The organism is Gordonia sp. HS-NH1 (assembly GCF_001418765.1).
Lineage (GTDB): Bacteria > Actinomycetota > Actinomycetes > Mycobacteriales > Mycobacteriaceae > Gordonia.
The window spans coordinates 1-56,436 of sequence record NZ_LIYC01000027.1 but is presented as its reverse complement, the minus strand read 5'-3'; the positions used below and the strand labels follow the sequence as shown (position 1 = coordinate 56,436).

General features: G+C 65.3%; 57 protein-coding genes and 6 pseudogenes (1 of these 63 only partly in view). 50 read left to right on the top strand and 13 right to left on the bottom strand.

The genetic code is table 11. The features are described from left to right. Window positions 1–122: the start of a L,D-transpeptidase gene (locus tag AMD30_RS17180; RefSeq protein ID WP_139104530.1), read on the bottom strand. The gene continues 1,156 nt to the left of window position 1, outside the view; 122 of the gene's 1,278 nt are visible here — the first part of the coding sequence; the start codon lies at window positions 120–122; its stop codon lies off the left edge, out of view. Between the two features lie 377 nt (window positions 123–499). Here AMD30_RS17180 and resB point away from each other — a divergent pair, with 377 nt between their 5' ends. Both resB and AMD30_RS25295 read left to right on the top strand, forming a co-directional pair. Then, window positions 500–2,146, top strand: a complete 1,647-nt coding sequence (gene resB, locus AMD30_RS17175) for a cytochrome c biogenesis protein ResB (protein ID WP_055476456.1) — start codon at window positions 500–502, stop codon at window positions 2,144–2,146. A gap of 131 nt (window positions 2,147–2,277) precedes the next feature. Then, window positions 2,278–2,607: a DUF4229 domain-containing protein gene (locus tag AMD30_RS25295; RefSeq protein ID WP_055476455.1), complete on the top strand. Its 330-nt coding sequence runs from the start codon at window positions 2,278–2,280 to the stop codon at window positions 2,605–2,607. Between the two features lie 253 nt (window positions 2,608–2,860). Here AMD30_RS25295 and AMD30_RS17165 read toward each other — a convergent pair whose 3' ends face one another. Beyond that, window positions 2,861–3,652 carry a M23 family metallopeptidase gene (locus tag AMD30_RS17165; RefSeq protein ID WP_239582609.1) on the bottom strand — a complete coding sequence of 264 codons (792 nt, stop codon included), beginning with the start codon at window positions 3,650–3,652 and terminating at the stop codon, window positions 2,861–2,863. Between the two features lie 518 nt (window positions 3,653–4,170). Here AMD30_RS17165 and AMD30_RS17160 point away from each other — a divergent pair. Then, complete coding sequence (locus AMD30_RS17160) at window positions 4,171–5,193, top strand: endonuclease/exonuclease/phosphatase family protein (RefSeq protein WP_307814794.1); 1,023 nt, start codon at window positions 4,171–4,173, stop codon at window positions 5,191–5,193. A 185-nt stretch (window positions 5,194–5,378) separates the two neighbouring features. On the opposite strand, the gene AMD30_RS17155 is transcribed toward AMD30_RS17160, so the two are convergent. Both AMD30_RS17155 and AMD30_RS17150 read right to left on the bottom strand, forming a co-directional pair. Further along, on the bottom strand, window positions 5,379–6,914 hold the full coding sequence (locus tag AMD30_RS17155) for an acyl-CoA synthetase (RefSeq protein WP_055476452.1): 1,536 nt from the start codon (window positions 6,912–6,914) through the stop codon (window positions 5,379–5,381). A 115-nt stretch (window positions 6,915–7,029) separates the two neighbouring features. Beyond that, window positions 7,030–7,668, bottom strand: coding sequence for a TetR/AcrR family transcriptional regulator (locus AMD30_RS17150; protein WP_055476451.1), 639 nt, complete (start codon window positions 7,666–7,668; stop codon window positions 7,030–7,032). Window positions 7,669–7,766: 98 nt separating this feature from the next. Between AMD30_RS17150 and AMD30_RS17145 the strand changes: the two genes are divergently transcribed. The 9 genes and pseudogenes from AMD30_RS17145 to AMD30_RS17110 all read left to right on the top strand — a co-directional run. Next, window positions 7,767–8,654: a CoA transferase gene (locus AMD30_RS17145; RefSeq protein WP_055476450.1), complete on the top strand. Its 888-nt coding sequence runs from the start codon at window positions 7,767–7,769 to the stop codon at window positions 8,652–8,654. Between the two features lie 23 nt (window positions 8,655–8,677). After that, window positions 8,678–9,883 (top strand): thiolase family protein, encoded by a 1,206-nt coding sequence (locus AMD30_RS17140; protein WP_055476449.1) that lies wholly within the window; start codon window positions 8,678–8,680, stop codon window positions 9,881–9,883. A 52-nt stretch (window positions 9,884–9,935) separates the two neighbouring features. Then, window positions 9,936–11,609, top strand: a complete 1,674-nt coding sequence (locus AMD30_RS17135; protein ID WP_006897082.1) for a long-chain-fatty-acid--CoA ligase — start codon at window positions 9,936–9,938, stop codon at window positions 11,607–11,609. Further along, complete coding sequence (locus tag AMD30_RS17130) at window positions 11,606–12,403, top strand: enoyl-CoA hydratase/isomerase family protein (RefSeq protein ID WP_008382197.1); 798 nt, start codon at window positions 11,606–11,608, stop codon at window positions 12,401–12,403. The genes AMD30_RS17135 and AMD30_RS17130 overlap by 4 nt, the downstream gene beginning before the upstream one ends. 23 nt (window positions 12,404–12,426) lie before the next feature. Further along, a complete protein-coding gene (locus AMD30_RS17125; RefSeq protein ID WP_008382198.1) occupies window positions 12,427–13,590 on the top strand; it encodes an acyl-CoA dehydrogenase family protein in 1,164 nt (387 codons plus the stop codon). Beyond that, window positions 13,587–14,072 (top strand): MaoC/PaaZ C-terminal domain-containing protein, encoded by a 486-nt coding sequence (locus AMD30_RS17120; RefSeq protein WP_055476448.1) that lies wholly within the window; start codon window positions 13,587–13,589, stop codon window positions 14,070–14,072. The genes AMD30_RS17125 and AMD30_RS17120 overlap by 4 nt, the downstream gene beginning before the upstream one ends. A 521-nt stretch (window positions 14,073–14,593) precedes the next feature. Beyond that, complete coding sequence (locus AMD30_RS25290; RefSeq protein ID WP_006897078.1) at window positions 14,594–14,881, top strand: hypothetical protein; 288 nt, start codon at window positions 14,594–14,596, stop codon at window positions 14,879–14,881. Further along, complete coding sequence (locus tag AMD30_RS17115) at window positions 14,818–15,723, top strand: tyrosine-type recombinase/integrase (protein WP_006897077.1); 906 nt, start codon at window positions 14,818–14,820, stop codon at window positions 15,721–15,723. Before AMD30_RS25290 ends, AMD30_RS17115 begins: the two co-directional genes overlap by 64 nt. After that, window positions 15,720–15,953 (top strand): annotated as a pseudogene (locus AMD30_RS17110) (helix-turn-helix domain-containing protein); the annotation flags it as partial. The gene AMD30_RS17115 and the pseudogene AMD30_RS17110, both read left to right, overlap by 4 nt. A 527-nt stretch (window positions 15,954–16,480) precedes the next feature. Here the strand turns inward: AMD30_RS17110 and AMD30_RS24705 are convergent. Beyond that, a pseudogene (locus AMD30_RS24705) lies at window positions 16,481–16,702 on the bottom strand (ATP-binding protein); the annotation flags it as partial. A gap of 20 nt (window positions 16,703–16,722) precedes the next feature. Here AMD30_RS24705 and AMD30_RS17100 point away from each other — a divergent pair. Then, window positions 16,723–16,944: pseudogene (locus AMD30_RS17100) on the top strand (IclR family transcriptional regulator domain-containing protein); the annotation flags it as partial. A gap of 31 nt (window positions 16,945–16,975) precedes the next feature. On the opposite strand, the gene AMD30_RS17095 reads toward AMD30_RS17100, so the two are convergent. Further along, a complete protein-coding gene (locus AMD30_RS17095; RefSeq protein WP_006897072.1) occupies window positions 16,976–17,890 on the bottom strand; it encodes a LysR family transcriptional regulator in 915 nt (304 codons plus the stop codon). 151 nt (window positions 17,891–18,041) lie between these two features. On the opposite strand from AMD30_RS17095, the gene AMD30_RS17090 reads away from it, so the two are divergent. From AMD30_RS17090 to AMD30_RS17045, 12 genes and pseudogenes are all read left to right on the top strand, one after another. After that, a complete protein-coding gene (locus AMD30_RS17090; protein WP_020674403.1) occupies window positions 18,042–19,091 on the top strand; it encodes an SDR family NAD(P)-dependent oxidoreductase in 1,050 nt (349 codons plus the stop codon). A gap of 99 nt (window positions 19,092–19,190) precedes the next feature. Further along, on the top strand, window positions 19,191–20,522 hold the full coding sequence (locus AMD30_RS17085) for an aromatic ring-hydroxylating dioxygenase subunit alpha (protein ID WP_006897070.1): 1,332 nt from the start codon (window positions 19,191–19,193) through the stop codon (window positions 20,520–20,522). Continuing rightward, window positions 20,519–21,022, top strand: a complete 504-nt coding sequence (locus AMD30_RS17080; protein WP_006897069.1) for an aromatic-ring-hydroxylating dioxygenase subunit beta — start codon at window positions 20,519–20,521, stop codon at window positions 21,020–21,022. The genes AMD30_RS17085 and AMD30_RS17080 overlap by 4 nt, the downstream gene beginning before the upstream one ends. Then, window positions 21,000–21,311 (top strand): hypothetical protein, encoded by a 312-nt coding sequence (locus AMD30_RS25075; protein ID WP_006897068.1) that lies wholly within the window; start codon window positions 21,000–21,002, stop codon window positions 21,309–21,311. The genes AMD30_RS17080 and AMD30_RS25075 overlap by 23 nt, the downstream gene beginning before the upstream one ends. A gap of 48 nt (window positions 21,312–21,359) precedes the next feature. Next, a complete protein-coding gene (locus AMD30_RS17075; RefSeq protein ID WP_137809379.1) occupies window positions 21,360–22,346 on the top strand; it encodes an alpha/beta fold hydrolase in 987 nt (328 codons plus the stop codon). Continuing rightward, window positions 22,346–23,218 (top strand): extradiol dioxygenase, encoded by an 873-nt coding sequence (locus AMD30_RS17070; protein ID WP_006897066.1) that lies wholly within the window; start codon window positions 22,346–22,348, stop codon window positions 23,216–23,218. The genes AMD30_RS17075 and AMD30_RS17070 overlap by 1 nt, the downstream gene beginning before the upstream one ends. Beyond that, complete coding sequence (locus AMD30_RS24700) at window positions 23,215–23,487, top strand: hypothetical protein (RefSeq protein WP_006897065.1); 273 nt, start codon at window positions 23,215–23,217, stop codon at window positions 23,485–23,487. The genes AMD30_RS17070 and AMD30_RS24700 overlap by 4 nt, the downstream gene beginning before the upstream one ends. Continuing rightward, window positions 23,484–23,729 carry a ferredoxin gene (locus AMD30_RS17060; protein WP_006897064.1) on the top strand — a complete coding sequence of 82 codons (246 nt, stop codon included), beginning with the start codon at window positions 23,484–23,486 and terminating at the stop codon, window positions 23,727–23,729. Before AMD30_RS24700 ends, AMD30_RS17060 begins: the two co-directional genes overlap by 4 nt. 483 nt (window positions 23,730–24,212) lie before the next feature. Further along, window positions 24,213–24,719: pseudogene (locus tag AMD30_RS24695) on the top strand (helix-turn-helix domain-containing protein); the annotation flags it as partial. Then, window positions 24,719–25,420: pseudogene (locus tag AMD30_RS17055) on the top strand (ISL3 family transposase); the annotation flags it as partial. The pseudogenes AMD30_RS24695 and AMD30_RS17055, both read left to right, overlap by 1 nt. A gap of 134 nt (window positions 25,421–25,554) precedes the next feature. Further along, window positions 25,555–26,469, top strand: coding sequence for an alpha/beta fold hydrolase (locus AMD30_RS17050; protein WP_231632759.1), 915 nt, complete (start codon window positions 25,555–25,557; stop codon window positions 26,467–26,469). A gap of 174 nt (window positions 26,470–26,643) precedes the next feature. After that, a complete protein-coding gene (locus AMD30_RS17045) occupies window positions 26,644–27,426 on the top strand; it encodes a polysaccharide deacetylase family protein (RefSeq protein ID WP_231632758.1) in 783 nt (260 codons plus the stop codon). On the opposite strand, the pseudogene AMD30_RS17040 reads toward AMD30_RS17045, so the two are convergent. Then, a pseudogene (locus AMD30_RS17040) lies at window positions 27,423–28,196 on the bottom strand (IS630 family transposase); the annotation flags it as partial. The gene AMD30_RS17045 and the pseudogene AMD30_RS17040 overlap by 4 nt on opposite strands. 28 nt (window positions 28,197–28,224) lie before the next feature. On the opposite strand from AMD30_RS17040, the gene AMD30_RS17035 reads away from it, so the two are divergent. From AMD30_RS17035 to AMD30_RS16985, 11 genes are all read left to right on the top strand, one after another. After that, window positions 28,225–28,881 (top strand): N-carbamoylsarcosine amidohydrolase, encoded by a 657-nt coding sequence (locus AMD30_RS17035; RefSeq protein WP_055476446.1) that lies wholly within the window; start codon window positions 28,225–28,227, stop codon window positions 28,879–28,881. Between the two features lie 101 nt (window positions 28,882–28,982). After that, the gene (locus tag AMD30_RS17030) at window positions 28,983–30,170 is read left to right on the top strand and encodes an MFS transporter (RefSeq protein ID WP_055476445.1); all 1,188 of its coding nucleotides are present in this window, start codon (window positions 28,983–28,985) and stop codon (window positions 30,168–30,170) included. Window positions 30,171–30,245: 75 nt separating this feature from the next. Beyond that, window positions 30,246–31,112 (top strand): aldo/keto reductase, encoded by an 867-nt coding sequence (locus tag AMD30_RS17025; RefSeq protein ID WP_006897059.1) that lies wholly within the window; start codon window positions 30,246–30,248, stop codon window positions 31,110–31,112. A gap of 138 nt (window positions 31,113–31,250) precedes the next feature. Beyond that, window positions 31,251–32,714, top strand: a complete 1,464-nt coding sequence (locus AMD30_RS17020) for an aromatic-ring-hydroxylating dioxygenase subunit alpha (protein ID WP_006897058.1) — start codon at window positions 31,251–31,253, stop codon at window positions 32,712–32,714. A gap of 2 nt (window positions 32,715–32,716) precedes the next feature. Beyond that, complete coding sequence (locus AMD30_RS17015; RefSeq protein WP_006897057.1) at window positions 32,717–33,328, top strand: 3-phenylpropionate/cinnamic acid dioxygenase subunit beta; 612 nt, start codon at window positions 32,717–32,719, stop codon at window positions 33,326–33,328. Further along, the gene (locus tag AMD30_RS17010; protein WP_006897056.1) at window positions 33,325–33,630 is read left to right on the top strand and encodes a hypothetical protein; all 306 of its coding nucleotides are present in this window, start codon (window positions 33,325–33,327) and stop codon (window positions 33,628–33,630) included. Before AMD30_RS17015 ends, AMD30_RS17010 begins: the two co-directional genes overlap by 4 nt. A 48-nt stretch (window positions 33,631–33,678) precedes the next feature. Then, a complete protein-coding gene (locus AMD30_RS17005; RefSeq protein ID WP_006897055.1) occupies window positions 33,679–33,876 on the top strand; it encodes a ferredoxin in 198 nt (65 codons plus the stop codon). Next, window positions 33,873–35,108 (top strand): NAD(P)/FAD-dependent oxidoreductase, encoded by a 1,236-nt coding sequence (locus AMD30_RS17000; RefSeq protein ID WP_006897054.1) that lies wholly within the window; start codon window positions 33,873–33,875, stop codon window positions 35,106–35,108. Before AMD30_RS17005 ends, AMD30_RS17000 begins: the two co-directional genes overlap by 4 nt. Further along, on the top strand, window positions 35,105–35,854 hold the full coding sequence (locus tag AMD30_RS16995; RefSeq protein ID WP_006897053.1) for a class II aldolase/adducin family protein: 750 nt from the start codon (window positions 35,105–35,107) through the stop codon (window positions 35,852–35,854). The genes AMD30_RS17000 and AMD30_RS16995 overlap by 4 nt, the downstream gene beginning before the upstream one ends. A 46-nt stretch (window positions 35,855–35,900) precedes the next feature. Then, window positions 35,901–36,701, top strand: coding sequence for an IclR family transcriptional regulator (locus AMD30_RS16990; protein ID WP_016895390.1), 801 nt, complete (start codon window positions 35,901–35,903; stop codon window positions 36,699–36,701). Between the two features lie 292 nt (window positions 36,702–36,993). Continuing rightward, window positions 36,994–38,397 (top strand): IS1380 family transposase, encoded by a 1,404-nt coding sequence (locus AMD30_RS16985; protein ID WP_006897051.1) that lies wholly within the window; start codon window positions 36,994–36,996, stop codon window positions 38,395–38,397. Window positions 38,398–38,495: 98 nt separating this feature from the next. On the opposite strand, the gene AMD30_RS16980 is transcribed toward AMD30_RS16985, so the two are convergent. Continuing rightward, entirely contained in the window at window positions 38,496–39,554 is a 1,059-nt protein-coding gene (locus tag AMD30_RS16980; RefSeq protein WP_327037082.1) for an MFS transporter, read from the bottom strand. Between the two features lie 383 nt (window positions 39,555–39,937). Then, window positions 39,938–40,693, bottom strand: coding sequence for an IclR family transcriptional regulator (locus AMD30_RS16975; protein WP_016895386.1), 756 nt, complete (start codon window positions 40,691–40,693; stop codon window positions 39,938–39,940). Between the two features lie 69 nt (window positions 40,694–40,762). Between AMD30_RS16975 and pcaH the strand changes: the two genes are divergently transcribed. The 4 genes from pcaH to pcaDC are packed head-to-tail and all read left to right on the top strand — an operon-like array spanning window position 40,763 to window position 44,542. Next, window positions 40,763–41,530, top strand: a complete 768-nt coding sequence (gene pcaH / locus AMD30_RS16970; protein WP_006898356.1) for a protocatechuate 3,4-dioxygenase subunit beta — start codon at window positions 40,763–40,765, stop codon at window positions 41,528–41,530. Next, complete coding sequence (gene pcaG, locus AMD30_RS16965; protein WP_006898355.1) at window positions 41,527–42,096, top strand: protocatechuate 3,4-dioxygenase subunit alpha; 570 nt, start codon at window positions 41,527–41,529, stop codon at window positions 42,094–42,096. The genes pcaH and pcaG overlap by 4 nt, the downstream gene beginning before the upstream one ends. Before the next feature lie 5 nt (window positions 42,097–42,101). Next, the gene (locus AMD30_RS16960) at window positions 42,102–43,346 is read left to right on the top strand and encodes a lyase family protein (RefSeq protein ID WP_016895385.1); all 1,245 of its coding nucleotides are present in this window, start codon (window positions 42,102–42,104) and stop codon (window positions 43,344–43,346) included. After that, a complete protein-coding gene (gene pcaDC, locus AMD30_RS16955; RefSeq protein WP_016895384.1) occupies window positions 43,343–44,542 on the top strand; it encodes a bifunctional 3-oxoadipate enol-lactonase/4-carboxymuconolactone decarboxylase PcaDC in 1,200 nt (399 codons plus the stop codon). The genes AMD30_RS16960 and pcaDC overlap by 4 nt, the downstream gene beginning before the upstream one ends. Before the next feature lie 368 nt (window positions 44,543–44,910). On the opposite strand, the gene AMD30_RS24690 is transcribed toward pcaDC, so the two are convergent. Then, the gene (locus AMD30_RS24690; protein ID WP_020171242.1) at window positions 44,911–45,687 is read right to left on the bottom strand and encodes a recombinase family protein; all 777 of its coding nucleotides are present in this window, start codon (window positions 45,685–45,687) and stop codon (window positions 44,911–44,913) included. 205 nt (window positions 45,688–45,892) lie between these two features. Here AMD30_RS24690 and AMD30_RS24685 point away from each other — a divergent pair, with 205 nt between their 5' ends. Beyond that, the gene (locus tag AMD30_RS24685; protein WP_083229418.1) at window positions 45,893–46,852 is read left to right on the top strand and encodes a TIR domain-containing protein; all 960 of its coding nucleotides are present in this window, start codon (window positions 45,893–45,895) and stop codon (window positions 46,850–46,852) included. Window positions 46,853–47,159: 307 nt separating this feature from the next. Here the strand turns inward: AMD30_RS24685 and AMD30_RS16945 are convergent, their stop codons facing one another. Next, on the bottom strand, window positions 47,160–48,404 hold the full coding sequence (locus AMD30_RS16945; protein WP_055476444.1) for an alpha-D-ribose 1-methylphosphonate 5-triphosphate diphosphatase: 1,245 nt from the start codon (window positions 48,402–48,404) through the stop codon (window positions 47,160–47,162). Between the two features lie 176 nt (window positions 48,405–48,580). Between AMD30_RS16945 and phnC the strand changes: the two genes are divergently transcribed. The 6 genes from phnC (at window position 48,581) to AMD30_RS25285 (ending at window position 53,769) form a co-directional block, all read left to right on the top strand. Further along, window positions 48,581–49,390: a phosphonate ABC transporter ATP-binding protein gene (gene phnC / locus AMD30_RS16940; protein ID WP_055476443.1), complete on the top strand. Its 810-nt coding sequence runs from the start codon at window positions 48,581–48,583 to the stop codon at window positions 49,388–49,390. 56 nt (window positions 49,391–49,446) lie between these two features. Further along, window positions 49,447–50,355: a phosphate/phosphite/phosphonate ABC transporter substrate-binding protein gene (phnD, locus tag AMD30_RS16935; protein ID WP_055476442.1), complete on the top strand. Its 909-nt coding sequence runs from the start codon at window positions 49,447–49,449 to the stop codon at window positions 50,353–50,355. Beyond that, window positions 50,352–51,188, top strand: a complete 837-nt coding sequence (gene phnE, locus AMD30_RS16930; RefSeq protein ID WP_055476441.1) for a phosphonate ABC transporter, permease protein PhnE — start codon at window positions 50,352–50,354, stop codon at window positions 51,186–51,188. Before phnD ends, phnE begins: the two co-directional genes overlap by 4 nt. After that, window positions 51,185–52,219, top strand: a complete 1,035-nt coding sequence (locus AMD30_RS16925; protein WP_055476440.1) for a phosphonate dehydrogenase — start codon at window positions 51,185–51,187, stop codon at window positions 52,217–52,219. Before phnE ends, AMD30_RS16925 begins: the two co-directional genes overlap by 4 nt. After that, a complete protein-coding gene (locus AMD30_RS16920; protein ID WP_055476439.1) occupies window positions 52,216–52,974 on the top strand; it encodes a GntR family transcriptional regulator in 759 nt (252 codons plus the stop codon). Before AMD30_RS16925 ends, AMD30_RS16920 begins: the two co-directional genes overlap by 4 nt. 234 nt (window positions 52,975–53,208) lie before the next feature. Continuing rightward, window positions 53,209–53,769: a hypothetical protein gene (locus tag AMD30_RS25285; protein ID WP_171011585.1), complete on the top strand. Its 561-nt coding sequence runs from the start codon at window positions 53,209–53,211 to the stop codon at window positions 53,767–53,769. Between the two features lie 67 nt (window positions 53,770–53,836). Here AMD30_RS25285 and AMD30_RS16910 read toward each other — a convergent pair whose 3' ends face one another. Both AMD30_RS16910 and AMD30_RS16905 read right to left on the bottom strand, forming a co-directional pair. Further along, on the bottom strand, window positions 53,837–54,271 hold the full coding sequence (locus tag AMD30_RS16910; protein WP_055476438.1) for an ATP-binding protein: 435 nt from the start codon (window positions 54,269–54,271) through the stop codon (window positions 53,837–53,839). A gap of 10 nt (window positions 54,272–54,281) precedes the next feature. Beyond that, window positions 54,282–54,713 carry an STAS domain-containing protein gene (locus AMD30_RS16905; protein ID WP_055476437.1) on the bottom strand — a complete coding sequence of 144 codons (432 nt, stop codon included), beginning with the start codon at window positions 54,711–54,713 and terminating at the stop codon, window positions 54,282–54,284. Between the two features lie 192 nt (window positions 54,714–54,905). Between AMD30_RS16905 and AMD30_RS16900 the strand changes: the two genes are divergently transcribed. From AMD30_RS16900 to AMD30_RS16890, 3 genes are all read left to right on the top strand, one after another. Then, window positions 54,906–55,577 (top strand): 8-oxoguanine DNA glycosylase OGG fold protein, encoded by a 672-nt coding sequence (locus AMD30_RS16900; protein WP_055476436.1) that lies wholly within the window; start codon window positions 54,906–54,908, stop codon window positions 55,575–55,577. Window positions 55,578–55,767: 190 nt separating this feature from the next. After that, entirely contained in the window at window positions 55,768–55,965 is a 198-nt protein-coding gene (locus tag AMD30_RS16895; RefSeq protein WP_055476435.1) for a hypothetical protein, read from the top strand. Next, window positions 55,950–56,300, top strand: a complete 351-nt coding sequence (locus AMD30_RS16890; RefSeq protein WP_223258969.1) for a hypothetical protein — start codon at window positions 55,950–55,952, stop codon at window positions 56,298–56,300. The genes AMD30_RS16895 and AMD30_RS16890 overlap by 16 nt, the downstream gene beginning before the upstream one ends. Window positions 56,301–56,436: the final 136 nt, after the last annotated feature.

Genomic DNA, 56,436 nt, shown 5'->3' with positions numbered 1-56,436 from the left:
GCCGTCAGCGCCGCCAATACCAGTACATGCCGAGCCTTGACCTGCGCCGAACGGTGGCGTCGAAGGGTTCCCAGACGTTGCCGCAGCTGACTATGGCCAGTCGATCGGCGGTCGCGACGCATCGTCCTCGGAGTGCCAAAGCGGCCCATCAGTTACAAAGCCCTTCATCCGGAGCACACACCGACGACCACAGAATGTAGGCGCCGCCACAGGTCTTACTAACAATGATAGTAGTTTACGGCTCACCAGGCCTCACCGCTCCGATCGAGCAAGCAAGACCCAACGTGGTTGCCATCCGGGTTCTATAAATACTACGGTGCGTAGTAATCCGGGTAGGTGAGGGAGAGCAGGTGAGACCCATAGTGGCGGTGCGGGGGAGTATGTCCCGGCGACCCACCGCGCTCGTGGTGGCGGGTGTCGATCGGCACTCGGCCGGCGACTTCGACGTCGCTCCTGCAGTCATGGACTGTCGGAGTGCGACGACGTTACCCCCACCACGATGATGGGAACCGAAGCGCCGACGCCGCGCCGAGCGCACCCGGCGCTTGGCTCCCTGCGCAGACTGTGGCGATCGCTCACGTCGATGAAAACCGCACTCATGCTGCTGTTCCTGTTGGCCGCAGCCGCGATCCCGGGCGCCATGCTGCCACAACGACCGCTCAACGAGCAGAAAACAACCCAGTACATTGCCGACCGCGGCGCGCTCGGGGTGTGGATGGACAGACTGCAGCTGTTCGACGTCTTCGCCAGCACGTGGTTCACCGCGATCTACGTCCTGCTGTTCGTATCGCTTGTGGGCTGCCTCACCCCCCGAATTCTCGAGCATGCGCGCGCAGTGCGCGCTCAGCCGGTCCCCGCGCCACGCAACCTCATTCGTCTGCCGCGGCACGTCGAGGACACGGTGCACGGAGATCCTGACGAGGTTGCTGCCCTGATAAATACCAATCTGCGTGGCTGGCGCCGAGTCACCACCACGCGCCCGGCGACGGGTGCCCAACCCACCGAAGCCGTGGAGATCTCCGCGGAGAAGGGCTACCTCCGCGAGTGGGGCAACCTCCTGTTCCACTTCTCACTGCTCGCCCTGTTGATAGCGATCGCGGCCGACAAACTTTACGGGTACGAGGGCACCCGCAGTCTCATCGCCGATGGCACGCAAGGCCTCTGTAACACCTCGACGGCCGTCTATGACTCGTTTCGAGCAGGCAGCCTTGTCGACGGCACCGATCTCTCACCATTCTGTGTTCGTGTCGAGGGCTTCGATGCGAGGTTCCTGCCGAGCGGCCAGCCCGACATGTACGAAGCCGACGTCAGTTACACCGACGACGTACGACAGTCCGACCCCACTACCTGGAACGCTGCGCGTATTCGAGTGAACGAGCCTCTGCGAGTAGCCGGTGACCGCGTCTACGTCCTAGGCAATGGCTTCGCACCTACATTCACAGTGACCTTCCCGAACGGTGAGCAGCGCACTCAGACAGTACTTTTCATTCCCGACAACTTGCAGACGATGTTGTCCTCAGGCGCGGCCCGTTTTGATACTCCCGCGGGGCTTTACCCCGACGCGGATGAACGGCGCCGCCGACAGATCGCGATTGAGGGTCTGTTCGCGCCGACCGCGGCATTCCAAGGAACGCTTCTCACCTCGTCGTTTCCCGTGCCGAATGATCCGTATGTAGCGATCAGGATCTACCAGGGCGACACCGGACTGGATACCGGTCGTCCGCAGAACGCATACTCCTTGAACCAATCACTCATCGAGCAGGGCCGGCTCCAGCAGCGGGCCCAAGTCAATCTCGGCCCAGGAGAGACCCACACCATCGCCGACGGCACCGTAGTGCGCTTCGACGGGTACGAACGGTTTGTGTCCATGCAGGTGTCGCACGGGCCGGCACAGAACTGGGTCCTGCTGACCGCGACTGTGATGCTGGCTGGGCTACTTGTGTCCCTGCTTGTCCGGCGCCGACGAATCTGGGTGCGGTTGGTGCCCACCGAGATCGATGGCCAACGACGCACTGCTGTCACCATCGCCGGTTTGGCCCGCACCGATCAGGCTGGGTGGGGCGAAGACTTCAACGAGCAAGCGCGGCGATGGATGACCGAGCCAGCGTCAGCGAACCGCCGACTACGACGCACACGTCACGAATGAGACTCACATCAGCAGAGATTCATCCTGCGGGGATCGATGTCCCCCAGTTGAAGCACTCGACGAGAGGGCGTGCCACGTCACACATACATCCGATCGCATTCAACAAGCAGCACACGGAAGGCCTACCGAACATGAGCAGAAGCACTTCTGACCATGCCGCCCCCTCGCCCGCCCCTTCGGGCAAGTCACTCGTCGCGATTGCCCTGCTGTATAACGCCGCGCGGCTAGCACTCGCCGCTGCGCTGTGCGGATTGATCCTGTTGATTTCCTTCGTATTTGACGTGAAAATCCCGATTTTCGGAGCCGTCGTGCTCGCAGTAGTGCTCAGTAGTCCAGTCTCGATGCTCGTCCTCAAACCCCTACGAACTCGCATCAATCACCAGGCCGAAGCGATGGACGCCCACCATGCGAGCAAGAGGGGACTCGCGAAGAGCCGCTCGGTGAACCTGCCAGATAGTTAAACCACAACCCAGGCACGTACGCACCTCATCATGGGGTACGACCACCAACCAGCAAAGAGCGGCTGCCACTGTCCGCCGCGGCCTGTGACCACGATAGATTTGCACACCGTTGCGATCCGATCGATCGGGCGCATTTGCCAGAAGCTTGCCGTCGGTAAAGCTCAGTAAGACCACGAGACTGGCAACGTCGGCTTGGCTTACGCCCGCACACCTGCCACGAAATCTCCAGCAGCTTTGCACCGTTCACGCCGGTTCAGCCGACGACGTAGACGCCCCGGGTTCTCAGCCACTGTGCCGGATCAAGTTTGGGTCCGTCTTGCTGCCAGACCTCATAGTGCAGGTGTGGTCCAGTGGAGTAGCCGCGGTTTCCTACCGTTGCGATCTGCTCGCCGGCCCGGACTCGTTGTCCGACGCTCACCAACGCCTCGTTGATGTGCCCGTACACGCCGATCGTGCCGTCGTCTTGCAGCACGCGTACCCATAAACCGAAACCATCGGCCGGACCGGATTCGATGACCTGCCCATCGCTTGCGGACACCACCGGCGTGCCAATCGCGTTGGCGATGTCAAGGCCATAGTGCGTGGTACTCCAGCGTGCCCCGTAGCTCGAGGTCACGGTGCCGTAGGTAGGTGCCGCCGACCGCGGCCGTTGTGGCGCAGGGGGATCGGAAGGCCGCAGACGATCTGGCTGCACCAACTCTCGCACGGCCGCGGTCAGCTCATCGAGTGACGATGTCCGCGCCGGCGTGGTGTCTTGTCGATCGTCCACCGATCCGAGGGCTACAGGTGATGGCGTTGCCGCGGATCGGTCGTCGGCGGACACGCCAGCCTGGAAAACTGGGGTGACTGTTGGGCTGTGACGATCGGCGAGCGCAGTGGCCGCGGTCCCGCCGGCGACGCAAAGGACCACCGCAGCCGCGAGCGATCCACTGACCCCGGCTGCGGCTACGGACCTGAGTGGTGTTCCCGACGTCTTCTCCTCGTCGAGCACATCGAGAAAATCAGAGTGAACTGGCTCATTGTCATGGTGATCGAGAACGGACATCGCCCGCTCCCATGGCGCGGTAGGCGCTGCAACCCTTTGGTTCCTGCCGACGTCGACCGAGCGTGGTGTGCGCCACGGCCCATACGCGTCATGGTCGAAACGGGCCGCGTGCGGCCGTGCATGATGCGAGGGGGACGGGTGTGGGCGGGCGCCGCGAGGCGGGTTGGGAGGAGACGTCCTGGGCGCACTCACCGATGAAATCTGCGGCGAGCGCGTGAGGGCCGGGGCAGGTGAGGGGACTGCTCGGGTGAACCCGACCGCAGTCTCAGGGGGGTGGGGTATCCGATGTCGCCCCGACGCCCGCGCGATACCCGAATGCCGTGGCACCGAAGGCCCGCGGTCGAAAGCCGCCGACGCAGGGCGGCGGGACGCAGGTATACCAGCAGGAGGTGGGCTGGGGTCAGATTTGCGATGCCGTGCCAATGAAGGTCCCTCAGTTCAAGCGTCGTTCCGGATGAAACAGTTCGATATCGAACGGGCCACGGACAGATTACTACTACCGTGGTTAGTTTCTCCGAGTGGGCGTCAGAATCGTCATCCTGCGCCTCTATCAGCGTTCTGAGCCTGACGGCGATCGTGGCATGATCGACCGCATGCGTGGACTCCTACGAGCACTCGGCTGGGGTGCGGTCCTCGCCGCTGTCGTCGGGATTGCTGCTCACTACTCTGGCCTGGTCAGCAATACCGCGTCCCGGGTGGCGGCGTTCACGCCGGTGTTAATCGGCGTCGGTGTCCTCGGCCTGGTGCTGTTGCTCGTCGCGCGCGCCTGGATCTCCGCGGTGGCAGCTGTGCTCGTCGTTGCCGTGGGCGTCACGGCGCAGGCCCCGCTGTATTGGGGAGTGGACGAACTGGTCTCGGACTCGGACTTGACCGTTATGCAGGCAAACATCTTTCGCGGGCAGGCCGATCCGGATGAGATGGTGTCGCGGGTACGCAGCTCGCGAGTCGACGTCATGACGGTGGTCGAGCTGACGCCCGAGTCGGTGGGGGCCCTCGATCGCGCCGGGTTGCGCCACGCCTTGCCGTTCGCGTTTCTCCGTCCCCGCGAGGGTGGAGGTGGAGCCGGCATCTATGCTCGGTCCCCGCTGACTGACGGGCAACTCCTGCGCGGATTCGAACTGTCGAATCTTCATGCGCGACTTACGCTACCAAACCGCTCGCCCATCTCGGTCTATGCACTGCATCCGTTGCCGCCCTATCCGGAACCATCGTGGCGCTGGAATGCCGAGCTCCGCGAGCTACGCTCGATCCTGTCCGCCGACACAGATCCGCTGATCATCGGCGCCGATGCCAACTCGACCTACGATCACCGCTCCTTCCGGCAGCTGCTCTCCGGACCGCCGGATTCACCCCAGCTGACCGACGCCGCCGAGCATCTCGGATCCGGCGTCGTCGCGACCTACCCCGCCGGCCGACCCTACCCGCCCCTGCTCGCGCTCGATCGGGTACTCACCCGCAACGGCCCGACACCGACATCGTTCCGGCGGATCGATCTGCCGGGCTCCGACCACCACGGGGTGCTCGCGAGCATCCGGCTTTGAGATTGAATCGCGGTCTGGCCGAGGCCGCCCGACTGGTGACGAAACACGTTGATTCGCATCAAGATTCGCCGATAATCTACGTTATGTAAAGTAGGCGATGCCGAGTATCCCGCGAACTCGACCTCTCCCAGAGCGGGCCAAATGGCAGGTGGCTTGGTAGAGGAGCCTAACGAGCTATCCGATTGTTAGCTGGTGGCGACTGTGCCTTCCGTGATTGCATCACGCAGCACGTGCTTGAGAATCTTCCCCGAGGGGTTACGGGGAATGGGCCGGGTGATGAGCTCGCGCGGAAGCTTGTAACCCGCAATGAACTGGGATCCGTACTCGCGGAGCGACTCCAAGGTGACCTCGCGGCCCTCGACCGGGGTGACGACGGCGATGAGGCTCTCCCCGAGCATCTCGTCCGGCCGCCCGACGACCGCCACATCGGCCACGTCCGGGTGGCCGGCGAGGGCCTGTTCGACCTCCACCGAGTACACGTTGCGCCCGCCCGTGATGATCATGTCCTTCATCCGATCAACGATCGTGATAAACCCGTCGGCGTCCCGGACCGCCACGTCGCCGCTGTGCAGCCAGCCGTCGCGGAGCGCATCGGCGGTGGCCTCGGGCTTGTTCCAGTAGCCCTTCATGATGGTCTCGCCTCGGTAAATGATCTCCCCGGGCTCGCCGACCGCGGTGTCGTTGCCCTCGTCGTCGACGATCCGCGTCTCGGCGTTAGTGATGGACGCCCGTCCGGTGGCATCTGGGCGGGCGCGTACTTCGTCCGGAGTGAGGAAGATGCCGGTCGGGCCGCCTTCGGTTTGGCCGCACAGCTGGAAGAACTGCACGTGCGGCAGGGTGGCGAGCAAGCTGGTCGCCGCGCTCGGCGGCATTGGTGCGGCGCCGAAGAAGCCCAGCCGCCACGCGGACAGATCGCGCGTGCCGAGCTCGGGGTGCTGCAGCAGTATCTGGTACATGGTGGGCACGCCCAGGAACACGGTGATGCGGTGCTTCTCCAGCGCATCCAGGACCGCCTTGGGCTCGAACGCTGGCAGCACCACGTGAGTGGTGCCCAGGCTGAACCCTGACATAACGAACAGGACCAGCTCCGCGCAGTGGTACATCGGCGCGACGTGCAGATTCCGGTCGAAGATATTCATACCGAGTGCGGAAACCGAGTTCCCCACCCACAGCATGCGGTGATGGTCGAACAACGCTCCCTTGGGACGCCCGGTCGTGCCCGAGGTGTAGAGGATAATGCAGTCGTCGTCCTCGATGACCTCCACTTCCGGCGCGGTGGTCGGCATGGTGTCTGCGAGCCGCGCGATGCCCTGCGCGGCGGGCTCGTCCAGCACCAGACTTTGCGGCGCGGACGGCAGCGGATCGAGTTCGTCGAGGCCGGCCACCACCACCGCGAGCCCCTCGGAGTACAGCAGCACCGTCGCACCGGAGTCCTCGAGCAGGTAGCGAAGTTCGCGGGCCGGCACGCGAGGGTTGAGAGGCACGGCGACGGCCCCCAGTCGGAACGCTCCGTACAGGCCCAGGATGTACGCGTCGGAGTTCGGACTCAGCAGTGCCACCCTGTCGCCCTTGCCGACTCCGAGCGACGCCAACGCGTGCGCATACTGATTGATCCGGGCCGCGAGCTGCTCGTACGAGTAGGTGCTCTCGCCGAAGATCAGTGCGGTCTTGTCCGGGTGCCGGCGGGCATTGAGCGCGAGGGCGCCTCCGAGAGTGGCCATGGTGACTCCTGAGGTGTCGATGACTCCGGGATCGGGTATGTGACCCCGGACACAGCAGGAACAGTAACCGCCAGCGTGATGCTTGTACAGATGTTCAGTGAAAGTGAAACTCGGGTCAGGTGGCTGACCCGTGGGAACGATCGACAGCTCCTCCCCCGGACACGCTCACGCCGAGTTCGGGCTTGCTGTGCCCCTCGGTGTGGGTGAAGGTCCCGAGGTGGGTCCAGACGGCATCCACCAGCGGCTGCAGGAACAGTCGGCCCATCTGGTTGATGATCACGTCGACCACCTGGACGGAGTCGGCGCGACCTCGCGAGGCCGCGCCGGTCTCGCGCATCGCAACGACCTCCCGGTGGGTGAGTTCGGTGAGCCGCTCCAGCAGTTGCCCCCGCTGGCCGCCGGGTTCGAGTAGCGCCCGGCGGAGGTAGTTGACCACCTCCGGGTTTCTGAACAGCATTTCCGCGACGGATTCATTCCGGACGCGAGCGATTTCTTCGCCGGCCCCGTCGGTCGGCGCCGAAGCAAGGGCCGACGCAAAACGCTCCACGACGATCTGCTCCACGGCCTCGCGGAGGCCGTCTTTGGACCCGTAGTGATGGACCACCAGCCCGACAGTCACCCCGGCGGCGGCCGCGACCGCCCGCATCGGTGTGCGGTCCTCGCCGTTGGCCGCGTAAAGCTCGAGAGCGGCGTTGCGGATTCGCGCTTTGGCGGTGAGATCTTGGTCGCCGGAGTGCTGGGCGGGGCGGTCCACGCGGTCTCCCTTCGGTCGACAAACGAGTCTACGGGGACGCGCCAATCGCTAAAGCTATACAGTGGCTAAGTTTACTGACTACTTGTATAGTCGCTGGAATGAGTCTTCGATCGCTCCGACCCCTGGCCGGCATACAGGTCGTCTCTTTGGCTACCAACCTGCCCGGTCCGCTGGCCGTGGCAGGCCTTCGTGACCTCGGCGCAGCGGTGATCAAAGTGGAGCCGCCGGTGGGTGACGCCTTGGCCGTGGCCGCGCCCTCCTGGTACGCAGAACTGACACAGGGGGTGGAGGTTCGTCGGGCCGACCTCAAGAGTCGTAGCGGCCTGGAGGAGCTGACCAGGCTGCTCGATACGGCGGACGTGTTGGTGACCGCCATGCGCCCGTCAGCGTTCTGCCGACTCGGCCTCGGCGATCTCAGCGACCGCTACCCGCGGTTGTGCCATGTGGAGATCGTGGGCTACGACGGCGCCGACGAGGAGGTCGCGGGCCACGACCTGACCTATCAGGCGAGATACGGCACCATCCGGCCGCCGCACCTGCCGCTGGTCCCGGTCGCCGACACCGTCGGTGGGGAGCGGGCCATCTCGGCCGCCCTGGCACTGCTGCTGGCGCGGGGACAGCACGACTCCGGTGGACATCAACGCATCACTCTCGACGCGGCCGCGTACGACTCCGCGGCTGCCCTCCGGCACGGCCTGTTTGGCAATGGAGCACCACTGGGCGGGGCTCTGCCCTCCTACAACATCTATGCCACCGCCGACGGCCATATCGCCCTGGGGGCACTCGAGCCGCACTTCGAGGCCCGCACCAGAGAGGTACTCGATTGCGACGGCACATCCGCCGCCTACACCCGCGCCTTCGCCGCGCGCACCACGGCCCACTGGGAGGATCTGGCCGCGCGCCACGACATCCCGCTCAGCGCCGTTCGCGATGCCCACCCGGCCACAGCGCAGACCACTCACGCGCTCACGGCGACTACCGCCTGACCACCTTGAGGAAGGACCCAGTCATGACCGACTCCCCCCAGCCCCGTAGTTCCCGAGCCACCCGCGAGGCGGTGATCGTCGATGCCGTCCGGACCCCGGTCGGCAAGCGCGGCGGGGCGCTGGCCGCCTGGCATCCCGCCGATCTGCTGGGGGCCACCCTCAGTGAACTGGTTCGCCGCAGTGATGTGGCGCCGGAGAAAATCGACGACGTGATCGCTGGCTGTGTGATGACGCACGACCAGCAGAGCTCCAACATCGCCCGCCATGCTGTACTCTCCTCCGGCCTGCCCGATTCGGTGCCGGCCGTGACCGTGGACCGACAGTGCGGCTCGGGGCAGCAAGCTGTCGCATTTGCCGCCCACGGTGTGGAGGCGGGGTCCTACGACCTCGCCATCGCATGCGGCGTGGAGTCGATGTCACAGGTGGCGCTGCCATCCTCACTACAACCCGGCGCCCCGCTCGGCCCGCAGTACTCCCCCCGGGAGCTGGCCCGCTACGACGGCGGACTGCTGGTGCAGGGCCCGTCCAGTGAGCTGATGAACACCCGCTTCGACCTCAGCCGGGAGGAACTCGACGCGTTCAGCCGCCGGAGCCATGAGCGGGCGCTGGCTGCCACCCGCGACGGCCGCTTCGAGACCCAGCTGGTTCCGTTGCGCCGCGACCCGCTCGATGACTCCAGCGAGCCCGTGACCGCGGATGAGGGGATCCGGGCCGAGCTCGACCCGGAGAAGATGGCGTCCCTGCGGGCGGTGTTCGCCGAGGACGGCAAGACCACCGCAGCCAACTCCTCCCAGCTCAGCGACGGTGCCGCCGCACTACTCATCGCCGACCGTGAGTTCGCCGAGGCCCACGGGCTCACCCCCCGCGCCCGCTTCGTGGTCCACGCGGTCGCCGCGGCCGATCCGATCATCCAGTTCACCGCGATCCTCGAGTCCACCCGCAAGGCCCTGGTCCGGTCGGGGCTCACGGTGGACGATATCGACCTGTTCGAGGTCAACGAAGCGTTCGCGGGAGTACCGCTGATGTTCCAAAAAGAGTTCGGCGTCCCCGACGACAAACTCAACGTCAACGGCGGCTCGGTGGCCGTGGGCCATCCCCTCGGATCCACCGGCGCCCGCATGATGACGGACCTGCTGACCGAGCTCGAACGCACCGGCAGCCGATACGGGCTACAGACCATCTGCGAAGCCCACGGCACCGCTAACACCACCATCATCGAACGCCTCTGACGAGCCCCCTCCGTCCCAGCCACCGTCCCAACCCCACTTCAGGAGCACCAACATGACGTCCCACCCCATCGTCACCGGTCTGCCGTCGACACACGGTGACAGTTACCAGCTCAACACCACCACCCTGCTGCGGCACTCCGCCCGGACCTACCCCGAGCAGGAGATCGTATTCCGCACCATCGACGGGGGCTGGGACCGCTACACCTACGCAGACATGTTCGAGCGGGTCGGGAAGTCAGCCCACGCGCTCACCGGGCTGGGGGCCGGCCCCGGAACGGTGGTGGGAATCCTGGATTGGAACTCCAAACGCCATATGGAGCTGTACTGGGCGATTCCCGGTATCGCATCGGTGATGCTGCAGATGAACCTGCGGCTCGCCCCGGTGGACCTGGCCTATGTCACCGACCACGCCGAAGCCTCGATCGTGCTGGTCGACGAGTCCCTGCTGCCCGTGGCCGAGGCGCTGGTCGAGCAGGGCGTCGGGGTGAAGACCTGGGTGGTCATGACGGACAAGCCACTCTCGGAGATCTCCACCACCCTGCCCGGGGTCGTCCACTGGGAAGACGCGCTGACGGCCGCGGAATCGACCTTCGACTGGCCGATGATCGACGAAACCTCGGCGTACAGCGCGTGCTACACCACCGGCACCACCGGCCGCCCCAAGGGCGTGTACTACTCCCATCGCGGGATCTACCTCCACACTCTTGCCGAGGCAGCGCAGTTGAAGATGGGCGACGACGACACCGTCATGGTCATCACCCCGATGTTCCACGGCCAGGGCTGGGGACTGCCGCAGTCGGCCATCTACTCGGCCGCCAAGGTCGTGCTGCCCGGACGGTATACGGCCGAGGACACCTCTGTGCTGGTTGACGCGATGATCTCCGAGTCCGTCACCGTAGCCAACGGTGCCCCCGCGATCTTCGAGCCGATGCTCGACTACATCCGCACACTCAAGACGCGCCCGGACTTCAGCCGCGCCCGTCTGCTGTCCGGGGCGACCGAACCGTCGTTGACGCTCATGCGCGGCTTCCATGACCTCACCGGCGCCGACATCATCCACGCCTACGGCGCCACGGAGACCACTCCGCTGGTCACCGTCAACGCAGGCCTGAAGCACACGCTGCGGGACGTGCTCAGTGAGAAGGAGAAGTGGGATCTCAAGCGGGCCCAGGGTCTGCTGGTCAACGGGATCGACATCAAGGTCGTCGGACCGGACGGAACCGAACTACCCCACGACGGTGTCTCCCAGGGCGAGGTGCTCATGCGCGGCCCGTGGATCATCGAGCGCTACCACAAGATGGAAGACAAAGGCGGCGCGTTCGCCGATGGGTGGTGGCGCAGCGGCGATGCCGGCACGATCCGCCCCGACGGCTACCTCAAGCTGACCGACCGCATCAAGGACGTGGTCAAAAGCGGCGGCGAATGGATCTCCTCGATCGACATGGAAAACGCGATCGTCGCCCACCCACAGGTCCGCGAAGCCGCCGTGGTGGGGATCGAGCATCCCAAGTGGCAAGAGCGCCCGGTTGCGATCGTCGTCCAAGAAGACGGTGCCGATCTTGACGTCGACGACATCCACGCCGTGTTGGAAGACAAGTTCGCCAAGTGGCAACTGCCCGACATCGTCATCTTCGCCGACGCGCTGCCGCGCACCAGCGTCGGCAAGTTGGACAAAAAGACGCTACGCACCGACCACGCCGATCTCTACCGGGGAGCCGAGGAATGAACAACCGGAGCGGACACGATGATGTGGTGCGCAGCGAACGACGCGGAGCGGTCGCGATCCTGCGCATCAACCGACCCGAGGCCCGGAATGCACTGAACGCCGCGGTGTTCGCAGCCTTGAACGGGCACCTAGCCGAGCTGCGGACCGATGACTCCGTGCGCGCCATAGTTTTGGCCGGCGCGAGCGGCGTGTTCTGCGCTGGAGCAGACATCACCGCGTTCGACGCCCTGCGGGCCGATCCGTTGATCGGGCAGCGGCGGGCCTCCGGGGGGACTCTATGGGCCGACCTGGAGAACTTCCCCAAACCGGTGATCGCAGCCGTCGAGGGCCTGGCCCTGGGGGGCGGGCTCGAACTCGTCCTGGCCTGCGACACCAGCATCGTCGGCCAGGGTGCCCGCCTTGGATTACCCGAGGTCAAGCTCGGCGTCATCCCCGGCGGCGGCGGCACCCAACGACTCATCCGGGCGCTCGGCAAACCTCGCGCCATGGCACTGCTGCTCAGCGGCGACCTGGTCACCGGGACCGAGGCCGCCACCCTCGGCCTGGTGGGAAAGGTGGTCGACGACGACGAGGTCGTCGAACAGGCGATCGCCCTGGCGCAGCGGATCTCGGCTAATTCCCCGCTGGCCGTGGCCCTGGCCAAAGACGCCGCCCTGGCCGCGCAGACCGGGTCGATAGCCGCAGGGCTCGAGCACGAAAAGCGCAACTTCGTCTATTCACTCGCCTCAGACGACAGCCACGAGGGCCAGGCCGCCTTCGTGGCCAAGCGTTCGCCGAACTTCACCGGCCGCTGACCCGGCCCGACAAGGACAAGATCATGACCACCACCCTGTTCCCCGACCACCGCCCCACCTGGCAAACCGAGTCCCACGAGTTGCTACGGGACCACGCCCGCGCCTTCTTCGCCAGAGAAGTCACCCCCCGCCAGGCGGACTGGGCCCGGCAGGGCCACGTCGACCGCGAACTCTGGAACAGAGCCGGAGCGGCAGGCCTACTGCTCACCGACATCGCCGAAAAGGACGGCGGCGGGGGAGGCGACTTCGGCCACGAGGCTGTAGTGGCCCAGGAACTGGCGTACGCGCACGACAGCGCGTTCGGCTTCACCGTGCACTCCACGATCGTCAGCCACTACATCAACGCCTACGGGACCGAGGAGCAAAAGCGCCGCTGGCTACCCGGGCTCGCCTCCGGCGAGAAAGTGGTGGCCGTCGCCATGACCGAGCCTGGTACCGGCTCAGACCTGCAGAACGTCAAGACCACAGCGATCCGCGACGGCGACCACTACGTGGTCAACGGCGCCAAGACCTTCATCTCCAACGGCACCCACTGCGACTTGGTTGTCATCGTGGCCAAGACCGATCCAGCGGCCGGCGGCAAGGGCATCTCCCTACTAGTCGCCGAGGTCGACAATAACGTCGCGGGCTTCTCCCGCGGCGCCGTCCTCGAGAAGATCGGCATGCACGGATGGGACACCCGCGAACTCTTCTTTGACGACATGCGGGTACCGGTGGAGAACATCCTTGGCGAGGAGGGCTCCGGCTTCGCCGAACTCATGACCCAGTTGCCGCGGGAGCGACTCATCATCGGAGTCGCCGGCGTGGCAGTGGCCGAGGCCGCGGTGATCGAGACCATCCGGTACGTCAAAGAGCGCGATGCGTTCGGCAAGAAACTCCTGGACTTCCAGAACACCCAGTTCGTACTAGCCGAGTGCAAGGCCGACGTCTACGCCGGCAAGGCGCTGATCGACGACGGCATCCGCCGCCAGATCGACGGCACCCTCGACGCCGCCGGCGCCTCGATGATCAAGCTGTGGGCCACCGACATGCAGTGCCGCGTGGTGGACAAGTGCCTACAGCTGTTCGGTGGCTACGGCTACATGATGGAGTACCCCATCGCCCAGATGTACACCGCCTCCCGCGTGCAGCGGATCTACGGCGGCACCAACGAGATCATGAAGCTGCTCGTAGCCAGGTCGCTGTGAACGCCACTCCCCCAAGTCCGTCCGTCTACGCCGAAGACTTCACCCCGGGCCAGATCCTCGAACTGGGCGATCACACCGTCTCCAAGGCCGAACTGGTGGATTTCGCCACACGCTGGGACGCACAGTGGTTTCACATCGATGAGGAAGCGGCCGATCAGGGACACTTCCGCGGACTCATCGCCAGCGGGGTACACACCATCGCCATCGCTCAACGGCTGCTCACACAAACAGTGCTCAACCAATGGGCAGTGATCGCCGGGCTCGGATTCGACCGGGTCCGGTTCCCGGTGCCCGTCCGACCCGGGAACGTTCTCACCGGAACCGTCCGGATTGCCGAGGTCACTCTCGACGGAACACGCGGGCGAGTGAAGATGGAGATGCGGCTGACCGATCAGGACGACCACACCGTCCTCTACGCCGAACTGACCATCGTCATGTGGCAAAGAGAGCAGGCCACGACACCGTCCGGAGGCTTCAACTGACACACGGCAGGACGTCACCAGAAAGAGCCACGGTCCCGCCCTACATCGACGAAGCGACCTTCATCTCGTATCCGCAAGTCAGCGTGGGACGTGACGACCCCACCTCACGACGGTGGCTCAAGGTAGTCAAACCCCCGTCCGAGCGCGTCCGCTAGCTAGCGATCGATTTCGCGACACTCACAGAACCAGTCGTTTCCGCAGGGCAGCAGTGTCCGAAAACTCGTGTCGCCTTGCCACCCACATCGAGCACCGGTAACCAGACGTTATGACAAGTAGCGGGTGCTGAGTTGTAAGTTCTGCGAACTCGACACCTCCCGGACATTCTCTCGCCCGCCCTGTCCGGCACCCCGACTGACCTGCACGTCGTCACGTGACGGACCGCTTCCCGGGGCCGCCTCTGAGTGCAGTGGCCCAACCTCCGCGGACTGACTGGCAATGCCGCTACCTGCGACCTCTTGTGTTGATTCGCGCAAAGTGCGATACTTTCGCATATATCGCGAACCATGTTTGGGTGGTGCGAGATGGCAGATCAGGATCCTCCGCCGGGGTCGGCGCGGCTGCAATTGGCCGACGGCATCGCTGTCCTGCGGCCGGAAGCCGCGGTGTTCGAGGCGATGGTCACCGGGTGGTCGCACCAGCAGATGGCCCGGAACCTGTCCGTTGGCACGATCGCGGCCCAGGTCGCCACGATCCGGCGGTTCCAGGACTTCTGCGGTGTCGCCGGCCCCTGGCACTGGACGCCCCGATGGTCGATGACTGGTTCACCGAACTGCGCGGGGTCCACGGCCTGGCCCTGGGCACGGTGCTGAGCTACCAGGGTGCACTGCGGCATTTCATGGACTACCTGCTCGATCCGGCCTACGAGTGGACCCAGCAATGCCAGGACCGATTCGACACGCATCCGATACAGATCATCACCGAGGCCAACTCGGCCCGCCACACCTACGAGGGCCCCGACAATCCACTCAAACGGGCCTACACCACCGATGAACTGCAGGACCTTTGCGATTTCGCGGACGATCAGGTCAACCACCGTTTCGAGGCTGGCTCGAAGGGCGCGATGGTGGCCCTGCGGACCGCGACGATCATCAAGGTCGCCTACGCGTGGGGCCTGCGTCGCAACGAAGTCCGCATGCTGGATCTGACAGACTTCGGACCGAACCCTCGAGCACCACAGTTCGGCCAGTTCGGGTTCTGCTACGTCCGCCACGGCAAACCCGGCAAGGGATCTGCGGCCAAGCGGCGTGGCGTCCTGACGGTCCCGGAGACCGCCTGGGCGATCGACTGCCTCAAACGATGGATCGACCAGGGCCGCACCACCTTTGACCACCCGGTCGGGACCGCATTGTTCCCGACCGAGCGATCCGAGCGCATCTCGAACGGCGCGTTGTCCCATAGCTTCGCCGACCTCTGCGACACCGCCGGCCTGACCGATCCCGGACTGGATTTTCACTCCCTGCGCCGCAGCTACGTCACGCTGCTGGTCGAGTCCGGATACGACACCCGCTTCATCCAGGAACAAGTCGGACACAAGTACGCCTCAACCACCTCGCTCTACACCTTCGTCTCCCCCGACTACCGCAGCCGTGTCGTGGCCGCCGCACTTCGCGCCGCGGCCAAACGCCTGCCCGAAAGGACCGACCAGCAATGAAACACCGGATCGCCTACCAGTGGCGACTACGCCAGGTCATGACCGACCGAGATATGCACACCCTGTCCGACCTGATCACGCCATTGCACGACGTGGGAATCGAACTCTCCGCCTCCCAGCTCTACCGCCTCCTGGGACGCACCCCTGAGCGACTGCCCCTGGCCCTACTCGGAGCGCTGTGCCACGTCCTGGACTGCACCGTCGAAGACCTCTGCGTCTTCCACGTCGACACCTCCCCCTCCAGACGCACCGCCACAGCCACCGACGCCTCCCCCGCAACCGACGTGCCACTGCGACCGAAGCGGGCACACATCCACCGACCCGGACCGACGGCGTAGACCCCCAGGCAGGCGGCGGACACATGGCTGACACATCGAAGTACCACTGCACACGGTGCAACGACGAGCAGCAGCATCGCGGAGTGCGCTGGCCCGAGGGCTTCGTCTGCCGCCGCTGCTACCAACAGGCCACCCGCCGACGCGGCACCTGCCCCCGCTGCCAACGCCCGGATCGACTGCTGCCTGGCCTCGCCAACGACCAGCCCATCTGCACTGACTGTGCCGGAATCGACGACCCCCGACTGACCTGCACCCGCTGCGGAGACCAGGACGAACCCCACCGCCGAGGACTGTGCGCACGATGCTGCCTCACCGACGACCTGACCGCTGAAGTGCCCCGGGTTTGATGGAGACATCGATTACCCGGGGCACTTCAATGGGATCTGCCCAGAAGTTGGCCATCTCGGGTTTTCGGGTTGTCAGGACAAGGGCTTCACTCCCTGGCCTGCGAGTGCTTCGGAGAGGCGGACGGAGTCGCCGCTGGTCTGGCAGACGTGGGCGCGGTGCAGTAGCCGATCCACTGTCGCGGTGGCGATGGTCTTGGGCATGAGTTCGTCGAAACCGGCCGGGTGCAGGTTCGAGCTGATCGCGATGGCACGTTTCTCGTAGGCGGCGTCCACCAGGCGGTAAAGCCCATTCGCTAGGCACCCGGACCGAACTTCTCGACGCGGTGCGCACGATCCGTTCCCGGGGGTTCGCGTCGAGCAAGGAGGAGAGCGAGGAGGATGTCGCCTCCCTCGCCGTCGCACTGGCCTCGACCCGCTCTCCGCGGTTGGCTGTCAAGGCCTCGCTGCCGCTCAGTCGCATGAGCTCGGCGACCGAGCAGGACATCCTCACTCGGCTGGTAGCTGCGGCGGAGGAGATCGACCATCTCCTGCTCTGATCGGCGTGGTCAGGCCGAAGTCGGCTGGGCCTCAGGCTGGACTGGGCTGCCCGCCGTCCCGGTCCAGCCGGTTGCCGGTCCCCTGGACGTGGCGCACGAAGGACCGTACCGCCGGGGCGATGCCTCCTTCGCGTGACCAGTAGATCCACAGCGGGGCGCTCATCGGGGTGTGCTCGTCGACCAGCACTGGCCATCTGGCCGAGTCGTCGGCACTGAGGTTGTCGTCGGCGATGACGGCCACGCCCAGCCCTGCCCGGGCGAGCGCAACGATGGTGGTGGCGTTGACGCTCTCCGACGTGATGTCGAGCCCGAAGCCCCCTGCCCGCAGCGCCGGCTCCAGCAGGCGCCGGGTGAGGCTATCGGCGTGCCCGGTGAGCACCGGCTGGCCACGCAATTCAGCGACCAAGACGTGGCTCCGGCCCCGCCACGGGTGGTCGTCGGAGGTCACCACCGCCAGCCGCACGTCGCCGAGCTGGTGGCCCGCAAGACGCTGGTCGGCCTGCCCGAGGCCCGTCACGAGATCGACGTCCCCGTTAAGCACCTGTTCGATCGCGGGCAGGCCCGAGTACTCGTGGACGGCGACGTGGATAGCGGGATGCGCCGACCGGAAGGTGCCGATCAGGGGCGCGAGGAACCGTGACACGTGCGGATATGCGCAGGCCACCGTGACGACGCCCGCTCGACCGCGAGCGAGTTCGTGGGCAAACTGGGAGACCGACTCCGCTCGATTCAGCAGGTAATGGGCGCGGGGCAGCAATTGATTCCCGGCACCGGTGAGCTGTACTCCGCGGCCGGACCTCTCGAAGAGGGCGATGCCCAGCTCCGCCTCCAGCGCCTTGATCGAACGCCACAGCGAGGGCTGCGGCACATCGAGGGTGGCGGCGGCGCGGAGGAACGACCCCTCGCGGGCCACCGCAACGAGATACCTGAGTTGACGCAGCTCCACGCACGGCTCCTAGTTTCACCAGTGAATAGCTCGATACCAAAATAGCCCATAGACAGCCTGTGATGAAGGTCATACTCTTTTATGTGTACTGCAATGCAGAAAGCCGTCCTAACTTGAGGAGAATTGGATGTCGGAGTCTGGTGGAGAAACCGTGGCCACTGCGCGGCAGCGTCAGCTGGTCGAGCGGGCACTCGGTGAGTGGCAGGGCGAGGCGGCGGGTCGAGTCATCGTTGTCACCGGTGGAGCCCGCGGCATCGGCCGTTCCCTCTGCGAGGGACTGTTGCGCGCCGGCGCCAAGGTCGTTGCAGCGGACCTGACGTGGGACGACGCTGACGACTTCCGCAAGCAGCTGGAGTCGGACGGCAGCGGCATGGCCGTCGACATGGACATCACCGACGACGACGCCCTCGACGCCGCCCGAGACGCTGTAATCGACAGGTTCGGGACCGTCGACGTCCTAGTGAACAACGCGTCTCTGGTCTCCGAAACCCTCTTCCCGCCCACAGGCCACCGGAACACCCTTGACACGACCGACCGCGACTGGGAGGTGATGTTCGGCGTCAACGTGTTCGGCACGCTGAAGGCCATCCGCCGGTTCATCGAGCCGATGCGGGCCCAGCAGCGGGGCAGCATCGTCAACGTCGTCAGCAGTGGCGTCCTGGCCGTCGCCGCCGGCGGCGGCTACCACGGGCTGCGCCCGTGGACGGTCGAGATGCCTTACCAGGCCACCAAGGCCGCCGTGATGGCGCTGACCTTCTACCTCGCCGAGGAAGTGCGCGGCGACGGGGTCGCGGTTAACGCGATCATGCCGGGGCACACCCGAGCGTCGTGGTTCGACGCCACCGCCCGGGCCTTCAACGAGCAGGGCATTGCCTACTTCATGCGCCCGGCGATTCCCGAGCACCTGCTGCCGATCTCGCTCTTCCTCGCCGCCCAGGACAGCGCGGGGACGTCCGGGCGCCTCTACTACGTGCCGGAGTGGAACTACGACCACGGCTACGAGGACTACGCCGCCTGGCAGGACCATGAGCTGCCTCCGGACATGGAGGAGATCTACAGCCGGCTGGAAGCCGCGACCCCGTCATACGAGCGGGCCGGCGTGGCCCACCTCCCCTTCGACGCGCAGGGTGCCCTGTACGCCGCGGGCATGGCAAACCTCGGGGCCCAGAACAGTTGGACCAGCAATGACAGCGCTCAGTGATACCGCAGACGCCCAGACGATCCGCCTACAGGTGGGCCGTTCGGGTCCGCCCTCCCATCTCACCTCACGCAACCCGTCAGACCCCGAGAGGACCCGATCATGACCAGCATTAGCGAACGCCCCGTTGACGTGGCCGCCGCAAGACTGCACGACCTGGTGAAGCCCGACGAGGGTGCCGTCAGCAGAACAGTCTTCGTCGACGAGGCAACCTACCGCAAGGAATTGGACCGGGTATTCACCAAGACGTGGTTGTTCATCGGCCACGAGTCCCAGTTGAGTGAGCCGGGCGACTACCTGACGAACTTCATGGGCGAGGACCCTGTGATCGCCACTCGCGGTGCGGACGGAGTGATCCGGGTGATGCTCAACTCCTGCGCCCACCGGGGCATGGCCGTGTGTAGCACCGACGCCGGGTCCTCGAAGTTCTTCCGCTGCCCCTACCACGGCTGGACCTACAGCAACAACGGCGATCTGATCGGTGCACCGCGCGCAGATACCGTCTACCATGGCGAGCTGGACAAGCCGCGCCTAGGTCTGAAGGCCGTTCCGCGGGTGGAGAACTACAAGGGCTTCATCTTCGCCAATTGGGACGAGGACGCCATCCCGCTGGTAGACTACCTCGGCGCTGACCAGCTCTGGTATCTGGACCTGGCCTTCGAGGCGCCGCTCGGCGGGCTCGAGGTGATCGGCCCCACGATGAAGTTCCGGATCAAGGCCAACTGGAAGCTGGCGGCGGAGAACTTCGCCGGCGACGACTACCACGTGCTCTACACACATGGGTCGGCCTTCCAGATCGGCTTCCTCCCCGATTACGACACGCTCGGCGACTACATCGCATACTTCGACCACGGCCACGGGATGGGCGACATCAGCAAGCCCGGCCGGGCCTATCAGAACGACGTCGGGATGGCTCAGCTCCTCGGGCCGGAGGCGATCGAGTACGTCAACGCCGTGCACGAGCGGCTCAAGGCCCGGGTCTCCCCGCTGCAGGCGGAGATGCACGGGCTCGGTCAGGGCAATATCTTCCCGAACCTGTCATGGATCAAGTTCGGCGTCTTCCACGTCTTCGGGCTCTTCCAATGGCACCCGAGGGGACCGGGTGAGATCGAGGTCTGGCAGACGGCGCTCTTCGACCGCGACGCGCCGCAGTCGGTCAAGGACTTCGCCCGCACCCAGATGTCCCAGGAGAACGCCGCGGCCGGGATCTTTGGCCAGGACGATGGCGAGAACTTCGAGCAAATCACCGAGTCCGCCCGAGGGGTGGTCTCCCAGACCCGGGATTTCAACTACGCGATGGGCCTGGGGCACGAGGGCGAGATCCACGAGGAGGGATACCCCGGCCATTTGGGGCCCCACTATTCGGAGCAGAACCACCGCAACTTCTATCGCTACTGGCTCGAACTCATGACCACCCCGGGAGAGCAGAAATGACCAATTCCCTCACCGATCTGCGCCGCGACGTCGAGGACTTCCTCTACAGCGAGGCCAAGATGCTCGACGAGCAACGCTACGACGAGTGGCTCGACCTGTTCACTGAGGATGTCCATTACTGGATGCCGATCACGGAGACCCGTGAGGTGCGGCAGCACCGGGACCACGTCCCCGGCGAGTGGTCGCTCATGGAGGAGGACGCCCGTTTCCTCGCCAAGCGGATGGAGCGCTTGGCCGGTGGCCTTGCCCACGCGGAGCAGCCGCGGTCGCGGACGCGCCGGTTCATCAGCAACGTCCTGGTCACCCCCGGGCCGGACGGCGACCTGGTAGCGGAGTGCAACTTCATCATCTTCCAGTCCCGGCGAGCCAACTCCGAGCAGTTCTTCGTCGGCTCCCGTCGCGACCGGATCGTGACCTCCGGTGAGAGCTGGAAGATCGCCGAACGGACCGTGCTCCTCGACCACCGGGTGTTGCCCCGTGCCATCTCCATCTTCTTCTGAGGCCCAGGCGGCTGACCTCGACGGCAGTCGGGACGTCGGGGCTGATGGCGCACCAGAGCCGAGTTCTTGGCTGCGCATCGGCTCTGCCGACGGCGAGCTCGTAGTCCGCAACGAGTTCGCCCGGGTGCGGGTACGCGCCGACCGAGACGGCAACGACCTTCGCCTGGCCATCCGTAGCCTGCGCACCGGCCGCGAGGTCTTCCTTGACGCGCTGCAGCTGGAGAGCCTCACCTGGCTCGACGAGAGGGCCTACACGACATTGCTCTCCGAGCCGTTCGGACCGGAGTGACCGACCATCCCGCACCGGCCGCACGGCCGAACAGAGAGGAGCTTCAACGTGACGAGCACTGAAGGGGGAATGGCCCAGCCCCAGGGGAACTCGTTCTGGGTGGACCTGCTGGGAACCGAGGTCCGGTACCGCCAGGCGAGCTCTTACCGCACCCGCAGCATCGAGGCAGGCGCCGGTGAGCCGGTAGTCCTGCTGCACGGCGTGAGCGGGCACGCCGAGACCTGGGTGCGCAACGTCGCCGTCCTCGGCCGGGACTTCCGCGTGCATGCCATTGACATGCTGGGTCATGGCTTCACCGACAAGCCGCAGATCGAGTACTCGATCCGCGCGCTCGCCGAGCACGTGCTCGGCTTCCTCGACGAGATCGGCGCCTCGCGAGCCCACCTGGTCGGGCAGTCTCTCGGTGGCTGGGTCGCGGCGTTTCTCGCCGTCCACCACCCCGAGCGGGTCGCCTCGCTCGTCAGCGTCACCGGGGCGGGGCTGCAGGTGGACGCCGACGGTGCCACGCTGACCGAGAACGTCGGCCGGCAGGTCGCGGAGGCTACCACCAAGGCTCTGGACACCCCGACCCGGGAGAAGGTCCGGACTCGGCTGGAATGGCTGGTCCATGACCCGTCCGTGGTCACCGACGAACTGGTGGAGACCCGGTACCGGATCTACGCCAGCCCGGACTTCGCCGCCACCGCCGGTGACATGGTCGCCGCATTCACCTCCCGGCCCCGGCCGGAGGAACTGCTGACCGCCGAGCGGCTCGCGACGATCAACTGCCCGACGCTCGTGCTGTGGACCCGGCAGAACCCGACCATGCCGTGGACGGTGGGGGAGGCGGCCAGCCGGATCATTCCCGATGCAACGTTCCGTCTGATGGAGGACGCCGGTCACTGGCCGCAGTTCGAGAAGCCGGCGGAATTCCACGCTGTCGTCGGCGGTTTCGTGCGTTCGGTCACCGCGGGGCGCCGAGGTGGGCGCACCGACGGCGACGGCGACGGCGGCCCCACGGATCCGGCCACCAACCGGCAACGGGCGGCCCGCTGATGGGCAGGCTGGTAGGTGCGTACGCGACGTCCCACACGGCGATGATGATCCGAAAGCTCCAACCGGACAACGACGTGCACGCCGCAGTCCATCAGGCCTTCGCTCAGGTGCGTGCGGAAATTGACCGGCTGTCCCCTGACGTGCTCGTCGTCGTCAGCAGCGAGCACCTAGCATCCTTCAGCTACGACAGCTTTCCGCAGATATGCGTCGGAATCGGAGAGATAGCCACCGGTTGGGGCGATGGAGGAGTGGCCAGCGCCGAGGTCCCACTTGCTGGCGCCTTCGCTGCCCAGCTGCTCTCCGAAGGGGTGGCCGCCGGATTCGACCTCGCGTTCTCCGCCAACCCGAAGATCGACCATGCGTTCATGGCACCATTGACCCTGATCCGACCAGAGATGGACATCCCGGTGGTCCCGGTGTTCCAGAACGCCAACACCGAGCCTCTGCCACCCCTGTGGCGCAGCGCCCAACTGGGGGAACTGCTGCGCGACGTCATTACGCGGCGGCCCGCAGCCGAAACAGTGGTCGTGCTCGGGACCGGCGGGCTCTCCCACTGGGTCGGCACGCCGGAGATGGGCCAGATCAACTCCGCCTTCGACGAGCGATTCCTGCAGCACGTGCGCGCAGGGGACCTCGGCGCGATCCTCGCCATGAAGACCGCCGACGTCCTCGCTGAGGCCGGCAATGGTGCCCCGGAGATCTGCAACTGGGTCACCGCGATGGCCGCCGCGTCCCGTCAGGAGGGCTGGGGAGTGTCGGAGCCTGAGCGGACGGCCCGTGGGCCGAGAGGGGTCGTCCTGGCATACGAGTCCGTCCCGGACTGGGCGACCGGGATCGCGCTGGCTCGGTTGGCCCCCGAGGAGGAACCGTGAACTTACCCCTGGACCAGGTCATCCGCCGGGTCGTCCGGGATCCGGAGTTTCGTTCTATTGCGGAAGAGTCGGGCCAGCTCGCGGCCGACCTCGCAGGCGTACGGCTGGCCGATCTTGCGGCCGTCCTGGAGGGCGACCTGGTCACCCTCCAGCAAAGGGGCGCCCACCCACTGCTGATCATGCAGCTGGCCGGCGCGCTCAGGATCGATCCGATGCGGCGCTTCGCCGCCGAACAGACTGCCCATGACTTAACCACGGAGGGACGATGAACATGATGAACATTACGGTGGACCTCGAGCGGTGTGAGGGCTTCGCCTCGTGCGTTGTGACCGCGCCCGAGCTCTTCGACCTCGATGACGAGCGAAGCGTCGCCGTCGTTCTGGAGCCTGTTGACGGTGGCCCCCGCACCCGCGCCTTAGCGCTCGAGGCCGCCGCGAGCTGCCCGATGCGGGCCATCACCGTCTCCGACCCCCTGGTGGACGAACCATCGCTGCCGCGGCGCGGCCGGTGACCGACGGAGTTTCGCCGGACGCGGTGGCAACCGCGGTCGAGAACGAACCCCGTCGGGCGGCGGTGGCCGGTACGCCCTGTGCCCCGGTTCGTGAACGTGCTACCACCGACGTTAGCGGCCGGCTGCGCCGTTCAGCAGGTTCTCTCCGCTCGCGCTCTCGGTTGGAGGGGTGGCAGCCGCAATGGCCGATCGCTGAGCGGGTCAACGACCACGTTGTCAGACCGGGCGACTCGCGATCCGGGGCTCGATGCCAGCATCCCGGGCTGCCACGCGTACAGCATTTGGTCGCCGCGGCGGGCATATCGTTGACGCCCAAGAGGATACCGGCCTGCCTTCCTGCCGCACCTCGGGCACTGGCCCAGTCGGCTAGATGTACTGACCACGGAGGTTGTGTCTCCGGTCGGCATGGCGAGATGAAATGAGGAAGACCTCCGTGTGAGGTGTGAAAGCGACCAAGCAACCACACCCACAACGGAGGTCTTCGTGTCCCACGCTAACGCGACCTTGACGCCCACGGGAAGACTGCGCCTGGCCCGGTGTGTCGTCGAAGACGGCTGGCCCCCGGCCCGAGCTGCGGAACGGTTCGGTGTCTCGGTCACCACGGCCCGACGCTGGGCCAGCCGGTATCGCGAGCAGGGCAAGGCCGGCATGGTTGACCGCTCCAGCCGGCCGCACACCTGCCCCCACCGCACCCCGCGTCGTCGGGAGCGCCGGGTGATCGGCCTGCGCGTATCGCGCCGGTGGGGGCCAGCCCGAATCGCTTACCACCTGGGAATGCACCCCTCGACGGTGCACAAGATCCTGTCCCGCTTCGGGTGCGTGCGCCTGGCGTTCACCGACCCGGCCACCGGCGCCCCGGTGCGCGCCACCAAGCGACGCCCGCAGCGCTATGAGCACGCCGCACCGGGCGATCTGGTGCACGTGGACATCAAGAAGCTCGGACGCATCCCCGACGGCGGCGGGCACAAGTTCCTCGGCCGCGCCAAAGGATGGTCCCGGGCCGTTCGGCGAAGGTCCTCACCGAGTGGCTCAACGCCCGCGACCAGGCATTTCGAGACCGAGTCAAGGTGGTCACGATGGACGGGTTCGCCGGCTACCACTCCGCCGCAGCCAAGGCCGTGCCCGCAGCACGCACGGTGATGGACCCGTTCCACGTCGTGCATCTTGCCGCCGACAAGCTCACCGTGTGCCGCCAACGCATCCAGCAGGCCACCACCGGGCACCGGGGCCGCACCGGCGATCCGCTGTACGGCATCCGCAGGACGCTCAACACCCGGGCAGGGCTGCTGACCGACAAACAGAAAGTGCGCTTGTTCAAGGCGTTCACCGCCAACGATGCGCACGCGGCGGTGGAGGTCACCTACGGCGTCTACCAGCGACTCATCGCCGCCTACGAGGCCTCGGGCAAGCGGGAGGGCAAGATCGCGATGTACAAGCTCCTGCGCTCGATCCGGACCGGGGTGCCCACCGAGCTGCCCGAGCTCGCCCAGCTCGGCCGGTCGCTATGGAAGCGGCACCGCGAGATCCTCGCCTACTTCGACGTGGGTGCCTCCAACGGCCCCGTCGAGGCCATCAACGGCAGGCTCGAACACCTCCGCGGAATCGCCCTGGGCTTCCGCAACCTCAAGCACTACATCTTGCGGTCACTGATCCACTCCGGACAGCTTCAGGATCGGATCAATGCACTCTGAATCCGGAAGGGCCCTTTCTATTGACAGTCGATGCGGAGGCGCGTAGCTTTCAGGCACACGCAGAAGAGATTTCTACTGGCCAGAACTACCACGTCGGTAGGGGTCGAACTGCGATGAATTGTTCAATCGTTATCGTGCACAGAAAGGCGTTATCCGTGCCAAGCTCTTCAATCACCCAGAAGTTCCATACCGTCGATGTGAGAGGGGTTCAGACGCGTTATTTCGACGACGGCCAGGACAAGGATCCGATCCTCCTCATCCATGGGGGGCATTTCGGGTTCTTCATACCGGTCGGAATCGAATCCTGGGGCAACGTTCTAGAGGATTTCGGCGAGTACGGCCGTGTCCTCGCGGTCGACAAACTCGGTCAGGGCGAGACTGGTCTCCCGCTGAATGACGAAGACTGGACTGTCGACGCGGTCGCCGAACACGTTGCGAACTTTGCAACTCAGTTGGGGCTCAAGAACCTGACCCTGGTGGGTCACTCGCGCGGCGGCATGACGGCGGTCCTTCTCGCGTTGAAGTACCCTGAGATGGTAAAGAAGCTGGTCATCATCAGCAGTGCGACTGCGGCACCGGCGCCGCCCGTCGGAACCGACATGGACTTCTACGAGCGAGTCGAAAGGACTGCCCCCGGAGGTTCGGCCGAGTTGATCCGTCACTATCATGCTGCCCAGGCGGTTAATGAGGGAGATCTGCCCGAGGACTACATCGGGATCGCCACAAAGTGGCTCGAGAGCGAAAAGCAGCTCGACGCTGTCGCCGGATATGCACGCAATGCGGAGGAGCACTGGTTGCCTAGCCTCAGCGAGGGCAGGCGCTGGGTTCAGGAACGGCTTGCCGACGCAGGAATCCCGGTGCCGACGCTGGTTGTGTGGGGAGTCAATGATCGATCGGCGCCGGTGTCGATGGGTAAGGGGCTCTTCGATCTGATCGCTGCCAACACCCTGGATAGCTCGCTCTATCTCATCAACAACGCTGGTCATCATGTGTTCAGTGACCAGCGCGAAAAGTTCAACGCCGCGGTTGGTGCGTTCATCTCGCTTTAGCAGAACCCTTCGTCGGTCTTTCGTGCTCGAAAGACCAGATGTCTGATACAAACAACTTCGAAGAGGAAGCTGGAATCTAATGCACAACTCGCTTTACGACTATTCACCATTACTGAGCGTCCACGATTCGAGTGGCCGGGCGGGAAGAAGGTCGCCTTCTACGCGGGCGTCGCGGTGGAACACTATCCGGTCGACAAGCCGTCGACATCAATTTTTGCCGGAACAGCTGGGCTGACCCCGGACCCCCTCAACTATGGGTGGCGAGACTATGGAATGCGGGTGGGGATCTGGCGGATGATCGAATCGCTCGATCGTCACGGAATGCGGGCGACCGCCTTTGTGAACTCTGACGCATGTTCGCTTTATCCCCAGGTCATCGCGGCCGGAAACGAGCGCAACTGGTCGTGGGTGGCTCATGGTCGCGACAATTCGACCTTCCAGAACGGGATGGAGAAGAGCGTAGAGAGAAAATATCTTGAAGAGGTCGTGGACGAAATCGAGCGGCACACGGGGACTCGTCCGACTGGTTGGATCGGTCCCGCGCTTACCGAGACATTTGAGACACCTCAGATTCTCGCCGAACTGGGGCTGGAATATGTGCTGGACTGGTGCGCCGACGACCAGCCGTTCTATCTCAATGGCGAGAAGCCGATGCTCAGTGTTCCGTACTCGACCGTTTTGAATGATGTGATGCTGTTCGGCGGAAACGGTCTCAGCGGTGAGGGCTTTGTCCAGCTGATTAAGGACCAGTATGAGCAGCTGTCTAAGGAAGCGGATGACCATGTGCGAGTAATGGGCATTGGCCTTCACCCGTTCATCATCAACCAGCCGTTCCGTCAGAAGTACCTTGACCTGGCCCTGGATTTCATCGCCGAACAGGACGATGTTTGGATTACTACGTCGGATGATATCGCGGCTCACTTCAAGAATAATGTTGCGGATCGTCCTGCGGCCTAGTGTCGCGTTTCTGAAGTTGGTTTAGGGTTGGCTTTCGCGAGGATCTGTTCGGGAGTTTTGGTCCAGACGAATGGGTGTTTGCGGTCGTTCCAGCCCGTGATGAACTGGCGAATCTTGGCATTGAGGTCCTTGACGGATGTAAAGACACCGCGGCGGATGGCCTGCCGGTCGATGATGCCGAACCAGACTTCCACGAGGTTGAGCCAGGACCCGGACGTCGGGGTGAAGTGCACGTGGAACCGCGGATGCTGTGCCAGCCACACCTTCACCGCCGGGGTTTTGTGGGTGGCGTAGTTGTCCATCACCAGGTGCAGGTCCACCTCCGGGTAGGCGCGGTCGAGCTGACGCAGGAACGCCAGGAACTCCTGATGGCGATGCTTCGGCTTGACCGCGCCGGTGACGTGCCCGGTCGCAATGTCCAACGCGGCGAACAGAGTCGTCGTGCCGTGCCGCTTGTAATCGTGGGTGTGCCTTTCGATGCTGCCGGTGCGCATCGGCAGCATCGGCGCGGTCCTATCCAGCGCCTGGATCTGACTCTTCTCGTCAACACACAACACGATCGCGTTGTCCGGTGGCGCCAAGTACAACCCCACCACGTCGGTGACCTTCGCGACCAGTTCGGGATCGGTGGAGAACTTGAACGTTCCGGCCCGCCAAGGCTGCACGCCGAACTTGCGCCACGCCCTGGCCACGGTGGCGTTACCGATCTTCAGATGATCCGCCAGCAGGCGTGAGGACCAGTGCGTCACCCCGTACTTCTTCGGCGGAGGAACAAAGCAGAGAAGAGAAGAGACAACAATGTCTATCAGCAATGCCGTTGAAGAATACGAACGTCTTCGAGCAGATTTCCGAGCCAAAGGTTTGGGCGGCCGGACCGGCTTCGGGCAGCGGCCAGCGCTGCTGGTCATCGACCTGATCCGGGGGTTCACCGACACCAGATCCCCCCTGGCCGGCGAACTCGACTCTCAGTTGCAGGCCACCCAACAACTGCTTGCAGACGCACGCGATGCCGACGTGCCCGTGATCTTCTCGACGGTCGCCTACGATGCGGACCTTCAGGAGGCCGGCAAGTGGATCCGCAAGATCCCTTCCAACAGCTGGCTGATGGAGGGAAACGAGTGGGTGGAGCTGGATGAGCGACTGGGTCGTCGCGAGAACGAGATGCTGCTGGTCAAAAAGTACGCGTCCTGTTTCTTCGGTACCGATCTGGCAGCTCGTCTGATCTCCCGGGGCGTGGACACGGTGATCCTCCTCGGATGCACGACCAGCGGATGCATCCGCGCCACCGCTGTGGACGCGTGCTCCTACGGATTCCACACAGTCGTTGTGGAAGAGGGCGTGGGAGACAGAGCAGAGCTGCCACACCTGGCAAGCCTCTTCGACATCGACAACAAGTACGGTGACGTCGTGAGCCTGGAGGACGCCAGCGCCTACCTCCAGCATGTCCACCAGTAGAGACGCCGAATACGGACACCGGTGACGAAAGCTCATCGGCCAGCGCATCAGCGGATCCTTGAGGACGTCGATGCGAAAGAGTTACCACCACGGGAAAGCACATGGACTCCGTCAACTATGACAGGGCCTTGAGCGCGCTGGCCATCATCTTGTTCAGCTTCGCGCTGGGCACTTTGTCCGTTGTCGTCCCTCTTTTGGGTGTGCATGCGGGCTACACCCCCAGTGAGATCGGGCTGCTGGTCGCCGTGGCTGCCATCGCACAGCTGATCACCCGCCTGTACATGGGCGCGTTGATGCGTCGGATTCCGGACAGGTCCTTCCTCGTGGGATCCGGGCTGATGATCGCGATCTCGTGCGCACTGCTCGCGATTTCTCCCGCGGTCGTGTTTTTTGTCGCGTCCCAGTTGGTCCAGGGAATAGCCCGGGCGTTCTTCTGGACCAGCAGCCAGACCCACGCCGTTCGTACATCCGCCGCACCGGTCAGTGGCCTCCGGGACGTCAATCTGGCGGCGGGGATCGGTGCGCTTCTCGGCCCCACGGTGGCCGGATACCTCTGGGAGGCCTCGGTGCAACTGCCACTCATGATGGGGATCGTCGCAGGTTCCGTCGCCGTCGTCCCCGCGGCCTTGTTGATCAGGTTTCCCCCGTTCGCGGCCAGGCCTTCTTCACCCACTGGCAGGGATGTCCGTCTGTGGCGACGACCCGGTGTCAACGCTGCCTGCTGGATGAACACGGGCGCAGGGGTTTGGAAAAGCCTTCTGGACTCCTACGTCCCTTTGGCCCTGTCCCTGGCAGGCCAACCGGCTGCAGTCATCGGTATCCTGCTCTCCATCGCCAACGCCACCGTTCTCGTCGGTAGTACCGCCAGCGGGTGGGTCCGGCGCCGGGGCGTCAGGGCGTCTCTGGTCATCGGGATGATAGCTACAGGGCTGGGACTGGCCGCAGTGGGACCGTTCGCCGGTCTGACCGCCCCGGTGGCCATTGCCCTGGCCATCTCCGGCATCGGTGCCGGGGTCCTGCAGACCGTCGGTCCGGCCATCGCAGCGGAGAAGGTGCACCCAGAAGAACGCGGAGACGCCCTCGCATTGACGGGCACTTTCCGCGCCACGGCGCTCTTCCTCTCACCGCTGGGCATGGCCGGGCTGGTCACCCTCGTTCCGGTGACCGCGGCCCTGCTGGCCGCGGGCCTGCTGGCCGCGGGCCTGCTGGCCGCGGGCCTGCTGGCCGCGGGCCTGCTCATCATCACCCCAGCTGCAACCACCTGGAGATCCAACAAAGATGTCGACTGACCGACACAGACCCCGAGGCTCGCGCTATTTGCCTCCGGTGACAAGAAAGCAAGACGTTTCGACGAGAGGCTGTCCATGACGACGAAAACCCATCCGAGCGATGACCCCGCAACGGTCCCGAGGCTCCGACTGCGGCACGGGCATAGCATTCCGCATCTGGGCCTGGGCACCTGGCCACTGGTGGGGGAAGAGTGCGAGACGGCCGTCCGCTACGCCATTCAAAGCGGCTACCGGCTCGTCGACACCGCGTTCCAGTACCGCAATGAAGACGCGGTGGGACGCGGTGTCCGCACTGCCGGCGTTGCGCGTGAAGAGCTGTTCGTCTCCAGCAAGTTCAACAAGGAGTCCCACAGCGTCGACGGTGTGCAGAGGGCCTACGACCGCAGTCTCCAAGCCTTGGGCCTGGACTACCTGGACATGTTCATGTGCCACTGGCCCGTGCCGGCCTTGGACCAGTACACCGAGGCATGGAGAGGCCTCGTCAAGCTCTTGGACGAAGGCCGTGTCAAAGCGATCGGTGTCTCCAATTTCAAGCCGGACCATTTGGAGAAGGTCATTGCCGCGACCGGCGTGGTTCCTGACGTGAACCAGATCCAGCTCAGCCCCGATCTCGCACGGCTACCCCCGCGGGCAGTGCACCAGGACCTGGGCATCATTACCGAGGCCTGGAGCCCTATTGGTCGCGAATCGGGACTGCGTGACCACCCCATCGTGGTGCAGATCGCGCAACGGACAGCAAAGAGTCCGGCGCAGGTTCTGCTCCGCTGGCACGTCCAGCAAGGAATCGTCCCGATCCCGCAGGCCGCCAAACCCGCATGGCTGGTCGAGAACATCTCGGTGTTCGATTTCTCCCTGACTGCCGAGGAAATGGCCGCCCTGGCGAGGCTGGACCGCGGAGAGAACGCCGCCCGCGACTCCGACTCCCCCGAAAACGGCCACTGACCCTTGCCGCACCCACCCGTACCTGGCACGAAGAGTGGGAGGGGTTGACGTAGATCACAAAATGCGGAAACCTCTTCACGACAGAGTGGACCTCTGCTCTACAGACTGACTGATCGATGATCGAGAAGGAGCTCTCCCATGGCAGACCATCACGGCGTCCTCGAGGACGTACGGCGGGGCATGATCCCTGCACATATCTACAACGACAAAGAGCTCTTCGAACTCGAGAAGGAACGTCTCTTCAGCCGCAGCTGGCTGTTCGTCGCCCACGAGTCGGAGGTCCCCGAGGCTGGTGACTACGTGGTCCGCAGGGTCCTCGAGGACTCGTTCATTATCTCTCGGGACGAACAGGGCCAGGTCCGGGCCCTGTTCAACATGTGCCTCCACCGGGGCATGCAGGTGTGCCGGGCGGAGATGGGCAATGCCTCCCACTTCCGTTGCCCGTACCACGGTTGGTCTTACCGCAATGACGGGCGCCTCGTTGGCCTGCCGTTTCACAAGGAGGCATACGGCGGGGAGGAAGGCTTCAAGAAGAAGGGCCAGACCTTGTTGCCTGCTCCCTCGCTGGCCACGTACAACGGTCTGATCTTCATCAGCATGGACCCGGATGCCGAGCCCCTGGAGGAGTTCCTGGGGGACTTCAAGTTCTACCTGGACTACTACACGAAGCAGAGCGCGGACGGCATCGAGCTGCGTGGCCCTCAGCGTTGGCGGGTCAAGGCGAACTGGAAGATCGGGGCCGAGAACTTCGCCGGGGACATGTACCACACGCCCCAGACCCACACCTCGGTGGTGGAGATCGGCCTCTTCCGCGAGCCCAAGGCGGAGAAGCGCAAGGACGGCACCACGTACTGGGCTGGCAACGGTGGCGGCACCACTTACAAGCTGCCCGAAGGTGGCCTGGAGGAGCGCCTGCGCTACGTGGGCTACCCGGACGAGATGATCGCCCGGATGAAGGAGCAGTGGACCCAGGAGCAGCTCGACGTGGTCGGCAAGGACGGGTTCATGATCTCGGCGGCCTCACTGTTCCCGAACATGAGCTTCGTCCATAACTGGCCGCGGGTCGAAGAGGGCTCCGACGAGGTGCTCCCCTTCATCTCTATCCGCGTGTGGCAGCCGATCAGCGAGAACGAGACGGAAGTCCTCTCGTGGTTCGCCGTCGACAAGAACGCGCCGGAGGAGTACAAAGCGCTTTCCTACAAGGCGTATCTCATGTGCTTCGGCAGTGGCGGCATGTTCGAGCAGGACGACGTCGAGAACTGGGTGTCCCTCACCAATACTGCCGCCGGCTCCATGGCACGGCGTCTGCTGCTCAACAGCCGGATGGGCATGCTCGAGAACGGCGAGAACGTCGTCGAGGCCCTGTCCCCCGAGGAATACTCGGGACCCGGCGCCACCCGTGTCGGCTACAGCGAGTACAACCAGCGGGAGTTGTTGCGCCGGTGGGCCGATCACCTCGAACGTCCGGTAGAAGCCGCAGCGCAGGTGCACGTGGGCTCGGACCCGGTGCAAGCGCCACCGGCCGCCGGATCGGGGCCCGCCCGCCCGGCCTGCGGCAGCGCAGAGACCGCGCCCGCAGCAACCCTTCACGAGGAGGTCTGATCATGAGTGTTGGAACGGCACACGAGAACGAGAACTTGACGCTGTCCGAACAATCGGCGCTGGGAGCCCACGCCCCGCGTACTCAGCGGACGGGGCAGACCCTGCCTTTCAACGATGAACTTCACCTGGAGGCGCATCGTTGGCTGGTCGATGAGGCGTACCTGTTGGACGCCCAGGACTACGACGAGTGGCTCTCCCGGATCGCCGATGACGTGCACTATCTCATGCCCGTCCGCGTCACCACTGCCCTGGGCGCCGGATACTCCACCTCACCGGGGATGGCGCACTGGGACGAGAACAAGTACTCGCTCAGTCGCCGCGTGGCACGCTTCGCCACCGAGCACGCGTGGACCGAAGACCCCCCATCACGGCTGCGCCACTACATCACCAACGTGCGCACCTTCCGCACCCCCGACCCGCAAGAGATCATCGTGGACTCGGCGGTTCTTCTCTTCCGCAGCCGTGGTGACGTCGGGGAGTCCTCCACTGTCTCGGCAGGACGCGAGGATCTCCTCCGCCGTACCTCATCCGGGTCCGGGTGGGAGCTGGCCCGTCGCACCATCATGGTCGACGAGTCGGTCATCCGCATGCAGAACCTGGCGATCTTCCTGTGAAACTGGAATGGGAAGGCGAGGAGGAAGACCGCCTCGCGGCGATCCAGGCCACCGAGGAACGCCGCCGGCTCGAAGAGCACGTCACCGGCAAGCCGATCGTGATCGCTAACGAGTTCTCGGAGGTCCAGGTCACCCGCATCGAGACCCGCAACGGTTCGCGGCTGATGATTCAATCTCCTCGTTCGGGCCAGTGGGTAACGCTCTGTCCGCTGGAACTGGAGTCCCTGACCTGGCAGGCCCCGGCCACGTTCTCGGCCATGATCGGACACCCTTTCGGGCCGCTCGTGGCCGAAGACGAATAAACACCCCAACCGCCAGAGCACCACCGTCTCAAGCTAAGGAGTTCGACCATGCCCGTTGTAAAAGCCGATCTGCAGGCCTGTCAGGGATACGCGAACTGCGTCGTCGGAGCCTCTGACTACTTCGACCTGGACGACGACGGGATCGTCGTGCTGCTCCAGACCGAAGTCCCCGAAGCCGACCGCGCCCGCGTCACCGAAGCCGCGCGCAGCTGCCCGGTCTCCGCACTGGTGGTAGAGGACGCATGAGCCCGGGCACCGTCGTCGTCGTCGGGTCCTCCATTGCCGGGGTGCGCACCGCGCAGTCCCTCCGGCTGGAAGGCTATAAGGGGGAGATCATCCTCGTGGGAGAAGAGACCGAACTTCCCTACGATAAGCCGCCATTGTCGAAATCCGTTCTTGCGGGATCCGCCGACGAGGACTCTATCCGGCTGCTGACACAGGAGCAGGCCGATGCCGAGGACATCCAACTCTTGCTGGGGCACCGCGCTGTCGATCTGGACGTCGCCGAGAACCTGCTGAAGCTTGAAGGGCATGACCCCCTTCGCTACGACAACCTCGTCATTGCCACCGGAGCATCACCCCGGCCCTCTCCCTGGGGCCAGTCTCCAGGGATTCACGTGCTGCGCACCCTTGAGGACGCCCGCGAACTACGTGGGGACCTTCTCCGGGGTGGGGCGCTGGCCGTTATCGGGGCAGGGTTCATCGGCGCCGAAGCGGCAGCCACCGCCCGCGGCCTGGGATTGGAGGTCACCGTCATCGACCCGGTGCCCGTGCCCATGAGCCGCCTCTTTAACCCTGAGATCGGCCAGTGGTTCGCAGACCTTCACCAGGACAACGGGGTCGACACCATGTTCGGCACCGGAGTGGAAGCTATCGAAGGCGAGGAGGGCAACTTCTCCCTCCACCTGACCAACGGTGAGAGCGTTCAGGCGGCCACCGTGCTGATCGGTATTGGCGTCATCCCCAATGACTCCTGGCTTAGCGCATCCGGCCTGCTGGTGGACAACGGGGTCGTGCTCAACGAGTACTGTCAAGCCCTCGACGCTGCGAACGTGTACGCCGTCGGCGACGTAGCCCGCTGGCGCCACCAGAAGCACGGCGAGGACGTCAGGACCGAGCACTGGACTAACGCGGTGGAACAGGCCGCCTGCGTGGCCTACAACATCATCCATCCGGAACAGCCGCGCGCCTACACGCCCATTGAATACGTGTGGAGCGACCAGCACGACTGGAAGATCCAGGTCGTGGGACGCGTCGGAGGCAATGTCGACCACGTCCTCATCGGACACCCGCAGGTCCACGGCAAGTTCGCCGCCCTCTACACCATCGACGGCACCACCGTCCGGGGCGCAGCCATCGTGAACTGGCCCAAAGCCCTCATTGCCTGCCGTCTGGGCATGGCCAGGGGCATCACGGTGCAGGATCTGCGCGCCAAGCTCGAACCCCAGTTGGAGCCACCGCCGAGGAGGGCGTCATGACACCCGGAAACTTGCTGCCCCAGACCGAGAGCGTCAGCCGGGAACGTATCGCCCTCGCCTGCCGGGTCTTGGCCCATCGGGGCCTTGCAGATGGAATCTTGGGTCACATCAGCCTGAAAATTACCGACAGCACATTGCTGGTGCGCTGTCGCGGCCCGTACGAACGCGGACTGGCGTATACGCAAGCCGAAGACATCCGCATGGTGGACCTCGACGGCAATCCCGCCGCCGACGGCGAGCTCGCGGGCGGATACACGGTCCCCAACGAACTGCCGCTGCACACCGAGCTCTTCCGGCGCCGCCCAGACATCCGGGCTGTCGTTCACGCCCATCCCCCGCGAGTGGTTGCCGCCGACCTGGCAGGGCTTGCAGTACGCCCCATCGTAGGGGCGTACGACATTCCCGGAGCCCGCCTCGCCGCCAACGGGGTGCCCGTCTATCCCCGCGGAGTACTCATCCGCGACCGTCGGCTCGCCACCGAAATGGCCGATGCTATGGGAACAAGGCCCGTTGTTGTGCTGCGGGGCCACGGCCTCACCAGCGCGGCCGAAACCGTCGAGCAAGCAGTTCTCCAGGCCATCAGCGTGGACGGCCTGTCCGGGTTGGCACTGCAAGTGACTTCGGCTGGTGGGCACCTCGTCGATCTGCCCGACGCCGATATGGCCGAACTGCCCGACCTCGGAGGAGCATTCAACACAGAGACTGCTTGGAGACATGAACTCGCACGACTTGGTGAGCCTCGTTGATGGCCTGCGCCCTAGCCGGACAGAGACTGAACCCCCGGTCAGTAACATGAAGCTCATGTCCGCATCACGGGCGGAGGACGACTCCAGATACGGCCCTCCTCCGCAGTACCCCATCGAATCCGTCGACAACGCACTCCGATTGTTGCTGCTCTTCGAGACTCGGCCGAGCATCCGGCTCACCGATGCCAGCAAGTACCTCGGAGTGGCGTCATCTACGGCCCATCGCCTCATGGGGATGCTCCTCTACCGAGGTTTCGTACGGCAGAACCCTCAGACCAAAGCGTACGAACCCGGACAAGCACTCAGCTCCATCGCCTTCGCCATACGGCGCCACGTCGACATCGGAACGCTAATTCGTCCAGCAATGGAAAGGGTATTCGAGGCAACCGGAGAGACGGTGCACTTTGCCGAGCTCAAAGGCTCGAACGCACACTTTCTGGAGGCCATCGAAAGCCAACGTGCCGTCCGCGTTGCCTCACGTCAAGGTGCGATGCTTCCTGCCAACTGCACTGCAACGGGCAAAGCAATGCTGAGCCTACTCACCACGGAACAACTGCATGCCCTGTACCCGTATGAGGAGCTCCCGGGTCTCACCAAGGGATCTATCATTTCCCGTTCCGATCTGGAGCGTGCCCTCGAAACGATTCGGCAAACCGGGTACTCAACGAGCCAGGAAGAAAGCGAAGACGGCGTCATGTCAGTCGCTGTTCCCATCACCAGCCCGAGCGGAGGATACTACGGGATCAATGTATCCGTGCCCGCTCACCGCATGACTGAACAACTCCGCACAGAACTCGGAGCTATGCTCCAGACAGCCGCCAAAGAAATCCAGAACTTGCTCGTTTAAGGATCTCGACGGCCGGTGACGGTGGTGCTGTGGACAGGACCACCTCAGGCCAGCGGCGATTCCAGAGAGTCGATTCTCCGCAGTCGGAGCCCGAAGAAGAAGGAAATGACCACGGCGACGGTTGCCATAGTGACGAGCATCGCCCAGGTCAGTGTCGAGTTACCGAGGCTAACCCGGGTGATTCATGGGAATCTGCGGATCGCTGGGCGAAAATAGACCGAAGTGCTTCCTGAACAGGGGAAACTGGGACTTGTCTAAGGTTCCATGTTCTCCAGCAGAAAGCACTCGGTAGGTGAAGCGTACTTCGTGGTCGGCCGGTCTGTCCGTTACTGCAGATGGTGTCGGGGTGGTCTCGCATGCCGGGGCTATCGTGCCTCGACTTCTGGCTGATCAGGTCGGTCTGACCGCCGAGCTGTCAGGGGCCATGGCTCGCCGCCGGTTCATCCCGATCCACGATCGCGGCCGGGTGTTGATCGATACCGCGGTGATGCTCGCCGATGGCGGCGAGTCCATCTCCGACATCGGCGTCCTGCGCCACCAGTCCGGCGCCCTGGGCCCAGTGGCGTCGGCGCCGACGGTGTGGCGCACGCTCGATGAGGTCACTGCCGGCAAGCGCAAGAAGATCCAGGTGGCGCGGGCTCGCACGCGGCGGCACGTGTGGTCCCACCTGCCCGGCGGAGTGCCCGCATCGGCGTGTGCGGGGCGGGATCTGGGATCGACGGTCGTGCTCGATGTGGACGCCACCATTGTGGTCACTCACAGCGAGAAGGAGCTTGCTGCGCCGACGTATAAGCGCACGTTCGGGTACCACCCGATCGGCGTGTGGTGCGACAACACAGAAGAGTTCCTCGCCGCGAGCTTGCGCCCAGGCAACGCCGGGTCCAACACCGCCGCCGACCACATCGACGTCCTGGGCCAGGCAATCGCGCAGATCCCCGCCAGTCATCGGCGTGATCTGCTGATCCGCTCCGACGGTGCCGGCGCCTCCCACGACCTGATCGACTGGATCACCGAGCAGAACCGCGTCCGTGGTCGACAGGTGGAGTACTCGGTCGGCTTCTCCATCACTGCCCCGATTCGCCGGGCCATCGCGACCTGCCCCGAAGCCGCGTGGGGACCAGCGCTCAACCCCAACGGGGACATTCGTGACGGGGCCGACATCGCGGAGCTGACCGGATTCCTCTCCCAACGGATGCTCGCCAAGTGGCCAGACGGGATGCGGGTGATCGTGCGCCGCGAGCGGCCCCATCCGGGTGCTCAGTTGTCGATGTTCGAGGAGATCGATGGATGGCGCTACCAGGCTTTTGTCACCAACACCACCGCCACGGGTCAGCTGCAATTCCTCGAGGCCAGGCATCGGGCTCACGCCCGGGTCGAGGACCGGATACGCCACGCCAAGGACACCGGGCTCGGGCGGCTACCTTCGCGGGGGTTCGCGCTCAACCAGGCCTGGCTCGTCGCGGTGATGATCGCAGCGGACCTCGTTGCCTGGACGCGGATGCTCGCTTGCACCGGCGAGGCCGCAGTCCTGGCGTTGTGCGAGCCCAAGGCACTGCGCTACCGCTTCCTTCACGTGGCAGCCCGGCTGGTCCGCAGCGGCCGACGGCGAAAAGTGAAGATCCCGGAAACATGGCCCTGGGCCGTCGCGATCGTCGCTGTGTTCAACACGATCGCCGCGATCCCCAAACCAGCCTGACCTCACATGCCCGCCCACGACATCACCACCCGGGGACCCGCCCACCGGCAGCGCCAGCCGGCACACACGCACGCCCACCCACGAAATCGATCCCGCCGTCACCCGACAGCAGCAGTCACACCGGCCCGTGAATCAGCGGGGCTAAGGGCCACCCCGGTGAGCACGGGGCCGATGGTATTGCCGATGTACGTGCCGGTCTGGACAATGCCGGTGGCCGCTGCGGTGGCCCCAGGCGCCATGTGCGAGATGAGGAAGTGCACCAGACCTGGCCACCCCCACCCCAGGCCCACCGCTAGCAGGACACCTACCACGTAGCTCCAGGTGGTGGGGATCGCCATGAGTGAAAGCCCGACGGCGCAGACGATGAGTGCTGTCTGGATCAGAGAAAGTGCTGACACGCCGCCTCGATCGACGACTCCGCCAATGACGATACGGGTCGCGGCTCCTAAGGCGCTGCCGACGGCCAGAATCACACCAGCCGGGCCGACTGCAATCCCCCGCTCCAGCGCGCCGATCACGGCAAAGGCCACGGCGGACGTAACGGCACCGCCCGCGAACATCGTCATCGCGGCCATCAGCACCAACGCCGAACGCATCTGGGTATCCCATTGCCCCGCCGGCCGGGTCGTACCCATAACGACCGGCATGGTCCGGGTCCGGGCCACGGGGACCAGTACGAGCATGCCCAGTACAGCCATCAGCAGGAAGGCCATGGACCATCCCAGAGTCAACGCAACCAACGGGATCGAAACGCCGGCGACCAACCCCGTCACAGGGACCGCGGCCTGTTTCACCCCGAAGGCCAGCCCGCACGAGGCGGCTGGGATGTGCGTGACGAGCAAGTGGTTGGAGGAAGGGTGCCCGAGACCGTTCCCGAGTCCCCCCAGGGATGCCCATACAATTAGCCACGGCCACGCAGAGATCCAGGACGCGCTGCCGGTCAGGCTCACGACCGCCAGAAGCAAGGCGGCGATGCCCATGCCTTTCTCGCTGAGCACACGACCAATCACACCGGTGCACGCGGAGGTGAGGGCGGCCGCAGCCCAGTAGACCCCTACCGCCAGGCCGATCCCGTAGGCCGGGACGCGGATTGTTGCGGTGATCTCCGTGGCCAGCGCCCCAAGGAGAAACACCGGCATGTTTGTTAAGACAGTCACCAGTACGGCCACAGCCAAAGCGGCGAATCCACGGCCCGGATGTCTCACGCGCTGTGACCTGCCACCGGGGCATCCGATGCCGCATCCATCTCCGGCACGCTGCGCTTACGCACCCGTGGGCAGGGCGGTAAAAAGTTCATGGCTGGCATTCCTGCCCTTCCAGGTCAAGGCTGTGGTGCGAGCAATACCGCTTCTGAAGTGCCCCGGGTTTGATGGGCACATTGGTGTGCCCCGGGTTTGATGGGCACATTGGTGTGCCCCGGATTCCGTGGGGTTCGATTTTTTGAATTCTCATGCCTCAAGTACGACTTCGCCGGACATCGGTCTAGATGGGTCAGCGTCGGCCCCTGTGTCCCTCTAGCCCGCGTCAGATCTCCTTCCCATCACCCGCCTGACGCCAGTTCCCGGCCGATACCGAACGCCGCGGCCTGGAGGACTCCGGCGAGGCGGGTCCTGTCCCTCGTCAAGCGGGGAACCACAAGACCCAGGGATGCGACGACCGCGGTGTCTCGAAGCACGGGGACGGCCACCGAGCACGCCCCGAGGGACATCTCCTCGACCGTTGTCGCATACCCATGGCGCCGCACCCGAGCCAGCTGCTGTCGCAGGAGCCCGGGCTGGGTCACCGTGAACGGCGTCATCCGGGTCAACGAGCCGAGCGTCTCGGCGAGCACGTCGTCGGGCGCGTGCGCGAGCAGCACCTTCCCAACCGCCGTGCAGTGCAGCGGCAGTCGGGAGCCGACGGTGCTGACGATCGGGACGGACGCCGTGCCGGACAGCCGGTCGAGGTACAACACCTCGGCGCCCTCGCGCACCGCGAGGTGCACGGTGGCCAGCGTCGCGCCGTACACGTCGTGGAGGAACGGCTCAGCGATCTGGCGCAGGCCGGTCTGGGTCGGCGCCAGTAGTGCGAGCTCCCAGATCCGGCGACCCACCACGTACTCGCCGGTCGGCCGCCGCACCAAGCCGCCCCAGGTGGCCAGTTCGGCCACCAATCGGTGAGTGGTCGGCAGCGGTAGACCCGCCCGACGCGCAATCTGGCTCAGCGTCATCGCCCGGTGCTCATCGTCAAAGGCGCCGAGAACGGTCAGCAGGCGCGAGGCGACACTGGCTCCCGGGTCGGAGGTGTTGCCGGCCATCGTCGCCCTCTTTCACTCAGTGAACGATATAGCTCGAAGCGTACGCCCCGGCCACCTACCGTCGGGCTGGTGAGCACTCCTGACCTATCGACCCAAGCCGAGATCAGCGCCGAGATCGCCGACCTGTCCGCCGGCACCGACCCGTCCGCTATCAGGCCCCGCCTCGACTACTCCCCGTACCGCAGCAGCCTCCTGCGGCATCCGACCAAGGATCTGCACCAGGTCGATCCGGAAGGCGTCGAGTTGTGGTCTCCGTGCTTCAGCCACCGGGACGTCGATCCACTCGAGGCCGATCTGACGATTCAGCGCTCGGGCGAGCCGATCGGCGAGCGCATCACGATCTCCGGCCGGGTCGTGGACGGCGACGGACGCCCGGTCGCGGGCCAGCTGGTCGAGATCTGGCAGGCCAACGCCGGAGGACGCTACATCCACCAGCGTGATCAGCACCCTGCGCCGCTCGACCCGAACTTCACCGGCGCCGGGCGGTGCCTGACCGGTGCGGACGGTAGCTACTCATTCCAGACGATCAAACCGGGTCCGTACCCGTGGCGGAACCACCGCAATGCGTGGCGTCCCGCCCACGTGCACTTCTCCCTGTTTGGCACCGAGTTCACGCAGCGCATCGTCACGCAGATGTACTTCCCGGGCGATCCCCTGTTCGCGCTGGACCCGATCTACCAGTCGATCACCGACCAGGGCTCCCGTGACCGCCTCGTCGCCCGCTACGACCATGACCTGACGCGACCCGAGTGGTCGACCGGCTACCGGTGGGACATCGTGCTCACCGGAGCCCACCGCACCTGGACCGAGAACAACGACGACAAGGACCACGCATGAGCCCCCGCCTGCACCCCACGCCCGGCCAGACGGTGGGCCCGTTCTTCCACTACGCACTCCCCTATGACGGCGACTCCGAACTGGTGCCTGCGAGCAGCCCGGGTGCGATCCGGTTCCACGGCCGCGTGCTCGACGGTTCTGGTGCGCCGGTCCCCGACGCGCTGGTCGAGCTCTGGCAGGCGGACGCGTCCGGCGCGATCGTCCAGCAGCCGGGCTCGTTGCGCCGCGACGGTTGGACGTTCACGGGCTGGGGCCGGTCGTCGACCGACAACGCCGGCCACTACTCGTTCTCGACGATCGCGCCGGGTGGGGTCGACGGGGGCGCACCGTTCTTCGCGCTCACGGTGTTCGCGCGTGGCCTGCTCGATCGGCTCTTCACACGCGCATATCTGCCGGGACACGAGGCCGCCCTCGCTGCGGACCCCCTTCTCAGCAGCCTCGAGCCGGACCGTCGCGCGACGCTGGTCGCGGAGGCCGATGCGCAGGGACATGCGTTCGACATCCGTCTGCAGGGCCAGGGCGAGACCGTCTTCCTGACGTTCCCGGGCCACGGGGCGGCACACTGAACGCCATGACCGACCTGTTCTGGCCCGGCGACGAGCGCGCCGGCGACCTGATGAGTGCTGAGGCGTTGCTCGCCGCCATGGTCAGGGTGGAGTCCGCGTGGCTGGACGCTCTCGTGGCCTCCGGGCTCGCGCCGTCCGCCGCCGCCACCGACCTCGCCCCGCTCGTCACCGTCGACGACCTGCCGCACATCGCGGCGGCAGCCGAGGGCAGCGGCAACCCCGTCGTCCCGCTCGTCGGCCTGCTCCGCTCGCGGGCGCCGCAGCCCGCCGCCACCTGGCTGCACCGCGGGCTCACCAGCCAGGACGTCCTCGATACCGCCCTCATGCTCGCGCTGCGCGATGCGCTCGATCGCCTGATCGACGAGCTGCGCGCCCAGGTGACCGCGCTCTCACGCCTCGCCGCGCAGCACGCCGACACGCCGATGGTCGGTCGCACCCTGACCCAGCACGCCGTCCCCACGACGTTCGGCGCCGTCGCCGCAGGCTGGCTCGACGGCCTGGTCGACGCCGCCGATCTGGTCCAGGACGCCCGCTCCCTCCTGCCGGTGCAGCTCGGCGGGGCGGTCGGCACTCTGTCGGCGGCCACCGAGCTGGCGAACCTGCGGGGGCACGAGGATCCCCAGGGGACCAGCGCCGACCTGGTCGCCAGCACCGCCGCGGCCCTGGGGCTACGGGAACTCCGCCCGTGGCACACCTCGCGGGCGACGGTCACCCGGACGTCCGACGCGCTGGTCTCGTGCACGGACGCCTGGGGACACGTCGCGACCGATGTCGCGACGCTGGCGCGGACCGAGATCGGCGAGCTGGCCGAGCCGACGGCCGAGGGCCGCGGTGGCTCGTCGACGATGCCGCACAAGAACAACCCGATTCTTTCCGTACTGGTGCGCCGCGCAGCCCTGGGAGCCCCCGCTCTGGCCGCGACGATGCACCTCGCCTCCGCCACCGCGGGCGACCAGCGCCCGGACGGCGCGTGGCACGTCGAGTGGTCGACCCTGCACATGCTCGGTCGACGCAGCGTCGTCGCCGCGTCCCAGACCACCGAGCTGCTGCAAGGTCTGCACGTGGACGCCGAGCGCATGCGCGCGACGCTCGACCGGTCGACCGACAGCGTGCTGGCCGAGCGCCGCACGATCGCCGGGCTGCTGGACAAGACCGCCGATTCCGACCCGACCACCTACCGCGGGTTCTCCGAGGACCTCATCGTGGGCGCCGTGGAGCGGGCCCAGACCTTCTTGGAGGAGAACGAGTGACCGTCCCTCGCATCACAGCCGTCCAGCTCGGCGGTTCACCCGCCATGCCCCTGCTCGTCCTCGGGCCCTCGTTGGGCACGTCGGCTCAGTCACTGTGGGCGCGCTGCGCCGCCGGCCTCACCGATCGCTTCGAGGTCCTCGCGTGGGACCTGCCCGGGCACGGATCCAATGTCGGTTCGGCCGAGCCGTTCACGATGGCCGAGCTGGCCGCCGGTGTCCTCGAGATGGTCGACGACGTGGTGGCCCAGCGCGACACGTTCGCCAGCACTTTCACCTACGCGGGCGACTCGGTGGGAGGCGCCGTCGGGCTGCAGCTGCTGCTGGACGCACCCGCGCGCATCGACTCCGCTGTCCTGCTGTCGACGGGCGCACGGATCGGCGAGCCGGATGCCTGGCGGACACGGGCCACGTCCGTGCGCGCGTCGGGCACCCCGTCGATGATCGAAGGGTCGGCCCAGCGTTGGTTCGCACCCGGATTCCTGGAGCGGGAGCCGGAGATCGGCGCAGCCCTGCTGCACGACCTGCGGGACGCCGACGACGAGGGCTATGCGCTGGTGTGCGAGGCGCTGGCGGGCTTCGACGTCCGTGACCGCCTCGGCGAGATCGAACCGCGAGTGCTGGCGGTGTCGGGTCTGCTCGACGTCCCCACTCCGCCGGCCGATCTCGCGGCTATCGCCTCCGGAGTCCGGAACGGGCGGCTCGTCGTCCTCGACGGCGTCGCGCACCTGCCCCCGGCCGAGCAACCGTCCGAGGTCGGCCAACTCATCCGCGATCACGCGAACGCGGGGCAGGCGGTTGCCGCTCCCACGACCGTCGCCGGGGTGCGCGACGCCGGCATGGCGGTGCGCCGGGCGGTCCTGGGCGACGCCCATGTCGACCGCGCGACCGCGGCGATCACCGATCTGACCGCCGACTTCCAGGATTTCATCACCCAGTACGCCTGGGGGTCGGTGTGGACGCGTCCGGGTCTTGACCGGCGCAGCCGCTCACTCATCACGCTGACCGCCCTGGTGGCCCGCGGCCATCACGAGGAGCTGGCCATGCACGTGCGGGCCGCGCGTACCAATGGGCTGACCAACGACGAGATCAAAGAGTTGCTGCTCCAGACGGCGATCTACTGCGGCGTGCCCGATGCCAACGCGGCCTACCGCATCGCCCAGCGCGTGCTCGACGAGCTGGACCACCCCGCTTACTAGGAGACTGCTGCACAATCCTCGTGGCAGGAGCCCGGTGTGGTGGCTGGCGTGAAATCCTGTGGCTATGCAGGGTTGTGATTGTGACTTTCGCGGGTAAGTGGCGGTGGCGGTGGTCTACGGACGTTTCGCGGCGGTCTCACTGGCGAGTGGTGGTCACCCGGGCGCGCACTAGGTCGCGCCGAACGAGACGGTGGAGCTCATTCCAACCGGAACTCACTGACGCGTGCTCGAACCCTCGTCGTCCATGCCGTAGCGGGGATCTCCGAACGCGGCATCTCGACGCAAGGGCTACGACTTCGGTGTCATGTAAGGGTGTCGCACCAGCTTCGTCGCGCAGTGGGCGGGCTAACGCGACGTGTCGGCGGCGCCTACTTCCTTACTCGCTGGAGTGCGCGGTAGAGCGTGGATCGACCCACCCCGAGATCCCGGGCGATAGCTGACGGCCCCTCCCCCGCCTCGATACGGGCAAGGGCCTTGTCGATCTGCTCCTCAGTCAGGACGCGTTTGCGTCCCTTGTACTTGCCCTTCGCCTTGGCGATGGCGATACCCTCGGCCTGGCGTTCGCGAATGATGGCCCGCTCGAACTCTGCGAACGCCCCGAGCAGCGAGAGCATCAGGTCGGCTCGAGGATCCTGGGCACCGGCAGCGTAGGTGGCCCGCTCGTGGACGAACCGCACACTCGCACCCTTCGCGGTGACCTCGCCGACGATCTGCTTGAGATCAACCAGGGAACGAGCGAGTCGGTCCATCGACGCGACAACCAGCTCATCACCGTCCCGCAGATACCTGATGCACTCTTCGAGCTTTACGCGATCAGCGCGCGAGCGTGCCGACTGTTTCTCGATATAGACCCGGTCGCACTCCCCCACCGCCTCGAGCTGACGCGCCTCGTTCTGATCCGCGGCTGACACCCGCACGTACGCCACCCGCTGCCCACGCGCATGCGAAGATCGGCGAGCCGGCTTCGGATCTGGCTTCGGCTTTGGCGTTACCTCGATGACGTTCTCCGAGTCCGTCGACTCCACCCGAAAGTTCCAACCCAACTCATCCCGACGACGGAACCGAGTCCGCACCTTCCCGCGGCTGACGATGAGCACCTCCTCGCCACCCGAACGATTCAGCAACGTCCCGATCCGATCAGCCATGAGGGGACCCTTTCGCCCGGAATCTGTATCAATAGATCCTAGACCCCCCGGGAGAACGTTTCATAAGTATCAAACTAGACCCTGTGACACAGCAGCGACTGCCGGCGGCGCATCGTCCCGCACGGGTGTACCCCACCAGGACGTTGCCCGTTCACGGCCGGATCACCTGCCTGCCTCACCCCTCCCACTGCGGTAACATCGCTCGATGCCTTCCGCGACATTTAAACGCGCCGATTCCCGCTACTTCGCTTCCAGCCTAAGCGAGGGCACAACCCATTCTGGAATTGACACGTTCGAGGGGCCACTTGGCATTACAACCGAGGGAAATAAAGGAGAACGAAGCAACAAGATAGTGCAGCACATCTTTAACGGTCCGAACACTGATCTACTCCTTATTGAGCTTCTAAACTTCCTATACGTAGAAAACAGCTACGCTGACACATCCGACAGCAATCCTTCATACGCCAACTTGCGCAAGCGCGTACTGGACCCTCGAGGCATATCGCTCACCGAGAGCGGGTACACCCTGCCAGATGGTCGGGACGTTGACGACCTTCGTGCATCCAACGGCGCCCTTGAAAATGAGCGCTCCGCAGTCTCTAAGCCGGTTACAGCCATACAGTCCCCTGACACGCCAATTGAGAATAGAGATCCCGCCAAGATATTTATAGTTCACGGCCGAGACGCACGTCCGCTTGTTGCCCTTAGAACATATCTATTGTTTCTGGGGCTTCATGACATCTCGTGGTCAGAGGCAGTAAAACTGACCGGGGAACCCCAACCGCACACTTACGATATTGTCCGTGCCGGAATGCTGCATGCCTCAGCCACGATCGTAATTTTCTCCCCAGACGACCTCGCCCGAGTTAAGGACGAATTCTCCGAGACCGGAGATCCGGATCGAACCCCTCAAGGTCAAGCTCGACCGAACGTACTTCTGGAAGCTGGAATGTCATTCGCCATGGCCCCCGAGCGCACGATATTTGTCAAGAGCGGGCCGTCCAGGGAAATTTCAGATATCGCCGGGTTCAACTGGATCAAGCTCGACGGAAAGTGGGACAGTCGGCTCGATCTCAAGTATCGACTAGAAACCGCTGGCGCTTCCGTTAGGGCAGGAACATATGACCTTCAAGACCCGCTAGCTGGACCCTTCATGGTCCAGTAGTCCACTTCCGCCGATAATGTCATATTCCGTCATGCTTGCTGGTCAGTGGGCGACCGATTGCCGCTGACAGCGCGGACTGCGTGTGCGGTCATTTTCGGTGTGACGTCCGAGGAAGGTTCGCTCCCCTCGACGCCGTGGTCAGTCGAGAGTCCGGTCAAGCCCCGTGTGGTGGTGTAACTCGTTTCTGATCCTTCGCTTGCGGTCAGGCGGGGAGTTGCATCAGGTCATCGGTGCTCACCTCCGTCGGACTGGTGTGAGACAGCCGAAGCGGTGACAGTCCTCGTGGCCTACTGCCGCTGAATCCGAGCTACTCGCGGGCAGCGGTATGCGACTGAGTCGAAATGACGTGGGCGACGGGCCACGTCTTGCTGAGGTCGGTCAGGACCAGGTCGGCTCGGAAGCCTTCGGTCAGCACGCCACGGTCGTTGAGACCGACACAGGCGGCCGGGCCTGAGGTGATCAGCCGCACGGCGTGCGGGAGTGAGAGGACACCGTCGCGCACAAGTCGCACTGCGGCTGGGAGCATCGAGGAGGGAAGGTAGTCGCTGGCCAGGGAGTCGGCCACACCGGCGACGACGAGCTCGGCTGCCGAGACGTTCCCGGTGTGGGAGCCGCCACGGACGACGTTCGGGGCGCCAGCAACGACGAGCATGCCTCGGTCGCGGGCGGCACGGGCGGCGTCCAGGGTCGTTGGGAACTCCGCCACGGTGCAGCCGCGGTCGGCGGCAGCCGCGACGTCTTCCGGGGTGGCCAGGTCGTGGCCGAAGAGCCGGATGTGTCCGGTCCGGGCCAGGTCGCCCAGCCACGTGAGGGTGCGGTCGCGCACGGCGAGACGTTCGGCGCGGGTGCAACGCCACCGGTCGACGTGGTCGACCGCAGCAGCCTCGGCCATGCCCTCGTTGGTGATCAGCCACCGCTGCATGGTCGTGGGGTCGGCGAACTGCCCCTGCCCCGGTGTGTGGTCCTCGTGAGAGACGATCGGTACCCGTGCGTGTGGGGGATCATTCGGTGTGGTGATGCTCCGACGCGTTTCAGAATCCGCGGAGTCGTCGAATGCGGCCAGCTCCGTTGCGAGCAGCGTCCGGCCGTACTCGCAGCGGGCGTCCAACCGGTGCAAGACTTGGTGGTCGACCTGGGTGTCGTCAGCGTGACGCAGCGAATCGGACAATTCTGCCGCAGCGGGGGAACCGATCGTCGTTCCCACGATGGAGCGCTCCTGGAACGCAAGGCCATGGAAGGCGGTCGTGATACCTGCCGCGCGTAGACGGCCGCCCGCCGACATCAGTGCGAAGGCAGGGTCTAGGACGACGCCCGGTCGCGGCCGGGTCTCCCGCGCGAGGATGTCGGTGTGGACATCGACCAGGCCCGGCAGCAAGTGGGCGCCGTGGGCGTCCAGGGTGCAGCCGGCACCCGGCGGGTGTGGGCCCACCTCGGCGATCCGACCCTCGCGCACCACCACTCTTGCGTTATCCACCACCCGATGGGGCAGCACCGCTGTGACGTGGCCGATCACAAAATCTGTCGGCGTCCAACACGAGTTCCCAAAGGTCATGACGACACATTCTGACAGGGCCCTATGGCCGTCGCATGAACGCGGAAGCCATCGGCCGTTCACCGGCATCGGATGGTCGGACGGGGTTCACTCACCGTTCTCTCAACCCTAATCGCCCGTTCGTAAGTCCTCTATAGGTTTCGGGGTGTTCGACCAAGTCCTATAGAGGGGTTTCCATGATCGAGCTCGTCGAGGTGAGCAAGACCTACAAGGGGGGCGTGCAGGCGCTGCGCCGAACCGACCTGACGATCGAGGCCGGGCAGGTGACCGTGCTGCTCGGTCCTTCGGGAGCCGGCAAGTCGACGCTGCTGCGGTGCATAAATTTGCTCGTGCAGCCCACCACCGGGACTGTGCGTGCCGCCGGTCTCCCGGCACTGGACTCGCGCCGTGCATTACGACGGCATCGCCGGCGCACTGGCATGGTTTTCCAGCACCACCATTTGGTCCCGCGGTACACCGCGCTGCGCAACGTGCTGCTCGGCCGAGTCGGCTACCACAGTTTCTGGCACGGTCTCCTGCCCGCTGGTCGCGCCGACGAGCGCATCGCCCTCGAGGCGCTCGACCAGGTGGGTCTGCTCGACAACGCGCTCACCCGGGTCGACAATCTCAGCGGCGGCATGCAGCAGCGCGTCGGCATCGCCCGCGCACTCGCCCAACAGCCGCAGCTGATCCTCGCCGACGAACCGGTTGCCAGCCTCGACCCGGCCACCGCAGGCCGAGTGATGGCGCTGTTGCGCCGTGTCTGTCACGACAACGGCATCACACTCGTCGCCAGCCTCCACCAGGTCGACCTGGCCCTTGAGCACGCCGACCGCATCGTCGGCCTCGCACACGGCGAGATCGTGCATGACAGCCCCGCGTCCGATGTCACCGATGACGCCATCCGACTCATCTACGAAGGCGTCACTGAGGAACCCAACGGGGAATCCGACGGCGACGCCGTCACCAGTACTGTCACCGGCCACCTCGCTGCTGGTGTCCGCTGACCGGAAGCTGTTCGCATCACCCGAATCACATTCACCAGATCCTGGAGTTCTTCACAATGACCAGACCAGCCCGTTCCACAGTTGCCGCCCTGGCGGCGCTGATCTCTTTCGCGCTTGTTCTCACCGGCTGCGGCTCCGGCTCCACCTCCGAGCCTGCCGCCGGCGAGGTGCCTGAGACCCTCCGCGTGGCCCTGCTGCCCGACGAGAACGCGTCTCAAGTGATCCAGGACAACGAACCGCTCAAGGAATACCTAGAGGACGAGTTGGGCGTCGAGGTCGAACTCATCGTCACCACCGACTACTCCTCGATGATCGAGGCGATGACCCGCGGCCGGTTGGACCTGGCCTACTTCGGGCCATTGTCCTACGTGCTCGCCCAGGAGCAGGCCGACATCGAGCCCTTCGCCGCGCTGCAGGAGGAAGAAGGCGCTGCCCCCACCTACCAAGGGGTGTTTCTCGCCAATGCCGACTCCGGCATCACCACACTCGACGACGTCGCTGGCAAGACCGTCGCGTGGGGAGACCCGGCCAGCACCTCCAGCCACCTGATACCCAAGGCCATGCTCGCCGAGGAAGCGGACCTGCGCGTCGACGACGGCGACTACGAAGAACAGCACGTCGGCGCCCACGACGCGGTGGCGCTGGCAGTGCAGAACGGCAACGCCGACGCGGGCGGCATGAGCCTGCCCATCTACGAGCGCATGGTCCGAGACGGGACCATTGACCCTGAGGTGGTCGTGACCGTCCAGGAGTCCGAGCCCTACTACAACTACCCGTGGACTATGCAGACGAATCTGCCCGAGGACTTCAAGGACAAGGTGCGGGCGGCGTTTTTAGAACTCGACGACGACGCCGTGCTCGAGGCGTTCGAGGCCGCCGGTTTCGGACCTGTGACCGATAAAGACTACGACGCGGTGCGCGACCTCGCGCCCCTGCTGGACATCGACCTGGCGGACTACCAGTGACCGCCGACACTTTGCCGGACCCCGTCGAGGAACGGCGGGAAGAACAGTACCGGGACATCTCCCGTCGGGTGTGGATTGGCTGGGGGCGCAACAGCGCCGCCATGGGCGTCGTCGGCGTCCTGGTGCTGGTGTGCGTCTGGGCGGTGGGACTACTCGACGGCGAACGGATGATCACCGGGCTGGCCGACATCGCCGACCTCCTGGGCGACATGTGGCCCCCGGACTTCACCCACATCAACCGGTGGTGGGGCCCACTGTGGGATTCGATGTCGATGAGTATCGCGGCCACCGCACTGGCGGTCCTGCTGTCGGTCCCACTCGCGCTGCTCGGGGCCCGTAACACCTCCCCGCACCCCACCGTCTACGCGGTCGCGCGCCTGGTCCTCAACACCCTGCGATCGGTGCCCGAGCTGATCATGGCGATCGTGTTCGTCGCCGCCGTCGGCTTCGGCGCCCTTCCCGGCGCACTGGCGCTGGGTATCCACTCCGCCGGCATGGTCGGAAAGTTCTTCGCCGACTCGATCGAACGCGCCGATCAAGCATCCGTCGAGGTCGCCCGCGCCGCCGGAGCCACCCGGGCACAAGTGATCCTGCACGGCATCCTGCCGCAGGTGCTGCCCCAAATGGCCGACGTCACCGTCTACCGGTGGGAGCTCAACTTCCGCGCCTCGGTAGTCGTCGGCGTCGTCGGCGCCGGCGGCATCGGATTCGAGCTGATCGCCGCCCTCCGCACCCTCCAGTACCAGGAAGTCTCCGCAATCCTGCTCGTCATCCTCGCCACCGTCACCGTGGTCGACGCCCTCGGCGGAGCATTACGAAGAAGGTTCCAATGACAAACGCGTCCGCGCGCCCGGTGGTCGTTCTCACCCACCGGGTGCATCCCCAGATCCTCGACATGCTCGGCCGCGAGTGCGACGTGGTGCCGAACCAGCAAGACGACAGCCTCCCGGCATCCGAACTGAAACGCCGAGTGGCACACGCCGACGGGCTGATGGCGTTCATGCCCGACCAGATCACCGCGCAGTTCCTCGACGGTTGCCCGCGACTGCAGGTGGTCGCCGGCGCACTCAAGGGCTACGACAACATCGACGTTCGCGCCTGCACCGAGCGCGGCATCTGGCTCACCCGAGTCGAGGACTTACTCACCGAACCCACCGCGGAATTGGCAGTCGGGCTGCTGATCGGCCTCGCTCGACACGTCGCGACCGGTGACCGCACCGTGCGAGCCGGTTTCCGCGGCTGGCGGCCGGTGCTCTACGGACGCACACTCGTCGGCTCCACGATTGGCATCGTGGGCGCCGGCGTACTCGGCCGGGCCGTGGCGCAAATGCTCTCCGGATTCAATCCCCGACTTCTCTACCACGACCCCGATCCGGTGCCGTCCGCAACCGCGGCGTCGATCGGTATGGAACGGGTGGAACTCGCCGAGCTTCTGCAGCACAGCGACTCCGTGGTGGTCTGCGCCCCCCTGACGGCGGACACACTGCACCTGCTCGACCACGAGGCGATGACATCGATGCGACCCGGAGCGCTGCTGGTCAACGTCGGACGAGGCTCAGTGGTGAACGAAGGCGCAGTGGCCGAGCTCCTGCGCAGCGGACACCTCGGCGGATATGCCGCAGACGTGTTCGAGTTCGAGGACCTCTCCCGACCCGACCGCCCCAGCGGCCTGCACCCGGACCTGATGGAACTGACGAGCCATACCCTCTTCACCCCGCACCTCGGATCTGCGGTCGCGACGGCACGCTTGGCGATCGAGGAACACGCGGCGAGATCCATCCTGCAATCACTCGCAGGCAAAATGCCCGACGGAGCCGTCAACGACCCGCGGAAACCGTCGACCTCCTCCGTTCCCGCAGTATGATCACGCCCATCAGCGACGCCGCACCCACCAAAACCAGTCCTCGGGTACCGGTGTACCTTTCCGCCGCCGACGCGCTCGCCGAGACAATTGCCAACCAGCCCGTCGGCACTCGGCTCCCCTCAGAAGACGAACTAGCCCGCATCCTGGGCGTCAGCCCGCTCACCGCCCGAGCAGTACTGACCGAGCTGGAGAGGCGCTACCTGGTGCGCCGCCGACAGGGCAGCGGCACCTTCGTGTCCCAACGCATCGACTACACCATCAGTCGACACATCCCACCGTCCTGGAGCGCAAGCGTCCGCAAAGCCGGATTCACCCCAGACGTTCGCACCACCGGATGGCGACTCGAGACCCCCCCAACCGAGATCCGTGGCCGCATGAAAGTCGGAGCACGCAGACAACTGCTCGCACTCTCCCGGAACCGATACATCAACCACGAGCTCGTCGGCTACGCAGACACCTACCTCGACCCCCAACTCGTCCCCGACCTACCCCAGATCCTCGGCCCAGCCGACTCATTGCACGACACCCTGGCCACCCACTACAAACTGGAACCCGAGCGCGGATGGTTCGGCGTCTCCATCGACCCCGCGCCACCCCACGTCGCCGAGCACCTCGAACTGAGCGGCCGCCCACCGGTCATCTCTATCCGGTCCCGCACCGATGCCGCCGCACGCAACCACCGCCCCGTGGAACTCACGATCTCCTGGCTTCGAGCCGACGTGTTCCGAGTCGAGGTCGACTTCGACACCACCTAATCAGGACGACAAACCCATCGCCCGCCCCGAATAGCCGCCAGGTCCTCAGCGCGGAGCAGGACGACCTCACCGTCGCGCCACACCCGCGGAATTATCGCAGGTAAACGGCAGTAACCGCAGCTACTGATACTTCCGTCATGTTAACGCCGATAATGTTGCGTTATGTCAGGTACTCCTGACGCGACCCGACTCTTGTGTCTGGTTATCCTGACACAGCGGGTCTACCCTATCGGCATGGGCTGGGTACACGAGAGCGCCACGCACTTGCACGAGGCGGCGTTGGTGCCGTTCTTCGAGGACGGGGCCGAGAGCCACGGGTCGACCATGGTCGACGGCGTTGACTACGAGATCGTCGGGACCGGCCGGCACCCGGACGAGGATCGTCGGCGGCCGTCGGCCGAGATCGTCGGCTGGCTGTTGTCCTGCAATTGCGCCCGGCGAACCAGCTCTGATGTGTCGACCTGGACCGATCCCGTCCAGTGGACGCGGGTGCCCTCAGCGTCCCTCGAGGACCTGGCCCGCCACCAGGTGTTCGCCCCCGACATCGACCTCGACGTCAACGTGCGGCCCGATGTCGCGGCGGCCGCCCAAGCATTGTGGCGGCGTGAGCATCTCGATTCGATCGACATCGACGACGAGATCCGGGCGGCCGTGGAGGCCCGCAGGGACGCCGACGCACTGCTCGACGCCGCGGTGGCCAAGGCCCGCCGGCTGGGTCGCTCGTGGGCCGACATCGGCGCGGCGACCGGCATGACCCGACAATCAGCCAACGAGCGCTGGAAAGACCGCACGTGAGTGCTGCCGGGCGAGTATCGTCTAATTCGATTCTGCCGCAGGTAGTTTCGAAATCTGATACTAGATATCATGTCGTCAGGACGGGCGTCGGCTGCCAGCACATGGTGACGGTGGTGCCGTCGGGTCCGGTGGTAAGCGCATGGGTGTCGCTGAGCGCAGTGATGAGTGCGAGTCCGCGGCCGCGGAAGCGCTGTGCGGGGCTGAGGTCCCAGGTGCCGGTGTCGGTGACAGTGATTTCGAGGGTGCCGCTGGGGCGGCGGCGGCTGCGCACGGTGACCGCGCCTGGCTCTCGAGCGTCTTTGTAGGCGTGTTCGGTGGCGTTGGCAATCGCTTCGTAGACGGCCAAGACGATGTCGGCGCGGCGTTCGGTGTCGGCCTCGACGGTTGCTGTCACCCACACGGTGAACAGTTCGCGCAGTCTGTGGGCGGCCTCGGCGGTGGCCTCGACCGATCGTTCGAAGTCACCGGTGGAGTCGCCATCGAGGTGCTGTGATGAGTCCACGCCGTCGTGTTTACCCAGTCGGGCTGCCGCTCATTCCGGTGGGTCTGGTCATGGCGGTGACGGCGTGGGCGAGGGTGGGGTAGAGGACGATTGTCTGGTCCAGGCCCATGAGCGTCAGCGGCCGCGACGTTGCGGGTGCGGCGGCCACGACTCCGAACAGTCCGGTCGGTGCGATCGCCTCGTGGGCGGCGACGAGTGCGGCCATGCCGGCCGAGGCCAGGAAGTCGGTGGTGGTCAGATCGATGATCAGGCCTCGTGGTTGTCCGTGCAGCGCGTTCGTCACCTCCTCGGACAGTTGTGGTGCGGTGAGAACGTCGATGCTGCCTTGGACGGTCAGGATCACCAGTTCTTCGTGCTGCGCGGAGACGATGGTCATCAATGCCCGGCCGGCGGTGTCTCCGCTGTCGTCAACGAACACGGCATCGGGGTTGTCTGGCTGCACGGTGACTCTCACTTTCACGGAAGGGGGTCACACGACTTGCTGAGTGACCCGGTCCCGACCGACTACATGATCACGGCTATCTCAACGCCATCCAAACCTAGTCCGCCGCCACCGACGGCGCGCGAAGGGTGAAGTGACCTTATGTCACACATCGTTCGCGTACCTCCGGTTATCTGCCGGTAGCGTGAAGGAATGCCGATCGCGTTGACTACCTTGTTTCCCGACGGTTCTGTTCCCGATCGCGAATGGGTCTTGGGCCAGTCAATTCGGTTCGATCCGGCTGCGGTGCGCGCACGCTTGCCGGATGCTGCGATGTGGCCTGACGAGCTCGACAGTGTGTCGGCGGGCAGTGGTCGCTATCGAGTGGTTTCGCGCCGCGATGTCTTTGAGGTCGCAGCCCGAGCGGTGCAGGACGGGTCGCCGATCGTAGCGGCGCAACTGCACGTGGCGTGTGTGGTGTGGGGTACGAGTCCGGGCCTGACGATGGTGCGGGCGCTGCGTCCCCTCAGCCAGCCCGACGCCGCGGAGAAGCTCGCCAAGGCTCTGGCTGTCGTGCGGACCGAGGGGCCGGTCAGCGCCTACAAAGCCCTCAGCGGGCGCAACCGGTTGAAAATCACCGGACTGGCGGCGGGCTTCTTCACCAAGTTCCTCTACTTCGGCGGGTACGACGCCAATGCGTTGACAGGCCGCCCACTGATCTATGACAGCAGGGTTGTAGACAGTCTGCGTCGAGTGACCACCGAAGAGTGGGAGATCGACGGCCCGGCTGACATGTACGGCCGTTACCTTGATTTGGCTGCGGAGTGGGCCCACGACTTCGACACCACCCCGGATGTGATCGAACGAGCACTGTTCGGCCGCTGACAGCCCTCACCGCACTCCTTTTACATGAGCAATCCGCCCCGGGGGGTCTGGTCAGGTCTGGAAGCAACCGGCGATCGCTGGCCCGGTGAGCTGGCATCGGTTCCGGGCAGATCATTGCCCGAGACATGGTCGTTCGCTACGTTCGCGAGAGGGATCGACACCAGACTGTGCCGTTGTTGGGAGGATCATCGTGGCTGATCACGACGTGCGATTCAGCGCCAGTAGGGTGCGCGTTGCTGGCATCGACTTCGAGTTCGATGTCGCGATCGACGGGAGAACTCTCGGCACCCTTTACGTTTCTGAGGGCAATCTGCAGTGGCGACCCAAGCACGGGCAGAAGCGTATTCCGATCTCGTGGAAGGAATTCGCTGAATGGGCCGAATCGTAGCCCGCAGGAGAACCCCACGGGTCGCCGGCACCGGCAATGCGGACGGCCGACGAGTGCAGTTATGCCTGCTTCAGCCGTGGCGGCAAGCCGTAAATAGCTTCTTCCCTGGCGACGACGACGACCCGGATGTTGACGATCTCGTCTGGCTGACCCCACGAACGTATGCTGCCGGCGACATCATGGTGTACCTGGTCGACGCCCCCAGCCCAGCGATCATCAAGATCGACACCCTGTCCCGCGGCTCCGAGGACGATGGCCTGAACGCCGAACCCGACTTAGAGTGGGGCCCCTTCGACCAGGGATTGTCGCTGCGGGCGACCGCGAGAAGTGCCTGAGACAGTGAGCGGGCGCCCGTCGTCAACTCGCCCTGGTCGTGCATGAGCGTTTGATCGAAAGGGTCAACGACCTGTGGTACGGCCATAACCGACCGGGCCGCACGCCAGGTTCTACTGAACCGTCCTGGGTCTGGTG

What these genes read in the sequence shown, in the direction of transcription:
- AMD30_RS17025 (WP_006897059.1), top strand. Translation starts at nt 30,246, where the DNA reads ATGACGACGAAAACCCATCCGAGCGATGACCCCGCAACGGTCCCGAGG.
- AMD30_RS17130 (WP_008382197.1), top strand. Translation starts at nt 11,606, where the DNA reads ATGAACAACCGGAGCGGACACGATGATGTGGTGCGCAGCGAACGACGC.
- AMD30_RS17070 (WP_006897066.1), top strand. Translation starts at nt 22,346, where the DNA reads ATGGGCAGGCTGGTAGGTGCGTACGCGACGTCCCACACGGCGATGATG.
- AMD30_RS17085 (WP_006897070.1), top strand. Translation starts at nt 19,191, where the DNA reads ATGACCAGCATTAGCGAACGCCCCGTTGACGTGGCCGCCGCAAGACTG.
- AMD30_RS16975 (WP_016895386.1), bottom strand. Translation starts at nt 40,693, where the DNA reads ATGGCCGGCAACACCTCCGACCCGGGAGCCAGTGTCGCCTCGCGCCTG.
- AMD30_RS17115 (WP_006897077.1), top strand. Translation starts at nt 14,818, where the DNA reads ATGGTCGATGACTGGTTCACCGAACTGCGCGGGGTCCACGGCCTGGCC.
- AMD30_RS17030 (WP_055476445.1), top strand. Translation starts at nt 28,983, where the DNA reads ATGGACTCCGTCAACTATGACAGGGCCTTGAGCGCGCTGGCCATCATC.
- AMD30_RS16900 (WP_055476436.1), top strand. Translation starts at nt 54,906, where the DNA reads ATGCCGATCGCGTTGACTACCTTGTTTCCCGACGGTTCTGTTCCCGAT.
- AMD30_RS17060 (WP_006897064.1), top strand. Translation starts at nt 23,484, where the DNA reads ATGAACATGATGAACATTACGGTGGACCTCGAGCGGTGTGAGGGCTTC.
- phnD (WP_055476442.1), top strand. Translation starts at nt 49,447, where the DNA reads ATGACCAGACCAGCCCGTTCCACAGTTGCCGCCCTGGCGGCGCTGATC.
- AMD30_RS25290 (WP_006897078.1), top strand. Translation starts at nt 14,594, where the DNA reads ATGGCAGATCAGGATCCTCCGCCGGGGTCGGCGCGGCTGCAATTGGCC.
- AMD30_RS17155 (WP_055476452.1), bottom strand. Translation starts at nt 6,914, where the DNA reads ATGGCCACTCTCGGAGGCGCCCTCGCGCTCAATGCCCGCCGGCACCCG.
- AMD30_RS17020 (WP_006897058.1), top strand. Translation starts at nt 31,251, where the DNA reads ATGGCAGACCATCACGGCGTCCTCGAGGACGTACGGCGGGGCATGATC.
- AMD30_RS17000 (WP_006897054.1), top strand. Translation starts at nt 33,873, where the DNA reads ATGAGCCCGGGCACCGTCGTCGTCGTCGGGTCCTCCATTGCCGGGGTG.
- AMD30_RS16925 (WP_055476440.1), top strand. Translation starts at nt 51,185, where the DNA reads ATGACAAACGCGTCCGCGCGCCCGGTGGTCGTTCTCACCCACCGGGTG.
- AMD30_RS16960 (WP_016895385.1), top strand. Translation starts at nt 42,102, where the DNA reads ATGACCGACCTGTTCTGGCCCGGCGACGAGCGCGCCGGCGACCTGATG.
- pcaG (WP_006898355.1), top strand. Translation starts at nt 41,527, where the DNA reads ATGAGCCCCCGCCTGCACCCCACGCCCGGCCAGACGGTGGGCCCGTTC.
- AMD30_RS16995 (WP_006897053.1), top strand. Translation starts at nt 35,105, where the DNA reads ATGACACCCGGAAACTTGCTGCCCCAGACCGAGAGCGTCAGCCGGGAA.
- AMD30_RS17140 (WP_055476449.1), top strand. Translation starts at nt 8,678, where the DNA reads ATGACCGACTCCCCCCAGCCCCGTAGTTCCCGAGCCACCCGCGAGGCG.
- AMD30_RS16920 (WP_055476439.1), top strand. Translation starts at nt 52,216, where the DNA reads ATGATCACGCCCATCAGCGACGCCGCACCCACCAAAACCAGTCCTCGG.
- AMD30_RS17145 (WP_055476450.1), top strand. Translation starts at nt 7,767, where the DNA reads ATGAGTCTTCGATCGCTCCGACCCCTGGCCGGCATACAGGTCGTCTCT.
- AMD30_RS17125 (WP_008382198.1), top strand. Translation starts at nt 12,427, where the DNA reads ATGACCACCACCCTGTTCCCCGACCACCGCCCCACCTGGCAAACCGAG.
- AMD30_RS16945 (WP_055476444.1), bottom strand. Translation starts at nt 48,404, where the DNA reads ATGACCTTTGGGAACTCGTGTTGGACGCCGACAGATTTTGTGATCGGC.
- phnC (WP_055476443.1), top strand. Translation starts at nt 48,581, where the DNA reads ATGATCGAGCTCGTCGAGGTGAGCAAGACCTACAAGGGGGGCGTGCAG.
- AMD30_RS16890 (WP_223258969.1), top strand. Translation starts at nt 55,950, where the DNA reads ATGGGCCGAATCGTAGCCCGCAGGAGAACCCCACGGGTCGCCGGCACC.
- AMD30_RS16990 (WP_016895390.1), top strand. Translation starts at nt 35,901, where the DNA reads ATGAAGCTCATGTCCGCATCACGGGCGGAGGACGACTCCAGATACGGC.
- AMD30_RS17035 (WP_055476446.1), top strand. Translation starts at nt 28,225, where the DNA reads ATGTCTATCAGCAATGCCGTTGAAGAATACGAACGTCTTCGAGCAGAT.
- AMD30_RS24685 (WP_083229418.1), top strand. Translation starts at nt 45,893, where the DNA reads ATGCCTTCCGCGACATTTAAACGCGCCGATTCCCGCTACTTCGCTTCC.
- AMD30_RS17015 (WP_006897057.1), top strand. Translation starts at nt 32,717, where the DNA reads ATGAGTGTTGGAACGGCACACGAGAACGAGAACTTGACGCTGTCCGAA.
- AMD30_RS25295 (WP_055476455.1), top strand. Translation starts at nt 2,278, where the DNA reads ATGAGCAGAAGCACTTCTGACCATGCCGCCCCCTCGCCCGCCCCTTCG.
- AMD30_RS17005 (WP_006897055.1), top strand. Translation starts at nt 33,679, where the DNA reads ATGCCCGTTGTAAAAGCCGATCTGCAGGCCTGTCAGGGATACGCGAAC.
- AMD30_RS17080 (WP_006897069.1), top strand. Translation starts at nt 20,519, where the DNA reads ATGACCAATTCCCTCACCGATCTGCGCCGCGACGTCGAGGACTTCCTC.
- AMD30_RS24690 (WP_020171242.1), bottom strand. Translation starts at nt 45,687, where the DNA reads ATGGCTGATCGGATCGGGACGTTGCTGAATCGTTCGGGTGGCGAGGAG.
- AMD30_RS25285 (WP_171011585.1), top strand. Translation starts at nt 53,209, where the DNA reads ATGGGCTGGGTACACGAGAGCGCCACGCACTTGCACGAGGCGGCGTTG.
- AMD30_RS17165 (WP_239582609.1), bottom strand. Translation starts at nt 3,652, where the DNA reads ATGTCCGTTCTCGATCACCATGACAATGAGCCAGTTCACTCTGATTTT.
- AMD30_RS17135 (WP_006897082.1), top strand. Translation starts at nt 9,936, where the DNA reads ATGACGTCCCACCCCATCGTCACCGGTCTGCCGTCGACACACGGTGAC.
- resB (WP_055476456.1), top strand. Translation starts at nt 500, where the DNA reads ATGATGGGAACCGAAGCGCCGACGCCGCGCCGAGCGCACCCGGCGCTT.